Origin of the sequence: Chryseobacterium sp. Y16C (assembly GCF_022488405.1) — a bacterium.
Taxonomy (GTDB): Bacteria; Bacteroidota; Bacteroidia; order Flavobacteriales; family Weeksellaceae; genus Chryseobacterium; species Chryseobacterium geocarposphaerae.
Genome location: NZ_CP092711.1, coordinates 115,344 through 171,935, shown reverse-complemented (window position 1 = coordinate 171,935; position 56,592 = coordinate 115,344). Strand labels below are relative to the sequence as shown.

Sequence of the window (56,592 nt, the reverse complement as noted above, 5' to 3'; positions counted from 1 at the left end):
GCTCTTCACAGAAAACTTGATACTGTTATTTCCAAAAAAATAGTTGATAAATGTAAAGTCAACGGGATTTCCGTTCATTCTTTGCTGTGTGCGGCCTTTATGGAAGCGTTCAAAGAATTTCAGGGTAAAAAGGCAAAAGGAAAAGTGATAAGCCCGGTAGATGTGCGAAATTTTATTCCGGAAATCAAGCAAGATCATATCTTTGCATTTGCGCCGACGGTTGAATTGTCTTTGAAAAAAGGACAGAATTTACTTGAAAATGCACAACAGATCAAGAAAGACTTAGTTGAAAAAATGGGGAAAACGGAAGCAAGGGAATTGCTGTGGATGGGTGAAAATATGCATCCGGTTGTTGATCGTATGATTTCATTATTAAAATCCAGCAAAGGCGGACATGATATTACATTGTCGAATATGGGTAAAATAGATATTCCGAGTGAGTATAAAAATTTTAAACTGGAAACCATTTACAGCCCGACAGTTGCATTTCCGTGGTTGAATTCCAATACTTTAGTAGTAACGACTTATAATCATCAAATGGATTTCACCTTTATGTCTAATGAAGATTTTCTTCCGAAAGAAGATGCAAAAAAAATAAAAGATAAAGCTATTGAGCTCCTGACGTCATGAAATTTAAAATAAAAAAAGCTCAACCAAAACCACTCAAAAAAACAACACTCAACCGCTTTCTGAAAAAACGGATGCTTATCTATTTGATTCCAAATGTATGTTTTAATTTTATCATTGCTTATGCCAGTTTTAATGAATTAGGCTATACCCATTTTTTTGCCTGTACACAGAGTTTAGCTCGCCTTACCTTACCTATGGCCATTTTTTTACCGGTTGTTCTTACGATTGACATTATCAAAAGAGTGACCGATGCAGCTCATCAAAAAGCAATTGAATTCGAAGTCGATGATCAGCTTAATTTAAAAAAACTACTGACTAGACTGAGTATTTTAAACGGACTGGTTACAGGTATATTGGTATTATCCAGCTTACTGTTTGCGCAGTTTATTTTATCAAAATATTACAAACTAAACCCGACAGCAATGGCTATTTTGGTCGGAAGTTTAGCCGGAATACTTTCGATATTGTTTACTTATCTTCCCATTAGAACGCTGAAAAATTACTTAAATAAACGTGTCATATTAGATTCAGTTGAAGTGAATAATAGTTGATATAATGTGACCGAATTCAGTTTATCTCAGCTTATTTATATAATTTAAAAAGCTTTTATTTCATTCTTTCATTAATTTCTTCCTGAAGATTTTCTATTTTCTGCTTTATCTCGTCACTTAATTTATTAGGGAAATTTTTAAGTTTTTTAAGATCAAAAGCTAGAATAACAGAAGCTACTCCAACAAAAACAAAGGATAATCCGGTAACCACCACCAGCGACATTCCTGAAAATATAGGATTAGCCAAAAGGAGGAAAGAAAGAATAATCCCGAGAATACTGAAAATAGCAAGATTACCCCAACGAAGAACATGAGCATCTTTTAAATCGAAAGAAATCCCCAATAACTGGAAAGAGCGGAACATAACTGTAAGCCCTACAATGAAGGGAAGTATTGCCATTGATATTTTAGGGTAACTCACTAAGTAAACACCCATAATTAAGGATAAAAGTCCACTCACCAAATACCATCCCCACCCGTTCATCGACTTTCGATTCTCAATGGAAAAAAAGATATCGAATATTCCTGAAACAATAAAAGACACACTAAATAATAGTGATAAGGCCACATAGGTTCCAAGAGGTGAAGAAAATACATAAAGTCCACAAACGATAAAAATAATTCCCAAAATAAGAGGAATATACCAATGCTTCACAGAGTTTCTGAATGATTTTAACAGATTGGGCATAATAAATAAATTTTTAGTGCCTACTTTGCAATACGGTGTTCGGCGGGTCCGTGTTTATATTTTGATCAGTAGCTTCGAGAAATCTGCGTACAAGAAATGTAATGATTTGTTGTTGACGGCAAAGTCTTCACTACTTCATAAAAGCTTTTCTTCAGCTGTTCTAATTTACGTAAAAATATCTGAATACAAGACATTTAACCTTATGATATTTATTCAAAAAAGAAAAAGTTTGCACAATGCTTGATATCTACTTATGAAACAAAAAATGACTATCTGTTGATAGCCATTTTATAATTAATCAATTTATATTCAAAAATGTTACAAATTATATATTTACAGCAAATTTTTATGTTCCATAAGATAGGCTAAAGCTTCTTTTACCGTTTGTTCCGGACTCTTAGGATTAAAACCCAATTCGTTTCTTGATTTTGAAATATCGAAGTTCTGCTGTAATCCTGAAAACATTGCAATATCTTTAACACTTAGTACCGGAGGTATTCCACTGATTTTAGCTGAAAGTTCCATTACACCTGCAATTGCATACAGGACAAATTTAGGAACAGAACCAGGCACTTTGATTTTCAGTTCCGGATAAAGTTTTTGAGCCAGTTTGGTAGTATCGGTAATGGTCATACATTTTTCGTTGGCTAAAATATAACGCTCTCCGGATCGCCCTTTTTCTGCGGCAAGACAGCAACCTTCCGCAACATCTTTTACATCTACCCAATTCAGCGTTATTTTGGTATCCATCGGTATTTGCTTGTTTAAAATTAATCCCAGTACGCCATACGATACATTCAACGGAAGAAATGCTTCACTACCAATCATTGCTCCGGGCATTACGGACACCAATTCAATTCCTAATTCTTTAGCGAGCTGAAAAGCCAGCTTTTCGCCATCATTCTTAGAATTATAATACATATCTCTTCTGTCCGGGTTGTATCCATTACTCTCTTTAGTCGGGAGATTGGTATAATCTAAAGCTGCGATGGAACTCACATACACAATTCTTTTTACCCCCGCTTCAGCAGCGGCTTCGATCGTATTACGCGTTCCTTCCATATTGACATCGTAGATTTCCTTTTTAGGATCTTTGGCCCACAATTTAAATGAAGCACCTACAGCATAAAATGTATGAACTCCCTGGAGAGCTTTTACAAATGAAGCTTTGTCGGTGATATCTGCCTGCACCACTTCACAGTCCAAATCTTTAAAACAGTCTTTATTTTTGATATTACGAACGGATGCGCGAACCTGAAATCCTTTTTTAATGAGTAACCTTACCAGATTGTTGCCTAAATGCCCATTTGCTCCGGACACCAATACTAAATTCTTACTTGTCATTTTATTGATTTTAAATACTACTGCAAAGTTCATCCTTGCTTATTCAAAATCACTTCACAAATGTTACTTAAAAATCTGTTTGCGGATACGGCTCAAACTTTTAGGGTTCATCCCCAGAAAAGAAGCGATATACTGCATTGGAACATTATGCAACAACTCAGGATGTTCTGTCATTAATTTTAAATAGCGTTTTTCTGCGGTAAGTGTTGCCAGTTCTTTCGCCCGTTTCTCATTGTAGGATAACGATTTCTGAAACACAAAAAAACTGAAATCTTTAAATGCAGGGCTTTTTTGAGTAAGCAAATCAAGATCTGTCTTTGTAATGCGTAAAAGTTCGCATTCCGTAATACATTCCAGATTTTCATCGGATCGGATCTGATTTGTAAAATTGGAATAAGAAGTAATAAAACCCGGAGGACAATTGATGTGCGTGGTTACCTCATCCCCTTTATCATTGTAATGAAACAGCCGTACAAAACCTGAAACCACAAAATATAAATATTGAGGAACTTTTCCTTCTTCTTCAATCACTCTGTTTTTGGGATACAGGACGGGTTCAAAATACTGAATGCATAATTCTCTTTCAACATCTGAAAGTTGTGTACGTTCTGAAATAAGTTGGATGAGTTGGTTATGCATAATTGTTTAGAAATTACTTTGATCAAAGTATAAAAATAAAAGCCGCGTTCAATCAGAATTATTTTTATATAGTAAATAACAGATGAAGAGAGTTCCATTTACCAGTATGGCAAAGGCATTTGATAAAATTATGGGTAATTCATCTTTCCGAAATCCGTACCACACCCATAATGAGAGTCCTAAGATAAGCACCAGAATCATAACCCACGACAAATCATCAACATTTTTTTCTCTTATTACCTTTATAAGTTGAGGTAGCATTGAAACGGAAGTTAAAGTTCCGGCAGCAATTCCTAAAATATTTTCATCAATCATTTATATTCCTATTTAAACTACAAAATCTATTTAGACTCAAGTTAGCTATTTTTACTTTTAATGATTATCTATTTTTGAAAACAATTTAAAAATATTTTTCTTAATCTAATACTTGTTTTATCATTACTCCTCCGAATTACAATTAATTCTCTAACATTGAAAAAGAAACTAGTACTGACAATAGTATTTTATCTCAGCTAAATAGCTATAAAAATTAATGGAACTGAGCTCTATATTGTTGAGGACTTTGATTTGTTTTTAATTTAAATAATCTGCTAAAGGATTGAGGCTGTTCAAAACCTAGCTCAAATGCAATTTCGGAAATACTGAGAGCTGTGGAAGATAACTTATTTTTAGCACGGTAAATCATTTTATCATGAATAATTTGTTGAGTGTTTTGCCCTGTAAGATTTCGCAACAGATCACTTAAATAACTTGCTGACATATGTAACTGATCAGCTAAATAATTAACGGTTGGAACACCGGCATTCAAAACCTTATCACTATTAAAATAATCCTCCAACAATTGATCTATACGATCGATAAGACTAGGATAGTTTTGTTTTCTGGTCAAAAATTGCCTGTTATAAAAACGTTGTGCATAGTTTAGTAGTAGTTCAATCTGAGATATGATCACATTATGACTTAGGTCGTCTATACGGTTTTCAAGCTCTTCTTCAATATCTCTGAATAGCGATAGAATGGTTTCTTTTTCTTTGGCCGAAAGATGCAATGCTTCATTTGTAGCATATGAAAAAAAGTGGTATTGATGGATCTTTTGTGCCAATGGGTATTGTAATAAAAAATCAGGATCTATAAGCAGTGTGATCTGCGGACTTAGTATTTTTTGTTTCACAGTTTCCTCTTTATCATTTTCTTCTATTGATGAGAGAATTTGCTGAGGAGCCACAAAAAACAAACCTCCCTCTTTAAAGTCAAATTTGGTCTGACCATATATTAACTCTCCTCCGGCATCTGGTTTAAAAGCTATTTTATAATAATTCAATACGTGCAATTTATTAGGTGTACGACCTTTAAGTGGCTTGTCTACACCGTTTAACAAAACAATTAAAGGGTGCTTCGGGGGCGGAAAACCAGATGCCTCCATTACGTCAGCCAGCGTATTAAATCTTTTTACGGAATGATTCGAATTTTTTGAAACCATATTATAAAAATTCTAGATTACAAGTTAAGCAATATTCGCTTTTCCCTATACAAAGAAAAGCGAATAAAACCCTATCAAAAATATTTTAGATGGATTAACCTTAGGCTGCTTCTGAAATAGTTTTCCAAGTTTCCCATTCCTGAATGCGTTCAGCATAGATTTGTTGAATATGTGGAAAATCATTTTTACCAAGCAGTAATCTCAACGGTGGATTTTCAGCATCTACAACAGCAAAAATAGCCTCGGGAGTCGCTGTAGGATTTCCTCGTTCCAGCTTTTGTAAATTTTCCATCAACCTGCTTTTTAAATCATCATACTCCGACAGCTTTTTACTGGCTATTTTTAGGGATTCAGCACTTCCAAATTCAGTATTATAAGCTCCCGGTTCAATCAGCGTTACTTTGATGCCAAATGCGGCAACTTCTTTAGATAAACTATCGTAAATCGCTTCAAACGCAAATTTTGAAGAACAATAATACCCAATAAGAGGATTACTATAAATACCAACAGCGCTGGATGTCCCCAAAATATGGCCATGACCTTGGGCCCGCAGTATTGGTAAGGCTGCCTGAATTACATGAATAGGTCCCATAATATTGGTTTCGTACATGGCTTTTACCTCATCGGTACTGCTCTCTTCGATGGTTCCTACCAGAGAATATCCGGCATTATTAAACACAATATCTAATCTTCCAAAATATTCGTTGGCCTTGCTAATAGCGTTTTGTACTTGTGAGGCATTGGTTACATCCACTTCAAGAATCAAGACCTGATCGCCGTACTTTTCTTTTAATGTGGCAATACTATTGATATTACGCGCTGTAGCCGCGACTTTGTCTCCACGTTTCAAAGCGGCTTCTGTCCATATTTTTCCAAAGCCTCTTGAAGATCCTGTAATGAACCAAACTTTTTCTTTCTGTCTATTTTCCATTTTTTAATTGTATTAATATGAATGCAAAGTTGGTTCTAAATAGACTTATTTACGTTGCTAAAATGAGGATTATCTTAACCAAAATGAAGGAAGTTAGACTATTATTAGGAGTTAAAACCTTGTATTTTTTTTGCAACAAAATTTATTTTGTAGATTCAAAAGGTAAGTTTAAAGTGTTTTTGTTACGGCTGTATTAATGATGATAAACTATTTTTATTAAATGTATTTTTTGAGTTTATTTTTTACCATTTGATAATTGAAGGCTCTGTTATCTATAGTATATTTATGCAATGGAAGCTTTGATAAATTTTATCCTGCAATTTGGTGACCTTAATAAACAGCAGATCGATTTTTTAATGAGCAAGGTCGAAATACTCGAAATTAAAAAACACGAATACCTATCGGAAGCAGGGAAAATACCTCGATATGTTGCGTTCGTATTAGAAGGCGTATTTCGCTTTTGTTATTATAACAATAAGAGTGAGGAGGTTACCAATTATTTTGTGGACGAAGGTAATTTTGTTGTCGATAACGATAGATTTGAATCGCAGATTGCAGCAACGGAATATGTACAGGCTATTACTGACTGCAAAGTACTTGTTTTTAGTAAAAAAAACTGGGATGAAATATCCAATACTATTGTAGGATGGGAAATGATGAAGGCAAAAATGGTAAAAAAATGCCTGACACTTGCCATGGAACGTCGTAGTCCATTAGTTTCAGAAGATGCCACTACACGTTACCTGTCGTTCATTGAGGCATTCCCCAACCTCATCAATCGCATCCCGCTTTCATATGTAGCTTCTTATCTGGGCGTTACTCAGCAATCATTGAGCCGCATACGCCGTAATATTCATTAACGGCACTTTTTACCATTTGGTAAATGTTTTTTTATGGCCATTTTCAATATTTGCATATTCATAAAATAAAAAAAGATGAGCAAAAAAATCGTATTAATAACCGGAACAAATAGTGGTTTTGGCTGGCTTACCGCCCATAGTGTAGCTGCCTTAGGGCATAAAGTATATGCCACAATGCGTGATACTCAAGGACGCAATGCAGATAAAGCTGCGGCACTTTCAGCTGTAGAGAATGTAACCGTTTTGGATGTTACCCTGACAGATGATGAAAGCGTAAAGCAGGCAGTTAACACTATTTTGGATAAAGAAGGTACTATTGATGTACTGGTGAACAATGCAGGTTATGCTATGGGAGGTGTTGCAGAGAGCTTTACTGTGGCCGATATGCATACTACCTTTGATATCAATGTTTATGCTCCTTGGAGACTGATAAAACAGGTACTGCCCACCATGCGTAAGCAATCTGATGGACTTATTATTAACGTTACCAGTGGCTTTGGAAGGGTATCGTTTCCTTTCGCTACCATATATGCAGCCTCAAAATTTGCACTTGAGGGAATAAGCGAGGGCTTGCATTACGAAGTAAAACGTTTAGGTATTGATGTAACTATTGTGGAACCGGGTGCTTTCCCAACTGAAATGCAGCAAAAGAACAATCCTGCATCTGATCAGGGAGTATTCGAGGGATATGGTGCCATTGCCGATATTCCAAATAAAATGGTAGCCGCATTGGGTGCAGAGATGCAGTCTAAAAAACCAAGTCCACAGGACGTTGCCGATGCCATTGTAAAACTTATCGATACTGAAAAAGGTACTAGACCATTACGTACTGTGATTGACCCTATAACCGGTCAATATATTGAAGCAGCCAACCAGGCCGTAGCTGAGCAATTTGCAAAAGGCTTAACGGTATTCGGGATGGGTGAATTATTATAATTGAAACAGATTTTAATGTAAACGGCAGGGTTATGGGGCTCCTGCCGTTCTTTGTTTTAAACATAAAGCTCATTAAACCCATATCCTCCTTACTCTAGGAGTATTAATTACTTTTGTTTTCAAATAGTCTTTTTCGAAAGGCTGTTGGACTTACCCCATATTCTTTATGGAATATCTTGTTAAGATGGCTGGTATCTGTAAATCCAAAGTCGAGAGCGATTTCACTTATTCGCCTGTTTGTGTGTATCAGGGCAGCTTCAATCATTTGAAGTCGGTAACTACGGATATACTTTTGCAGACTTTCCCCCGTCTCCTTTTTAAAATATTCCCCTACATAGTTTGGTGACAAATGGAATGAGGAAGCAAGTTCCTCAATTTTCAGTGCCTCCGGACGTTTGATATTTTGGTGTACATATCCAAGCATTGATAACGGATGAGATGGTTTATAGGGATAAGCGGTTTGAATGGATGCAATATTTCTTGCAGCAATGGAAATAACTGTGTTCAGCAACTGTTGGATAACTTCTTGATGATGGGGACCTCCATTTTGCTGTTCCCTTAACAGAGCCTCGGCTAAAGCTCTCACCATTGGCTTGTCGGTAACCGTTTTAAGAATACAGCCAGGCAAATGGTCATGATTGTAAAAGATGTATTCAAGTTTCTGCACCCATTCTTTATGCTGGGTTTTTAAATAGTTTTCATTAAACCGGATAAAGAAGAAACTCGTTGTTAGCTCTATACGAAAGGAATGTGAATCCTGTGGGAAAATTAGAAAAAGCTTATCTCTACTATAGGGAAGCTCATGATCATTGATAACCTGAATACCTTTTCCTTCCAAAATAAAAACCATTTCGAAGTAGGTGTTTTTATGAGGAACCGCAGCGTACTCATTTAATGTTAGCATCTCGATTTCAAATGGCCGGTGTAATGTTTTTAACTTCATCCTTGTTTTTTACCGATAATACCTTCAAATATACTGATTTTTAAAAGTAGATTGATGCAATTTTGAATTATCAAATAAAAATTTAAATAAGACAATGGATACAACAGTTTTCTTACTCCTCCGTCTGGGCATTGCCACCAGTATGTTTGGACACGGCCTTGTACGGCTACCAAAATTAAATGCTTTCAGTGATTGGATGACCACCAGTTTTGAAAAATCCCTTTTGCCTAAGGTTATGGTAATACCGTTTAGTTATGTGCTGCCCGTAGCAGAATTCACAGTGGGCCTGCTTCTATTGATTGGTTTATTTACAAAACCTGCATTAATAATGGGAGCAGTCATATTGCTGGTTCTTCTTTTTGGCACAGCTATGATTGAGAACTGGGAAGCTATTCCCTCCCAGTTACTACACCTTGTCTTTTTTGCCCTGCTGCTACAGTTTATTCAAAGCAACTCATGGGCCTTAGATAAACTTTTTAATCAATAAAACTTTAATCCATGACTACAAGACGTACATTTATTAAGCAAACCGGAGCCCTTGGTACGCTCAGTATATTACCTTTTACAAGCAGCCTGGGTAATTTCCGGGAAAAAACTCAGGTAACCCCTAATTCCAAATGGTCAGACGGTTCCCGTTTGGTTGTCTCCATATCTATGCAGTTTGAATCCGGCGGACAGCCCGACAATGCAGAAAGTCCGTTCCCTCAGAACATGGAAAAGGGTTTTAAAGATCTTCCTGCCGAAACCTGGTATCAGTACGGCTATAAGGAAGGTATTCCAAGAATGCTTGATAACTGGGATAAACTTGGAATTAAAGTCACTTCACACATGGTAGGTTCAGCCGTACTTAACAACCCGCAACTGGCAAAAGAAATTGTCGAAAGAGGTCACGAGGCAGCAGCACATGGGATGAACTGGAGTAAACAATATAATCTTCCTTACGAGGAGGAAAAGAAATTCATACAGGATGGCGTCCAGGCTATTTTGCAGTCAACCGGATTCCGTCCCGTAGGTTATAATGCCAACTGGTTGCGACGTGGTGAGAATACACTCAATATTTTACAGGAGCTGGGTTTTAAATATCATATTGATGATCTTAGCAGGGATGAGCCTTTTATCATCAAAGTAAAAAATAAAGACTTTGCGGTAATACCCTATACGCTTCGCTGCAACGATATACAGTTAATTGCTGGCGAACATTACTCAACCGATCAATTTGTACGGCAGGTTAAAATGGAATTTGATCAACTTTATCAGGAAGCAGCAATTAAGCGCAGGCAACTATCGATCAGTTTTCATGACAGAATTGGCGGAACACCGCAAATGGTGAACGCTACCGAGCAGATTATCCGCTATATGCAGCAGCACAAAGGCGTAAGTTTTAAACGGAAAGATGAAATTGCAGACCTGATCTTAAAAGACGAAACCGCGATAAGGGAATAGTAAAAAGCGCCACTTAAAAAGTGGCGCTTTGCTCTATCTAGCATTAGCTTTCGAACAACAGAGGTTTATTCAAACGGTAAAAACAATAATAAAATCATTCTAGTATATCCATGAATCTATAATATGCTACTAAAGCAGAAAGCAGACAGCATACATACAACTACTAACATTGGAAGCATTTTGTACTCTTTTTTTGAAGTATGAATAATCATACCAGCAAGCATGATTATGCAAAAACAGACAGCAGCTATAGGTGTTAAGATAGGAACTATTCCTAAAATCCAGGGAAATACAATCCCTATACAGCCAAGTAATTCCAAAACTCCCAGTATTCTGATGGGTACGATTGAGCTGTCCGCTTTTAGATGCCCATCTGCTACATGGCTCTCTTTACTGCCACTGATTTTACCATAACCGGGCATTATAAAAAATAGGGCAAGTACCCTTTGAATTATTAATACAAGTGTATTCATCTTTGTTTTTCTTTATGAAATGTTATTGAAATGTGAAAGTAGAGCAATAGGTTGCTCTCAAAAAGAAAAGTGTGTAGAATTAGATTCTACAGCTAGAGATTACCCTCTTTTAGGTTGGTTTAGCCAAAGATTAATATCTTCCATGTGATTGATACCCTTGTAATATTTTGGGTAAATATAGCAAAAATTTGTTCTTTTTGTAAGAAAACCACGCATTAAAGTCCGGTTTTCCCTAATGATTGTACAGCTTTCGTATTAACTTCTCCAAACAGTTTGCATTATATTTCGGTTCTCTAAAACATCCATTAATATATAGCACAATAGTCAGATAACGAATGATTAAATAGAAAAATCTTATTCATACAAATATTCTTCAAAAAAAAGACCGATCGTTTTATTTTTTTTAATAATTTTATCCCGTATTAAAATTTCTGCCTGATGAAAACGACTAAATCTGAAAATACCAAACGACTAATTATCGAAAAAACAGCATCAGTTTTTAATACGAAAGGCTATGCAGGTACCTCCATAAATGATTTAATGAATGCCACAGGACTTTCAAAAGGTTGCATTTATGGTAATTTCGAAAACAAAGACGAGATTGCCTTGAATGTTTTTGATCACAACTTCGGTAAGGTAACTCAGCATATGAAGGAGCGTATCTTAGCAACTGAAAACTCGATAGAACGACTGCTTGTTTACCCGCAAACCTATAAAAATTATTTCAGATATTCATTTCTACAGGCCGGATGTCCAATTTTAAATACTGCTACAGAGGTTGATGATACGCATCCTAAGCTAAAAGAACGAACACAAAAAGCATTGGTATTTTGGAAAACATCAATTGAAAACCAGATTAAACGAGGTATCGCAAGAAAAGAAATAAAGGAAGATACTGACCCTACTGAAATTGCAGTGATCATGATTTCAATGATCGAAGGAGCATTCATGCAGGCAAAGGTCAACAGCCATATGGCAGAGCTTAAAATCGCAATGTCATTCCTTGAAAGATTAATTAAGAATTTGAGCATATAATTTTTTTAAATTAAAAAAGACCGTCCGGTTTATTTCTATAAATATTATATTAAAAAACGAACAGAATATCATTAAATTTAAATATTACTTTTAAAGTTATGTCAATACAAATCAGGCCCGCAACCACCGGAGATTATCCTAGAATCATGGAAATTTGGGAATCCGCTGTAAGAGCGACTCACGACTTTTTGCTTGAAGAAGATCTTTCCTTCTTTAAACATGCTATTCCCAAGGATTATCTGCCCAATCTCGAAGTATACCTTTTTATACTGCAAAACCAACCGGTAGCATTTGCATCGGTATCAGAAGGAAGCTTAGAAATGCTGTTTGTTCACAATGGCTACCGTGGTAAAGGTTATGGAAAGAGCTTATTTCAATTTATGGATGAAACGAAAGGCATTACAAAGGTTGACGTCAATGAGCAAAATTATCAGGCCGTCGGATTTTATGAAAAATTAGGGTTCAGAAAAGCAGGAAGATCCGAAAAGGATGGCTCAGGTAAAGATTATCCGATTATTCATATGCTAAGATGAAATGGTCATAATTATCAAAATACTATGATTATTAATAATAAAATATATAAAAATGATTGAAGGATTATATGAAACACACATTCAAGTAAGCAACTTGGAAAAAGCAGTTCAGTTCTATACTCAAATTTTGGGACTTGAATTTGCACACTATGATGAAACCAGGCCGATTGCCTTTCTTTGGATCGGAGAAAATAAAAAGGCAATGCTCGGACTTTGGGAACAAGAAGGCAATCTCCATAAAAGACATTTTGCATTCAACTGTTCCAAAGATTTCATTTTAAAAGATGCAAATACTTTTTTAGAAAAAAATGGATTAAAGGCCTATAATTTTCTCAAAAATGGCAGCAATGAACCAATGGTTTTTGCCTGGATGCCCGCACTTGCTCTTTATTTCGACGATCCAGACGGAAATCAACTGGAGTTTATCCATATTCTGAACGGTAAAAGTCAGCCAGAACTTGGCGTACTCAGCTACGAGGAATGGCAAAAAATCAACTCACCTCATTAGATAAATACATATGAATGCAGAAGACAATTATTTGGAAATAAACAGGGAATCTTGGAATACCAGAACAGAAGCTCACATCAATTCTGATTTTTATAACCTGGATGCCTTTTTGAAGGGGAAAAACTCATTAAAAGATATAGAACTTAATTTACTTGGAGATTTGACAGGCAAATCCGTATTGCATTTACAGTGTCATTTCGGACAGGACAGTATCTCTTTAAGTCGCCTGGGAGCGGACGTAGTCGGCGTTGACCTTTCGGATGTAGCAATAGATCGGGCACGGGAACTGGCAAAACAGAGTAATGTTTCAACAACTTTTATCTGCAGCGATGTTTATGACCTGCCCAATCATTTGGATCGTCAGTTTGATATTGTCTTTACAAGTTACGGTACTATCGGCTGGCTTCCGGATCTGAATCGGTGGGCAAAGATCATTTCGAAATTCCTGAAACCCGACGGTACATTTGTGTTTGTAGAATTTCATCCGGTTGTCTGGATGTTCGATTCGGCGTTTAAAAAGATTGAATACAGATATTTTAATTCCGGAGCCATTATAGAAACTGAAAAAGGAACTTATGCAGATAAAGACGCGGAATTTGAAGTCAAATCAATTGGCTGGAACCACGGCTTAGCCGAAGTAATAAGTAGCTTGATGCAAAATGGTTTAGAAATAAATTCCATTGAAGAATTTGATTATTCACCCTACAATAATTTCAATAATTCAATTGAATTTGAACCTGGTAAGTTCAGGATTGCTCATCTGGGAGACAAAATCCCTATGGTGTATGCATTGACAGCCTCAAAAAACCATCTTGTAGATACGGAACAATAAAATTTTATATTGTTCTTAACTTAAAATACTCTGGTTATTCAAATTATATGTTTCTTAGATTAATAATTCTTTATCTGTCATTTCTTCCGTTTGCTACTAATGCTCAAAATAGCACTCAAAAAAAGTATGTATTTTTTTTGCATAATAAATTTTTGGAAGGACATTCGCTAAATGAATCCCATCCTAAATACGGACCAGCGGCTTATACAGCTATTTTAGAAAAGCTTCAATCCACAAATTTTGTCATACTCTCTGAAAAAAGAAAGCCTGACACTGACCCTAAGATGTACGCGAAAAAGGTGATCTTGAAAATTGAGAGCTTACATAACCATGGAGCTCCTTATGATCAAATTTCAATTGTCGGAACGTCTCAAGGAGGCGATATAGCTCAATATATATCCTATTATGCCAAAAATCCAGATTTGAAATTTGTTTTCATTGGTGCAAGCTTTAAAAATGATTCGATGAATGAAGATAAAAAGTTCAGGCTCTATGGTAAGATTTTATCGATTAATGAAAAAACCGACGTCGGCGCTGAACCATTATCAAGTCAACTTAGGTTTAAAAATTCTGATTTAAAATCTTTTAAAGAAATTACCCTCAACACAGGTCTGGAACACGGCTTTCTGTTCAGAGCATTAGATGAATGGATAATACCCACCAAAGCGTGGATCAATAGTAATAACCTTTAAATTTATACTAATGAAAGAAGTAAAGTCACAATCATTTGTCAGATGGTTCGATCGACAATTTGATTCAAACACAGGTTCGGAATATTTTAACGAATTTTTACAACAACTTGATCATTTTCCGGCTGTTCTAAATAAGCTCCTGAAAAGTTGTCCTATAGAGGTTTCAACCCGCAAAATGGGAGATAAATGGTCTGTCAATGAAAATATAGGACATTTAATCCTTTTAGAAGATCTATGGCGAATCCGTTTTAGAGATATAAAGGAAGGAAAACCAGATATGTCTCCTGCCGATTTAAACAATACAGCAACCGATGAGTCTTCTTTCAACAATATGTTGTTTGAAGAGCTTATTAAGAACCTGGCCAGCGAAAGACACAAAACAATTGCAATGCTTCAAAAAATGAGTGAAGAAGACTTGTTGAAGACAAGTATGCATCCAAGATTACATCAACCAATGAATATCATTGACCTGATGTATTTTGTTGCGGAACATGATTTGCACCATTTGTACACCATACAATCTATAATTGGAAGCATAGAAAACATATAATTTTTTAGCAAAAAAAAGACCGATTGGTTTATTTCATATAAATATAATACAACATAATGACAAAACTATCGATATTAGATTACCTAAATAAATTGATAAAAAGGGAAATCACAGATGACATGCATACACACATGCAATATCCGACACCGATATCAAAAACATTGGGGATACACATTGTTGAAGCCGGTTTAGGTACAGCTACTGTACAAATCAATGCTACAAAAGAAAAGCATAGTAACCAGCAGGGAACCATTCACGGAGGTCTGCTTTGTGAACTGGCAGACGCAGCCATCGGAACCGCACATTCTACTGTTGTTCAGGAAGGCGAAACTTTTACATCCGTAGAATTGAAAGTCAATTTTTACCGACCCGTTTTCGAGGATATACTCACTGCCACAGCATCACCCTTACAAAGTGGAAAAAACTTAAGCCATTATCAATGTGATATTTTTCGGAGTGATGGTAAAAAAGCCGCTATGATAACAAGTACGGTCATGACTTTAAGAGGTGATGAAGCGAAAGGACGGTAATACAGCTCTTATTATACAACATTATATACAAAAATATTATGAACAAAACGGTTTTTAAAAGCCCTGAAGGGAAAAATAAAATTATCCGTGCCTACGAAGATGCAATAAAAAGTACAGCATTCCATTTGAAAACAGATGTACTTAAAACAACTTATGGTGACACCTATTTTTTGGAGGCCGGAAGTCAGCACCAAGAAATTGTCATCTTACTGCATGGCGCGTCTTCTAATGCGACGTCATGGTTATCAGACATAGCCGAATATTCAAAACAATATAAAGTCATAGCAATAGATATTATCGGAGAGGCAGGAAAGAGCGCAGAAACCAGACCTTCTTATGAAACAAAAGACTTCGCGAAATGGCTAAAAGAGATTTTTGACAGGCTCAATATCAGTAAGGCAAATATCATTGGATTATCGCAAGGAGGATGGTTGGCATTACGCTTTGCAACAAGCTTTCCTGAATTAGTCGACCGGCTGATTTTGCTGACACCGGCGGGGGTAGTTCCTACTAAAACAACATTTATCATAAAAGCCATCCTCTATTCCCTTTTGGGAACAACTGGACGTATCAAGATTAATAGATTGGTCTTGGGAAGCCAGCGTGTGGATCAAAAAATTGTAGCATTTATGGATTTAATACAAACTAATTTTAATGCGAGGATAGAAAAAGAATATATTTTTTCAGATGATGAGCTCAGCCGTTTGACAATGCCTGTGTTATTCATCGGCGGAGAACAGGATGTAATCCGCTCTACTCAGGAGATTGAAGCGAGATTGCAAAACCTGGTGGCAGACTTTGCCACAATCACTATTCCGGAAATGGGACATGTTATGGCTAGATTAGCATCACGGATATTCCCTTTTTTAAGCAAGACCAAATGCTAATTTAATCGCAGTACCCTAATGAATATGCAAACCAACTACAGTCACCTCAAGATTCCATTTGATACCCTGGAAATCTATATTCTTTCCGATGGATATTTTGATATAGGATCATATCAACCCATTATTGCTACGGATGCAGTACCTGCAGATCTTCAAAAGGAGCTCAACCGACTGCACTTACCTGCCGATATCTACGAAGCTCCTATTAATGTGATGCTTATCCGAAAGAATGAACAATTAATACTCGTAGATACAGGAGAAGGCTTTTATGATAAAAAAAAATGCAGGAAAATTATTACATAGTCTGAAAAGTGCCGGATTCGGAGCCAGTGATATTTCAGACGTATTGATAACGCATGCTCATCGGGATCATATTGGGGGCATATTAACCGAAAATGATAATCTGGTATTTCCAAATGCAAGATTCTATATTTCACGGACTGAACTGGAATTCTGGTTTGCACAGCAGCCGAATTTCCCCAACAGCCGGAGGCCTGAGTTTGGACATGGTTCTGTTTCACTGGTTAAGCAGATATTAGGAGCCATTACCCACCGTTTAGAAATATTTGATGCAGGTGATGAATTATTTTCCTGTATTAAAACACAGGCAGCTCCCGGACATACTCCCGGACACATCATATTTACGGTTTATTCGGGTAAGCTATCCATTACGCATCTGGTTGATCTGGTTCATAGTACTGTATTGATCTCTAATCCGGTTTGGGGTACACAATGGGATGCTGATTTTTCTTTTGGGATCGACACCCGAAAAAATATACTGGAACAATGTCATAAACAAAAATCTGTGGTTTGTGCATCCCACCTTCCCTGGCCAGGAATAGGCTTTATCGAACGTGCCGATGATCAGTGGCAATGGACTCCTAAACCATATATTTCACCATTGCTACTTACATTTTGATCATGACTTTTCATTCAGTTTTAGCAATAAAATTTGAAATGTCTTTCACCAGTGACGGAAATAGTGAATCCGGGATAGCGTGTCCCATTCCTCTTTTTATGATCAGCTCACAGTAAGGAATAGTATTTTTTAAATCAACTGCATGTTCCATATTAAATAACGGATCTTCATCTCCATGTATCGTCAATGTGGGTACATGGAGACTAGTAAGAACATTTGAATCATATTGATAACTCAGCAGGGCAATGATCTGACGAAATGGCCTAACGAATGGAGACTTTCGGCTTTCGTCTTCGATAATTAACCAACGTTCTTTTTCTTCATTAAAACTATATTTATTTCCATAAATAGCTTTCATAAAATCAACTTTTTCATGTATATAAGCTTGCTTATTATCGTGAAAATTTGCAGTGCTGTTTGTCATTTTGCCTATCAATGCATCATCTGCCTTCGGAAGAGAAGGATTAAAGCTTGAAGACATCAATAAAGTCAGTGTCTGAGTCATTGCCGGATATCGTGATGCAAATAGCTGTGCTATGATGCCACCCATTGAACGCCCTACAATATTTGCGCTCCTGATGCCAAGTGAATGCAGCAAATCTTTTATATCATCTGCCATATCCAATAAAGAATAAGGGGCAGGATATTTTTCTGGATGCTGTAGAAAATCATTCAAAGAAAAGCTATAGCTGTCGTTGCTATCATAGGTAGTAAAAGTACTTTTTCCACAGTCTCTGTTGTCAAAGCAGATTACGCGAAATCCTTCTTCTGCAAGCATCTTAAGAAATGGCGCTTCCCAACGGGTCATCTGGGTATTAAGCCCGCTAACCAGTACAATGGTCTCATTATTTTCTGTGCCAAATATTTCATAATAGATGGTAGCATTTTTTAGCTCGATATATCCCATAAATAATTTACTACAATGTGATCTCTAAGGGTAAAAGTCTTGAATCCAATATGGCAGCGACACGATGACCCGTAATCTTCATATAATCCGGATTCTGCTCGAAAGCAAAAAAATCCGATACACTTCTTTGTCTAATCAACATACAGATATCCCACTGTTCGTCCTGAGGACCTATCAAAAAGCGGTCTCCTTTTCCAACAAAAAGAATCTCTCCACCACCCTGCTCTAGAAAAGGTTTGGCAAGGTCTATATAGAGCATAAAAGCTTCGTAACCCGAAATTTCGCTGGCAGGTGCAATTTCAGGAAACCCGGAATAATCAGCAATTTCCTTTAAATGTATCAGATTTAAATTTACGATTGACCCTTGAATATTTTTTAACATAAGATCCCGGCCGGCTTCGTAGGTTGGATATAAATAGGTTTTGCTTTCCATATCAGTATATATTTTTTGTTTTACTTTGCTCCTCCTTCAGATCATTACTCGCTTTCAGCACCTTCTTTTTATAGTCAACGATTTTGTTCTCCTCCCATGGAACAATGATTGCATTTTCAAAAACGAAACTCTTCTCTCCCAGCCGGATCCAATCGTCCTGTAAACTCCTGTTATCAAATTGTCCGTTGTTCAGCTCAAACCGGATTCTATTAGAAAGTGCTTTTAAATTAGTACTCTCTTTAATAAATATTTTATTTTCCGAATTATTCAGAATAGTCAATACACCCATTAACGGTTTCATCTCTAAAAACTCAGCGTTTAATTTCTTTCTGTACTTTTTGTCCATACTCTTCATTAAATTTAAAGATCACCCCCTAAGATTTTCAATTGTCCGGCGAAAGCACTTAGATCTTCCGTTACAATTCCTTCTAACAGCTTTTTGGATATGTATCCCGCTGTAGTGGTAGCTTCTGTAAAAATTCTTTCTCCGGCAGAAGTGAGTTTTACATAACTCACCCTCGCATCCCTATCACTATTTTCTTTTTCTACAAGTCCCATTTTTTCCATTGGTAAAATAATCCGCGTAATGCCAGAAGCGGTTAAACCTGTATTCTCAGCCAGATCAATTCTTTTTAATCGGTTACCAGGTGCATTACTTAAAATATACAGGATCATATAGTCAGTAAGGCTAATACCATGCAGACTTAAACCGTCAAATTTTTTTGTAATGACAGATTGAACCTTTAAAATATTCAGAATTGTACTTATTTCTTTCATTTTATATTTGTAATATATTTGATTAGTCAAGTATTTTGCAAATATATGCATTTTCTTTGTTCTCGAAATAGTTATAGGCTAAATAATTTGAGCTATATAAATATTATATACGCTTGCTTGTGAATAATTCTGGAGATTAACCTGATATACTAAAGATTATTTTGTGGAAATATATCTGAGAAAAGTCTTTGTGGAGAAGTAAGTTAGTGGCGATCCATTAGTAAAAAAGTAGACAATGGAAAATTGAATTGGTTACTGTGGAAAGAATGGGAACGGATTCTTTTCCTATGAAAGAGCAAAAAACTCTAGATATAGCAACCCATTTGCATTTAATTTTACATAAAAAATAGCAACATAGTAAAAAATGCAAATGAGTAAGCTATTATAATACCCTAATGAGAATCCAAAGTGCTGTTACTAAATTAGATACAATTTAAAAAATATTATTACTAGGAATTACTATAAAATTGCCATTGCTCCTCCATCAATCCTATAGTTTGCTCCGGTAATGTATTTTGCTTCCGGGGAAACCAAAAAACTCACAAGTGATGCCACCTCTTCCGGCTCGCCCATTCTGCTCAATGGAAGGTCTCCTATTTCATTTTTTATAGATTTGAAAGCTGCATCAAAAGAGATACCTCCTTTTTCTGCAATGTCAGCAATAAAACTTTCCATCAGAGGTGTTTTAACCATACCCGGAGATACCGCATTAACACGTACACCCTGCGATCCCAATTCGCTTGCCAAAGCTTTTGTATATGCATTTAAAGCTGCCTTTGAGGCTGAATACGACATAGTCATATTCCAAAGCGGCTGCACTGCTGCCCCAGTAGATATATTAATAATCACACCTTCATTCTGTGATATCAGACTTGGTATAAGCGCCTTATTCACTCTCACAGCGGACATAAGGTTCAACTCAATCTCGTTGCTCCAATCTTCGTCACTAAGGGTACTATATCCACCTCCAGGACTTGTATTGGCACCAGCATTATTTATCACAATATCAACCTTTCCAAACTTTTCCAAGATTTCTTCAGCAATAAACTGGGCAGTTTGCGGCTTAGTCAGATCACCAGCTATAAAATAATGTGCTATTTCTTCATCCGGCTTGGTGCGGGCTGTTACGACAACCTGTGCACCATCACGCGCAAGCTTATCAGCAATTGCTTTTCCGATACCTTTTGTTCCGCCTGTAACAAGCGCAATTTTTCCTTTTAATAAATTTTCCATAATGTTAAAATTGAAATATTATGTTGCAAATCTAAACCCAATACTTTACATTTGAAAGTAGTTACACAAATGTAAAGTAATACCAAAAAGTAAAGCCATACAGAAAATCAAAACGTTATGAACAAAAAAAATTCTGAAAAAATTTCAGGGAAATGTGTGATACAGGAAATTTTAGATATTATTGGTGGAAAATGGTCAATGTCAATCATTTTTGCCCTTCTACATGGTACCAAAAGATTTAATGAGCTTCAAAAATTAGTAACCAACATTAATACGCGTATGCTGGTAAAAGAATTAAAGAATATGGAAGAAAACGGAATAGTTATACGACAAGTCTTTGCCACAGTTCCTCCTACCGTGGAGTATACTCTCACAGAAAAAGGAAGAAAGTTGGAACCCAGTCTTGCAGAGCTGCTTAAGTGGGGAGAAGAATTTGTGAATTAGTTTAATTTCTGATACAGATTTTTTATATAAGAAATACCGTTACTCTTCTCTTAACTTTAACCGGTAATTTGTAGGAGATTGCTGATACCTTTCGTGAAAACTTTTAGTAAAATTTGCAAGATCGTTAAATCCACAGTCAAATGCAATATCCGTAATCCGTTCACGGGTAGCTATGAGGAGTTCTGCAGCCCTTTCAAGTCTTTTGGATCTAATATAATTGGCAGGCGAATCATCATATAATTTTTTAAATTCCCTTTTAAAAGACGAAATGCTCAGATTTGTTTTCTGTGCCAGTTCTTCGATTCCTAACTGCAGAAACAGATTGGCTTCAATAATCTGTTTGAAGGAATAAGTCGTTGATGAGAAAAGCTGTGAAAGTATAACCTGAATATTTTCAGCGTCCTGAGTTTGAGACAGTAAGAGGATTATTTCCTTAAGCTTCAAAATCAGAATTTCATCGTTTACCAAAGAGGGATTTTCAAAATAAAAAAGCAGGCCTTCTATGTATTTTTGAATAAGAAAATCATTATTGATTCTCTTTTTATTTTGGTTGGTGACCTGATTATTGGGCTTAAAGATCGTGGGAATCTCCTTATCATATACTTTTTTAAGGATGTCCGGATGAAAGGTAACAATGATGATTTCACCATCACTATCCGAATTGTTATTTTGTATCTGCTGGCCGGAAACCATGCAGTTAAGTAATAATGAGCGTTTATCTTCTATTTTCAGTTGATCATCTTCTGATTGATATTCCATTTCACCCCGCAACATATAAAGAAAGCAAGCCTGCTCTGCAACCGGAAAAGCAAATTGAAAAGGTGGTTTAAAATCCACTTTCTGAATCAGTGTTTTTCCGAATAGATCAAATTTTTTATAGTCTGTAACCATAAGAACTGCTTAGATTTTAAATGATTGGCCACATTAAATTCTTTTCTTCGTCTACAAAAGTAAAAGGCAAAGACGACTAAAAGAACTCAAAGAACCATATCAAATTTTCCTATAGGCTAAGATATAACTTATTTTATACCGTTATAAGTTGAATCCGCTCAAAAGCCTTATTACCTAGTGTAGATAAAAAAGCACTCATAATAGCGATAAAGTTCAGACCGAACCCAATATTACCCTTAAAAAGTAATATAATTTTTGTTTATCCTCTTTTGCTTTCTAAACTGCAATATCGAACCAATAATAAACAGAACGAGGATAAAAAGTATAGTTGTTCCGATTATTGGGTCTTTTGGTCCTGATGCTATAGGATTTCCAACTGGTACCCGGCTAAGGGTTTCGTTAACGGTTGGTATTAAGGACAGAAAAAAACTGAAAGACAGAAAAAAATTTTCTATTAAACGGTAACCGTTATTCCCCTTCTTTCTTACATATAGAAAATAGGCTACAGATATCAAAATCACGATAAGTAAAGCCAGAATATGTCCTGGATTAACCCCTTTCACACTTGATAAACCTAAAGCTGTCAAAGAGGAAATCAACGTGAAATAAAAATACACTTTCCCTGCTAGTGTGTCTAGATTTATTTTACCACTTTTAATCAAGGAAATAATTGCTGAAATAATTGCTACAATTCCGATCACGGTATGAAAAATACCCAAATTTGATAAACCCATAATTTTAATTTTTTAATTATAAACTTTCTATTGATGGTTCAAAATTGCAAATTAAAAATCCTTAGCTTTTTGTAAATTGGTTCAATAATTTGGTAATATAGCTCACACCAATCTCAGCCATTATTAATAGGAGGACATTATTCTTTATCATATTCCCAAACTTATTTATACTTGATATATCGTTTGGGAACTGAGACTAATTCTTTTGATTTTGAAATAAATAGGATTTGCCCCGGTGTGATTACTAGGGATTTGTAACCTAGCGAAGCATCTTTTGATTTATTTTTATGAATATATTGTTAGGATTAAAATAAATAATAATTTTTGAGCTCTTTAGAATTCAGCTTTTGACAATATCCTTTAGCTACTTGGATACATATTAACTTAAGAATAATATTCTGCCATTAAACTTTTTCGCTGTTGTGTTTCCAAATTAATATAATCGAATTTCTTATATTGACAGAAAGATCCCATGTCTTTATCTCCGTTGATAAAAATAGCACCTACCAAAATCACATATTTACAGGGATAATTGGTTTCTTTTACCAACACTTCTATTCTTTCATCAATAGCTTCGTACATGACTTCCGTTGCCTCAAATATTTGATTTTCTGAAGTAAGTATTCTTTCTTTCTGATGAAGAAAGATCTGCTCAATGGTATTCATCTGGAAGTCCAGTGAAGTGATGTTCCCTTCAATAATTTGTCCTGACGAAAGCTTTCCCAATGCTCCTTTCGCAGCACCACAGCATGCCGAATTACCACTCTGCCCTATTCTGCTTATTTCTCCAATAGTACCATCCTTTGTAATGCCAATATGTGGCGCATAAAATATGATAACAGCACCGTCTTCCGGAACATGATGTGCAAAAGCATTCATCCCTGTAATCCCAGCGAAAGGAAAACCGTCCAATCCTCCTAAATGAAACGGGCCCAACATTTCATAAGCTCTTGGTGGATATTGTATGGCATTGACATCATCGCAGCACATACTGTCTGCATGCATCAATTGATTAGGTTTTAAACCTATATACTTTTCAATAGTGTCTAATAGCCGGTTAACGGTATCAATAGAAGTTAAGGCTTTAGGATACCACTTTCTGACAGATTCTAAATGTTCCATAATTTACTTGTATTTATATTTTACATTAAAATATTATTCTGTGCCACTATTGCTGGTGGCAGATCTTTTTCACCCAACATTTCACGAAGGTCAATTTCAATATTTCTGCTTATCTGGGTAATAGGAATATCATTGGCATTACCCTCAAATGGGTTTTCCGTACTTTCGCCGATCTGTTCCAAAACTAAAAATACCCATCCCAGCAATACACTGAAAGGAATAGCAAGCCAAATTATATTATCCCCGAATTTTTCAGTCATCTTGGAAAATTCACCTATGAAGCCCAATGGCATTAGAAGACACAGGGCATTGGTAAAATATAAATTGATGCTCGAAAACTGTCTCGGGTAAGGAAAGTTTTTAAGACGTTCGCATTTCCCTTGCTGGTCGTACAATTCTTTGAGCTGATTCTCAAGGGCAACATAATTGTAATCTGATATTTTGTTTTCCTCATTCAGTTTTTTTAGTTGGGAAGATTGGGAACTTATGATTTGTGTTGCGTGGTTTTTTGTTGATAAAATGTATTGGAGTTCTTCTTCACTAAGAAATCCCGCCAGTTCTTCATTCAAACTACTTTCCCATTCCGGAACGTTGTAATATTGAAGATATTCCCGATTATAACTTTTGGTTTTCACGTTCTCCCAACTTTTAATTTCTCTAAGCTGAAAGCGTAGTGCGGTGAGCCACGCAAAATGTCGATAAATAATTTCCTGATGCAGTTGTTTTTCAAGAATTTTGTCTTCTGAACGGATAAAATCTTTTACCATAATTCCAAAAGCCCGGCTACTGTTAATGATAGCACCATACACCTGCCGCGCTTCCCAGGTCCGGTTATAGGTCTGAGTATTTTTGAACCCCGAAATGAATGCCGTGGCTGTTCCCAGCAAAGCCACCGGAACCCAGGGAATTGCCAGCCACTTCCAGTCCAGAAAATAAAACAACAACGTCGGGATTATACTTAATAAAAGCATTTTATATATTTTAGACCTTGTCCAGGGAATAAAATGCTTAAGCTTGTAATGAGAACTTATATTCATATTGATTTAATTTTTTGAGGAAAATTTACTGATAAGGATACCAACCAAAACTACCGTATAAAATTGCCCTGCAACACCTATAAATGCTGTAATTAATTTGGTAGTATGTGTACCTGGTGTGATATCCCCAAAACCAATGCTGGTAAAGGTTATAGAGCAAAAATATACCAGGTCAATATATATGCTTGCTGGTGAAGAGACATCTATTCCTTTAAAAGACAAAGGATTATAATATTCAAATGTTTGTAATAAGAATACCGAAATCTCTATTAATAAAAAATAACCGCATGCTGATGCTGAAATAATATCGCTATTAATATATCCCGGTTTTAGTAGAAACCGAAGCAATTCTACAAACAGGAATCCAAAAAAAACGACATAATTGATATTAAGGAAAGTAAAATACCATGGTATATCTTTAAAAAAAGGAATACCAATAGGTAGAAGCAATACAAGAATGAAATGAAAGTTCCTAAACCAGTGTCTCCATGTATGTTTTCCCGTAAACATGAAGATGCTTCCCAATCCTAATATAAGCATATTGGCAGGCCAAATAATCCTCGTATAGAACTCAAGATCAGTAAGGATTATGCCAACAAATAAATGCTGAAGCAATGCAAAAAGTAATAATTCGTATTTTTTATTTTGAAGAAATGCTATTATTTTATTCACCGGAGTAGAAAATGTCAGAATTGTTTCAATATATAATGAATAAACTACAAGCTATTTAGCCTGTCCAATATCGAGCCTGTAAACTTTACCATCAGCACCAATGCTAAACTTAAAATAAGTTTTAAAATCGCCCCAGCTTTCTGTATGGAAATTTCCCGTAATATCTTTTCCTTCATTTTCCACCGTTTCTATGCTCGTAAATCTTTCGTGTCCGCAGGCTTCTTTGACAAAGCTTTGGAAATTGCGGGGACTTCCGTCATCATAAAGCTTAGCCTCTGCGGTAAAGCAAGACAGAAAAGTTTTGCTGTCACCATTTTGCCAGGCATCGAAAGCGGCCTTCACAGTTTCATTTGTAAGTTTGTTCGTGTTCATTTTTTGTGTTTTTTTAATTGTTGTTGTTTCCGTTTTCTGAGTTTTTGATTGTCCACACGCTATGAGCGAACAAACCGCAAAGGCTGTAATGAATACTATCTTAATCATTGAAATTTGCTGTTTATAATGCTCCATCTTTTAATGGGTGCTGTAAATAGATAATAATCAGGTTCAGCAATAGAAATGGTAATTCTATTGCCATTCCTTTCAAATCTCTATCCAACAAGTGAAAACTGATAATCAATAAAATACCAGCAGCCATTAAGAAGTTTCCCCAAACAAAGGTTTTCGGGAAAATAATGAGTAGTGCACTTAGCATCGTTGTAGCTCCGATAACCATCAAGCCTGTTTTACTGATGTTCCATTTGCTAAACATTGCTATCATCTCTGGTTTGCCCGAAAGCATCGCCCATCCTTGTTTAAGGCCCATAAATATGGCAACAAGTATTAATGCAGAATTAATAATTTTTAGTATCATATTGTGTTTTTAAAAGGTTTTACCTATGGCTACAGAATACAAATTGTCTTGTCTATATATTGAATTCTGTTCATCTAATTTAATAATTTTTGAATAACCCAGCTCAATAAATAGTTTTTTAAGCCTGCCTCCAGCGATCAAAACAACTTTTCCTTTTTAAATCATGTGTTGACATTGTATAATTTTAAGATTACAATACAAAATTCAACATTCCGGATTATATCTATATGGTGAACTTTTCGGAAGATGGTAGGTTTTCAGAAATTCTTCTGCCTAAAATCACCAGGAGTGATGCCAGTCCATTTTTTGAAGAATTTGGAGAAGTTTGAAGGGTCATAGGTTAATATTTCTGCAATTTTTGCAATGGACAACTGGTAATTGACAAGCATTTCCTTTGCCCTTTCAATGATTTTTAGATCATAGAAGTAACATGGATGATTTCCCATTTCCTGCTGTAATACGTCTGTTAAATGGGTATGGGATATAGCCAGTTCCGATGCAATCTTGTTGATTTCTAGAAATTCTGTATTGCGACCATTAACCACATCATCTATATGTTTGTCCAGGAAGGCCAGATAGTTTTCACAAATTTCCTTGCTTCGTGTTATATTTTCATCGATATCCATAAAACTATTAATGTTAATAGACTTAAAAGTACAAATAATATTTTCCTTTGGATTAGTCAAGACACAAAATTTTACCTTAGCTCGACAGGACTTTACTCAAATATTTATTAGAAGATATCGATGATATAATAATTGTAATCAACTACTTAAAATAGATATCTTTGAGAAGTTATGATCGGATAAATTTACATTGAATTCGAATAAAACTAAATTCAAATTGTGACCGGGTACTGCCATTTTAATTTTTTAATTTGCTACTCATCCCCTTTTCACCAAAGATGTAGCTTCTAAAGTTTACAGCTACAGTATTAAAATCTTCTCCGAAACAGATCTCATCAGTGCCTTTTAAGCACATAATCGTAGGTAAAGGCAATCCTCTTATCCTGAAGATCCCATTTTGCTATTTCCATTCTGACCAGTTCTCCATACTTTTTGCTGATATCCCTTAACGAATTTCCGACCGATTTCCGAAGGTACTCACTATCGTTGGCTTTATGCCGGCTAATGAGATCAATAGCCACTTCAGGATGCGTTTTAAAATAAGGCCGTCCCGTCCATATTCTTAATCCTTCTGTAACAGCACGGCAAACATTGGGATGCTCATCACTGAGCCATGCCTTGATTTCGGGGAGTGAATTTTCATAGCCATTATCTTTACAGTATTGATCAAATGCTTTTGCAATAATTTCCTGCACCTGCCAACTTTCATCCGACCGTGCGGCATTCTTTAGTAAATGCAGCACTGTATTATCTTTGACTGTAATAAATCCCAAGATAAAGATGGCACAACACCGGACTTGGTAAAACTCACTTCGAAGCATATCGACAGCTATTGCTTTTGACTCCGATAAACTTTGATTGTCAACTATTTTTTGAGCTTCCGCTTCAAATGATTTGAAGCCATGCTCCACTGCAGTCAGTTTCTGTATAAGCACATTCATTATCCTTGTTTTTATGCAATTTACAATTAACCTATAACAAATTATCCAATACTTTGGTTCAACATGCTATAAGCCTTTGGTTTCATGCCAATATACCGTTCAAATATGCGGGTAAAATGGCTAAGATTTTCAAATCCCATCAAATAGCCGAAGGTAACTAAAGTATTTAAATCATTACATACGAGTAATTAAACCGCTAAATCATTATTACTGTTTAAAGAGCTAAAACTCGCCGCAATATATTTTCGGTTTGATTATGACTCTTTCTTCAACTCGAATATCTTTTTTCTGATAGATATTGCTTGTATAGATACTCCATGATGACAGATTTTAGTTCTTTCTGAGACAATTTGGATCCAGAAATTGTAAAACATGAAAAGCTTTAAAATAGGATAATCTTGACAGAAATTTCGTTTAATAAATAGAATCTAAGCCCTTTTTTTACATAAAGTCTTCTAAATAGGGTAAAAATCATTTTCCTGACCAAACAGCGGTACATTTAAGAAAATTATTATCATGATTAACTAATTTTTTAACGAAGACTTAAAATCAATGGGACTTTGATTGGTTTTACTTTTAAATAATCTACTAAAAGACTGTGAATGTTCAAAACCAAGCTCATAAGCAATCTGGCTGACAGATAGATCTGTTATCGATAATTTTTCCTTTGCCTTTTCTATAAGTCTGGCTTGTATATGCTGCTGGGCATTTTGCCCGGTCAGGTTGCGGAGCATATCACTTAAATAACTGGGAGAAAGATGCAGTTCATCTGCAAGATATTGAACGGTCGGAATACCGTTAATTAAGGATTTTTCAGCATTGAAATAATCATCAAGAAGAGCTTCCATTTTTTGTAACAAACTGTTATTAAAAGCTTTTCGTGTCAGGAACTGTCGTTTGTAGAAACGATTACTGTAATTCAGCAATGATTCAATTTGTGAAATGATGACATCCTGGCTAAAGTCGTCCAACCTGTCTTTCAACTCATTATCTATATTTTTAAAAATTGTAATAATAGTTTCCTTTTCCTTTGCCGACAAATGCAGAGCTTCATTTGCAGAATAAGAAAAAAAGCCATAACGCTTGATCGTTGTTGCAAGAGGATAGGTCAGTAAAAAATCAGGGTGAATGATCAAGGTATACCCTGAATGATCATCGTTATTATCACTGTTGGAGGTTACCTGATTAGGTGAAACAAAAAACAATCCGCCGTCGTCAAAATCATAATATTGCTGACCGTATTTTATTTTTCCTTTCAGATTCTGTTTTAATGATATTTTATAAAAAACAGAAGTATGATGACCAGGCAAATGGCTTACCTGCAATTGATTATAACTGTTATCAATCAGGCTTATCAACGGATGCAAAGGCTTAGGCAGCCCGAGCATCCGATGTAAATCTATTAAAGAATGATAATGATAAGGTATTTTAGGATCCTGTTTCATTAGATAAATTTAGTAAATTCTCTTTGTTTGTTACCAAGGAATTTCACCTGTTTCAAGATTGTTGTCTACACAGAAGAATTTGCCCGTAGGTCCATCATTGTCTATAAGGGTATAACGGAGAATATGCTCTGCGCCCACTTCTACAGTGCTTGTACCCAAATGGTGATTAAAATCGGTAGCAGTAGATGGTGGACTGACGGCATTTACTTTAAAGTTTGTATCACGCAGCTCATATGCCAAAGCAATGGTATACATGTTCAACGCTGATTTTGAGGACTGATACACCGCTCCTTTTGCATTGTAATATTTATAAGATGGATCACTGTGCAACGTCAGTGAACCCTGGCTTGAACTTACATTTGTAATACGGGGTTCTGTGGAACGCTCCAATAAGTCAAAAAACGTCTGAGTAGTCCTGATAACTCCAAAGACATTTACTTCATAGACTTCTTTAAATTTATCTACACCTGTCCTGATCGCAGAGTGCATGACAGGCGTATTACCATTAAATTCTATCCCGTTTATCCCTGCGTTATTTATTAAAATATCCAAATAATCTGTTGAACGACCGATTTCAATACGTGCCGCATTCACAGACTCCTGATCAGTGACATCCAGTTGTATGGCTTTAATATTTTTCAAACCTTGTTCTTTCAGTTTCTTTACTGCATCTAAACCGTTTTGCAGATATCGGCTGCCGATAAAAATATAATATCCTTTTTTGGCAAGCTGTTTTGCCATTTCAAAACCAATCCCTTTATTGGCTCCTGTAATCAATACTTTTTTCATTTTTTCTTTGTTAAAATTGAATAACAAAAGTGGGAATCTGAAAAATTCTTGATGTAACTGTATCGCAGTATTTTGTAACAGAATTCTGGTATAACGATATTTTATCTGTCGATTAATAAAACCGGTATGTATATCTTCATATTAAGGAACTCAGAAGTTTCCGCCTATCTTCTTTTGTTTACAATATTGATAACTCCTTAATGATATATCGTCATATCCGTTTATAGATTAGTTGTATAAAATATGAGGGCATTTCACTAAAAGTATTTGTACCAATTACGAGTACTTCATTTAGTTCTTAAGTTGCAAAAATATCGATGTTAATAATTGATGACATTCACCCACCGTCTATAAAGGTTACGTCATTTATTCCAGATAAATAAAAATGATAAGGGATTCTGCCGAATTCGCAAATAACACCAACTGTCTTTAGTTGGTGTCATTTTTATTGTCATTTTGAATGCTTAAGAGTTCTCTCAAACCCTTTCCTTTATAAACTCTTCAATCTCTTCATTCCGAAGTTTCGGATTGGCTCCCGAATAACTCGCCACCAAAGCACCAACCGCACTCGCAAAATCCAGTGCCGTTTCAGGATTTTTATCTGATAACAATCGGGCAATCAAACTCGCCAGAAACGAATCCCCTGCTCCAACCGTATCGGCCACTTTCACAGGATAGCCACCGTGACTGTAAAACTTGTTGTTCCAGAGTAATATTGAGCCGTGTTTTCCCAAAGTAACACAGACAGAACCTGTATTTGTCTTTTCTGAAATGAAACGGATGTTTTCTTCCAGATCATCCGATTTAAAACCTAACTCAGCAGCAATTTCCAGGATTTCTTCATCATTAAATTTAATGAAATCGGCTTTATTCATCAATTCTTCCAGAAGCCCAATGTGGTAGAAAGGTTTTCTCAGATTAACATCAAAAACCTTGAACATTCCAGGGTTGGAATCCAGTAGCCTGAAAAGCGTGTTTCTTGAAGCATCATTCCTGCAGACAAGGCTTCCGTAAAAAAAGACATCGGCATTTTTAACGATATTCAAAGTATCATTATTAATTTCAATAAAATCCCAGGCAGACGGAAATTTGATTTCATAAGTTGCAGAACCACGCTCGTTCAATGTTACCTGGACAATGCCCGTATCATAATCTTGTGTCGTAATAATTCCTCTGGTATCAAGCTGATTTTCCCGGACGTAGTCACAAATTATTTTTCCATCCTCATCATTTCCAACAGCACTTATCATCGCCACCGGAAATCCGAAAGACGCCGTTCTCAGTGCCAGATTGAGCGGAGCACCGCCAATTTTCTTTTCTTCTCCAAACACATCGAAGAGCACCTCTCCGAAACTGACTGCATTTATTTTTTTATTAAGGAACATTAATTAAGGATTTTTGACATTAATATTACTGAATGAACTGTCTGCAGTACCAAAAATACTCCATTTTTTGTTAACAACATCATATACACGATTGCTGAACGCCAACTTATCATTCACATAAACCACACAAACATCATTGCTGATGAAAACCGTTACATTATAGTTGGTTCCCGAGATTCCGGACAAAGGATAAGCATTGGCAAAATCCTCACTTCCGCCGTTCATTACATAACTCGCCATTCTGTTGGAAGAAGGTTCGAACGAAATTTTAAAACCATTCTTTCCGTCATTGTCCTGCGCCAGAATCAATCCTGATTTCCCGTTAGCAGAAATATTCAATGTAAAGCTGATCTGATTGGCCTTCTGAAGTTTCCCGAACATTACCTGGGAATTCGCAGAAAGGTTAAAGCTATTCCCGTTCTGAGAAGCATTACCTGTAATCTTATCTACGGAAAGCGGAGCATTTTGTCCAAATACAGATTGCAAGGTAGAAACAGGTTTCACCGCCAACGTTCCATCCGGATTCTGAACTAATTGATGTGCTACGAGATTTCCCGCCCAGTCTTTTCCACCTGTGTTGCTTTCAGGAACTTTTCTTGCTGTCCAGCCCACCAAATAACGGTTGGTATTGTCCGAAACGGTCTTTGCAGCGTAGAGATAAGAGCCATCCAACCGGTCATTTACAGGTGTAGTCCACGGTCCGTTTGGTGAAGTTCCAATTCTGTAATGTGTTCCGGTATTGTTACTCCAGTTTTCGGAGAAAACAAGATACCAGTAATTGCCCATTTTGAAAAGGTCCGGACATTCCAGCATAATGTAATTTTCTGAAGAAGTTGTCGTGTAAATCGGATTTTCCACCGTCCAGTTTCCGCTGGCAGGATTGGTTGTGGTAAATTTAAGAACAACTGCTTTTTTAGCCGAAGTCTGTGCAGAAACCAGCATCCAGTATTTTCCATCTTCAGTATTGAAGAAAACGTGCGGGTCTCGGAATTCATAATCATAATAGCCAGCCGGAGCAGTGATCTTAAAATTTTTCACTTTCGTCCAGTTTTTCATATCAGTACTTGTTGCCAAAAGCACACTTTCCCTCGGATTTCCCGCTAAAAACGAAGCAATCTCATTATGCCCCGTATAATAGTAATAATACGTATTCCCGACTTTCACCAGACTTCCTGTTCCCACACCAAAATCCGGTTCAGAAGCTGTTCCGTAAGGAATTTGTCTCCCTTGATAAGTAAAATCCTTGAAATCGGTCGTCTCAAAGCTGTGAATATCGTGAAATCCTTCGCCTGCAGGTTTAGTTTTAGCATCGTGCAGGAAGAAAAGATGAAATTTTCCGTTTTCGTAATACGGCATTACATCACCAACATAACCTGCTGTGTAATAAGGATTAGTGTTTCCCATCCATTGATTAGGCGGTTGCGGAAAGATATTCGTCTGTCTGAAAATATCATCCGGATTCACATCGGCCACCGAATCATGATTCTGGCAGGAATAAGTTGCCAAAGCCATCACAGCGGCTAAATATATTTTTCTGATTGTCATTGATTCTGATATTAATGCGTTACAAGATAATTAAGGCTGTTCTCCGTAATTTTTTTGACGTTATCCAAAAATCCGTTCGGCTGGCTTGGTGTTCCGTTCGAGGTTTCGTTGTACCAGTCATAAGCACCCATTGAGATAGTGATACACTTTTTATTGGCAGTTCCTCCCGGAAATTCTGCCACGGCAACACGTCCGTCCAGTGTGTTATCCCAGGCTTCACTGGCAAGATTATTTCCTCCTGTCTGCGTTCTCCATCCGGCTCCGTTAACATAGCCGCCCCAATCCGGCAAGAACCACCACGCAGTATGATTCAGTCTGAATGTTCCTTTCTGAAGGAAATTGGCTTTCCCGGATTCGTAGGTCAGGAGTCCATCAAAAACGGGGTGCGCTTCGTTACCTTTGAAGGAAATTCCCCAATCGTTGTTCGCATCTACAAACCCATTCGGTAAGAAATCCCCGAAAACATTATTCGGACCTTTTCCGGAAGGCACAATTCCCAAAGCATCCACATATTGAGCAGCAAATCCCGTTAAAAGAATATTTCCGCCCGCATTCAGATAGGTTTTGATTTTAGAGGTGACGTTTGCATTTAGCGCATCACCCGGCAAAGCGGTAGCCGAGTCAAAATGCCACCAAATCACATTGATGCCCGTAAGGTTAGCTGCACCACTCACCACATCTGCCATTGAAACATAAACTGCTCCGGAAAATTTTCCGAAAAGCCAGTCGGAAGCTGCAATTTCATCAGGATTGGTAAGACCTGTTCTGGTTGCTGCCGTTCCGAGGAATGCCACTGTTGGACCAGAAATCGGAGTGGTTACTTTTGCCGTGTAGATTTCAGTCAGATTTGCATTGGAAACGGTAAACTGTACAGGGCTGCTGAAATTAATCGTAGTTCCAGATGCAGGATTGATGCTCACACCGCTTGCCATTTCTATTACAGGCGGCAAGGCAGTAAGATTCGTTCCTTCCGGCATTGTGAGTGAAATCGTTTTGCTGGAATGGTTGATAGTTGCCGATAATCCGTTAATTTTAAAACTGATAATCGGAACCTGAGCCTGAACCGTCACCTGATAATCTTTATAAATATTACCATTCTTCACTCTGAATTTGACAGGCTGCGAAAAATCAATTACAGTTCCCGAAGCCGGGGAAATCACTGCACCTTGCGGAATTTCTATTATTGGCGATAAAGCTTTCACGCTCGTTCCGTAAGGCAGCGTTACCATGATTTTATCATTTTTATTGTCAATGTCTCCAGAAACGCCGTTTACTTTAAAGGAAGACACATTCACCGAAACATCCGTTACCAGTCCGTCTTCCATATTGTTGTCGCAGGACCATACCAATATTGCGGAAACCAGCAATAAAATGAATATCTGAAATTTATTAAATATTGTTTTCATAAATCTTTAGTTTTAATAACCGTTATTTTGCTTGTACAATCCCTGGCTGAAATTGATCTGAGCCAATGGAATCGGACAATATTCTTCAATTCCGTGGTCAAATCCTGCCTGAGAGTAGTAAGATCTTTTCGTTTTTTCTCCGGAATAATAGGTATTCATCGTACCTGCTGCGGTTCCCCATCTCACAAGGTCGAAGAAACGGCTGCCTTCCATTGCAAATTCCATTCTGCGCTCCCATCTCAAGGCTTTTCTTGCAAAATCCTGATTCCAAGTACAGTTCACACCCGGTTCATATTTGCTGATAAGGTTGTTTGAAGTATAACTTCCGGTCAAAACGGTACTGTTCGCCGCACGTTGTCTCACCTGATTAATTAAAGGCAACGCCTCGTTGATCTGTCCAAGCTCTATTAAAGCTTCTGCCTTCATCAACAATACATCGGAATAACGGATAATGATCCTGTTTTTAGAATTGGCATAAAACGGGTCTACATTCACCGTACAACCACATCCTACGGGTACATTTTCCTTTAACGAAGCATAATAACCATACGTTCCCGGGCTCCTGTTCCAGCTTTCCTGATAGATTTTGTTTTCCTCGTATTTCCAAGGCAATCCCGGCAAAGCAACCGTGTGGTAAAGTCTTGGATCTACTTTGTAATTATTGAGCTGATTGTAATTCAAATCCGTATCATTATACGTATCAAACATTGGCAAACCTTGTGGCGTTGTCTTGAAAGCGTTCACCAGATTCTGACTTGGTTTGTGGAAATCGCAGCATCCCAAACCTTGCGGCAGAGAAAGCACATCCCCGTAATTCAGTCTTCCGAAAAGCGTTCCGTCATTGTCGGAATATTGAATTGAGAAAACCGATTCCGGACCATTCTCGTGCGTTCCCGGAAGAAAATTGTACCCGAAATCTGATTCCAGAGTATAATTTCCGATCACCTGATTAGCTGCGTCAATGGATTTCTGAAGCGTTGCCGGATTAATCTGAGTCACCGTATAATTGTCGTCCTGCTCATAAGCCTGATACAATCTCACTTTTGCCAAATATGCATAAGCCGCACTTTTCTTTGGCCTTCCGACTTCGGATTGCGTTGACGGCAAATTGGCAGCAGCATCTTCAAAATTGGAAGCGATGGCGTCCCACAGTTGCTGGTCGGTTTTCGCACGGTTGGAGATTTTCGGGTAATCATCAATCGGTGTATTTTCATCTACGTAAGGCACATATTTGAAAAGGATTTTCAACATAAAATAAAAATGTCCTCTCACGAATTTCATCTCGGCAATACGTTTTTTCTTGTTTGGGTATTGCGCTTCAGAAAGCTGGTTAAGCGCTGCAATTGCTTTGTTGCATCTTCCGATTCCCACATAATGCAGATACCAGAGACGGTCCAATTCACCAAAATCCGAACGGATATTGTTGGAAATTTCAAAAAAATGGAATGCCTGAATATCATTAGTTCCGCTTCCGCCTTTGTAAGCATCGTCCGAACGCACATTTCCGTATGGCCAAAGGCTGAAAGGTGTGTCGTAATGGTCGTTTCCAAGTGCTGCATAAGCTGCTATCACAAAACCATCCACATTTTCAGGCGTTACAACATCGGCCTCGGAAAGCACGCCTCTTGGCTCATTGTCCAAAAAATCGTTGCAGGAAGTTGTTCCCAACAGAAATGCACAGGCAGCTGTTAATAGTATATATTTTTTCATTGTTTTAATATTATTCTTGATTTTTTTGTCTCTCGCTGATTTCGCAAATCGAGCAGATTTTTTTAATCAGTTTCATCTGGATAATCTGCGAGAATTTATTCAAATATTATAGTGATAAATTAACTCCAAAATTGAACGTCAGCGGAAGCGGATAACCGAAAGCCGGTGTTTCCGGATCAATACCCGTGAAGCTTTTGGATTTGATGGTCAGAAGATTCTGTGAGCTGATGTAAATCCTGAAATTGGTAAGCTTGTATTGCTCCAACACATTTTTCGGAAGACTGTAGCCTAGCTGTAAAACCCTTAATTTCAGATAGCTTCCGTTCTCTACATAATAAGATGAAAATCTGGATTCTGCGTTGCTGTCCACCGTTGTGAGTGCCGGAATATCAGAATTCGGATTCTGTGGTGACCATGCATTGAGCAATCTCGTTCCTTTGTTGGAACCTACATCATCCACACTCCAGAAATCGGTTTGGTATTTTTTAGAATTAATGACATCCATATCGCCGATGCCTTGCCAAAAGGTAGACAAATCGAAATTTTTGTAGGAGAAATTAAGATTAACGCCATACATAAATCCCGGATTCGGATTTCCGATCCATGTTCTGTCTTTGTCGTCGATAATTCCATCATTATTTAAATCGGCATAACGAATCCTTCCCAATCCTTTGCCCGGTTGAGTAGCGGAATTATCTACTTCAGCCTGCGTTCTGAAAAGTCCGTCGGCAACATATCCATACATTGAATTGATCGGTCTTCCGAGAATATTATCCGTGGTTCCGTTTCCACCATAATTGTTGATAACGGATTGTGGTAATTCCGTGATTTTGTTCCGGTTCATCGAGAAATTTCCTGAAATCTCATAGCCAAATCCGCCAGAAGTTTTGTCCTGATAACCCAAAGCGATTTCAATCCCTTTATTTTCCATCGAAGCGCCGTTGATCCAGCGGTTTCCACCTTCGCCAATCACGCCCAGATAAGGAGGTAAAACGAGAATATCTTTGGTTGCTTTTTTATAAATATCCACGCTTCCCGTCAGTTTCTGATTAAAAAATCCGAAATCCAGACCGAGATTGGTCTGCGTGGTAGTTTCCCATTTTAAATCGTCATTTTTGGTTTGGGTTGCGATGAACCCCGAAGGCAATAGACCGCTTCCCACTCCCGAAATATCATAAGCCGTTCCATAAGACGTTGCCCAAGTGGGATTTCCCCCTGCATAGTTAGCAATGTAAAGCGAGTAAACAGCCGAGTTGCTGATCTCCTGGTTTCCGGTCTGTCCCCAACCTGCTCTCAGCCTTAAATCTGAGAAAAACGGAATCCATTTCTCCGCAAAATCTTCTTTGTTGATTCTCCATCCAGCCGAAAATGCCGGGAATGTTCCAAAACGGTTGTTTTTCCCAAATCTTGACGAGCCATCATAACGCACTGTTGCAGAAAAAAGATAACGGTTGTCATAATCGTAGGAAAACTTCCCGAAGTACGACAACAAACTGTAATAGGTAGAGCTTCCACCATTGAATGCATCTCCCGTCCCGGCATCAGGATACATATAATCGGGAGTTTCAATCAAAAACCCTTCTTTTCTGAGCCACGTATTGTTATAGGTATCCTTATACATTTCCATTCCGCCCAGTAAATCAAAATGGTGATTTCCTGCTTTGGCTGTGTATTGAGCTGTATTGGTCCACGTCCATTTTTCTGTATCGGACTGGTCAATATTTACAGCATTTGTTTTGTTTTGAAGATAGCCGGAAACATAGCTTCTTTGCAACATTCTTTTATAGTAATTCGAAAAATCTACACCAAAACTTGATTTCAATGTCAAATTTTTCACAGGCTGTAATTCGGCATAGACGTTTCCGAAAAAACGCTGGTAACGGTAGCCGTTGTCTTTGTTGTATTCCAAAAGACGGACGGGATTCTGACGGTCATTCATCCCGCCAACCGGACCACCCCAACCGATTCCGTCCACAGTATGGACAGGAATTATCGGCAACGCTCTTAAAGCCGGATCCAGAACGCCAGGGTCTATCAATTCGTTGGTTTTATTGTACGTAAAATTTTCCCCGATTTTTAATTTACCATCGAAAAAATTATAGGAAGTATTCACACGGGCAGATAATCTTTTGAAATTGGTCAGCTTTACGATACCGTCATTGTCATAATACCCCATCGAGAAATAATAAGAACCTTTGTCTGAAGCGCTTGAAGCCGCCACATCCAAAGAATTGGCAACACCGGTCTGGGAAACCTCATCATACCAATTGGTATTGGCAGATTTGATGGTTTTTGCCGCATCCAGATATTCCGGAACGTAGCTGTTGTACAAGGTCGGAACGCCGTTCTGAACACCCCAGTCGAAGCTGTAGCTCAGGTTATTATTGTTCGGATTCAGACCGTCATTGATATTAGCTTGCCAAAGCACCTGTCCGAATTGTTTTGCGTTGAGAACAGGCGTTTTTTTCGCGTATTGGGAAAAAGCAGTATAATAATTCAGGTCGATTCTCATCTTGCCTTTTTTCCCTTTTTTGGTGGTAATGATGATCACACCGTTTGCTGCTCTGGAACCATAAATACTTGCGGAAGAAGCGTCTTTCAGTACCTGCATTGTTTCAATGTCGCCCGGATTCAGCTCGTGCATTCCTGCTTTTGTTGGTACACCGTCTATTACATAAAGCGGGTCGGTATTGTTCAGTGTCCCGACACCACGAATCAGGACTTTGGTACTTCCTCCAGAAGGCGAACCATCGGCGGAGATATTCACCCCAGCTACTCTTCCCTGTAGTGATTTTATGGGATTCGGTTCCGCCTGTTTGTTAAGATCTTTCATATCAACAATGGAAACTGCTCCGGTGATGTCGGCTTTTTTTTGCTTGGTATATCCGGTCACCACGACTTCGTCGATGTTTTTCACCTTATCGGCTGCCAGAATGATGTTGAGAACCGTTTTCTCATCCACCACCACTTCTTTCGTAGTATAATCGGGATAAGTAAAAACCAGCGTGTTTCCTTTCTTCAAATCATTGATCTGAAATGTCCCGCTGCTATCAGTTGTGGTAGTAGCACCCGTTTCGGAAACAGTCACGGTTACACCACTGAGCGGTTTCTGATTGGGAGACAGCACCTTTCCTTTCACAATTTCCTGCGCAAAAAGATAGGAAAACGGAAGAAGGCAAAAGGCGACTGCAATTTTATATTTCTTCATATCATATAGTTTTAATTTTAATTAATTGTCTACGGAATTTTATACTACTATCTCTTATTTAATATCAAGCTGATGTGCATTGATATTTAATGAGCTTCCTTTCGTGTCTGTTGAGATAGTCAGTTCGGAGAAATGTTCGTTCGGGAAGAAGATTTCGGTCATTACTTTTTCGCCATCGTTGAAGAAGATTTCAATGGAGGTCTTGTCGATGACCAGTTTCATTTTTGCTTCAGGATACATCTGATTCAAAGGCGCTTTGGTAACCGGCGTGGCGTAATGGTTTCCAAAACCTGTTTTCCCTGATTTGGAACGATCTACAAACAATTCTTTTGTTTTATTATCAATTCCAAAAACGACTTCTTCTCCCAAAGAATTTTTCAGAGAAAAGCTATAAGTTCCGGCAGTCATCTTCTTTAAATTTAAATCGAGAACGGCTTTAGTCAGGTCAATTTCTGAAGGACTTACTAATTTATTTTCAGCCTTAAGGTCGATTTTTTTCCGGATAGATTTTCTTTGATAATTTTTTAGTCCGGCAACCGGAATATTTTTAAGTAGATAGCCGTCCTTTGTTTTCTTGAGTGAAACTTCCCTAGCCATTGTCGTACTGCTTCTCCACGCTTCCGTAGGAACTTCCTGTGCATATTCCCAGTTGCTCATCCAGCCGATAATCACCCGTTTTCCCTGCGGAACATTATCAAATGAAACGCTGGCATAATTGTCTTTTCCCCAATCCAGCCAGGCTGCTTTTTCTTTCTGAAGCTGTTTCATGAAATGTTCATCAATCTTAAAAGTTTTCCCGTCAAAATCACCGACAAAATATTGTCCTGCAGAACCATCATTCGGTCCGCCTGGATTGATATTGACGATCAGAACCCATTTTTCTTCATTGGTACCTTCGACTTTCAACGGAAATAGATCAGGGCATTCCCAAACGCCGCCGTGACCGCCTAGATCTTTCCCGAACTCGGATTGGAACGTCCATTCTTTCAGGTTTTTTGAGGCGTAAAAGTGCGTTCTGTCCTGAGCCGCCAAAACCATAATCCATTGCTGTCTTTTGCTGTCCCAAAACACCTTTGGGTCACGAAAATCACGGATTCCCGGGTTTTTAAGAATAGGATTTGCACTATATTTTGTCCAAGTTTTACTATTATCCAAAGAGTAAGCGATTCCCTGAGATTCCACATCTATCTTACCGTCTTTTTCACGGTTGGGGTTGTGATAAGTATACACTGCAACGACAGGATTATTTTTGGAATCCCCGAAACCTGAAGTATTATTTTTATCGACCACCGCACTTCCTGAGAAAATGTATCCCAAATCATCCGGATAAAGAGCAATCGGCTGCTCTTCCCACTTGACGAGGTCTTTGCTTGTGGCATGTCCCCAATGCATCGGCCCCCATTTGTTTCCATCGGGATAATGCTGGAAGAACAGGTGATAAACACCCTCTTTGTAATAGAGTCCGTTCGGGTCGTTCATCCAACCTTCTTTGGGGCTGAAATGAAAATTGGGACGGTAAAGCTGCTCTTCCTTCTTCGAATCCGACTGAGCATTGAGATTCGAAAAAAAGACAGAAACGACAATTAAACTTGATATTATTTTTTTCATTGAATTATTTTTCTCGAAGATTTTTGAATATTTTATTCTTTTGTAAGTGTTTTGCTTAATTTTTCCAGTGATACTCCTTTGGTTTCCGGCATCATAAAAATCACAAATAACAGCTGGAATACCATTGCGATCGTAAATACCAGAAATACCGTTCCGGCGCCAATCGTAGAAAATAATGTCGGGATAAGGGACGGAATGATCGCTGCCAAAACCCAATGCGTAGAGCTTCCGAATGCCTGTCCTGATGCGCGGAGATGGTTCGGAAAAATCTCGGAAATAAAAACCCAGATCACCGTTCCCTGTCCGATGGCGTGAGAAGCGATAAACAGGAATAAAAACACAGGAATCGCCAAACCCGACCAATGAAAATAAAACGCCATAGAAACCAATCCTAACGAAATGATATAGCCGATAGAACCAATATACATAAGAGTTCTTCTGCCGACTTTGTCGATGAGATTAACACCAACCAACGTAAAAACCATATTGACAATCCCAATCCCAATGCTGCTGAGAAGTGCTGTTTTCTCGCCCAATCCAGCCTCACCAAAAATTCTCGGTGCATAATATAAGAATGCATTGATGCCCGACATCTGGTTGAAAAATGCGACAAGGAAAGCGAGCATCAGCGGAAAACGATATTTTTTCATAAAGATATTTTCCTTTGGTGCTTCGGCATGATCGTCTTCCATCTGAGAAATGAGTAGGTCAGAATCCTGATCCGGGTTTACGATTTTAACTACATTTTTGGCTTCGTTTATTTTGCCTTTGGAAACGAGCCATCTTGGGCTTTCCGGAATTATAAGTACACATAAGGTGTAGATAATTGCTGGAATTGCCTGAACACCAAGCATCCATCTCCAGTCGTTATCTCCGATTCCGCTGAGTAGATAATTGGATAAAAAAGCAACCAAAATTCCCAAAACAATATTGAACTGATACAGGGAAACCAATCTTCCGCGATCTTTTGCAGGGGCGATTTCGGAAATATAAGCCGGTGCTGCAATGGTAGATGCACCAACACCCAAACCTCCCATAAATCTGAAAAATGCGAAGATATAAGGATCATTGGAAAGCGCCGTTCCGATTGCTGAAAGTGCGTATAAGATACCGATTGCCAAAAGTGTTTTTTTCCGCCCGAATTTGTTGGTCGGGATTCCGCCAAAGATTGCTCCGATAACGGTTCCCCACAATGCCATTCCCATTACTACCGCACCGTGGAATGCGTCTGAACTCTGCCAAAGCGCCTGTAGTTTTTTATCGGCTCCGGAAATCACCACAACATCAAACCCGAAAAGAAATCCTGCCAAAGCCGCAGTGACAGACCACATCAAAATTTTATTCATATATAAATATTTATTATTTTTTATTGATCAAATGGAATCACTTATTCTTATTGATGGTTGCGTTTACAAACCATAGCGATTTCACCTTTTGAAAAATATTACTTTGTTCGTGGCTAATATATTCCGGGAGAGGAATGCGAAGGTCTAATTATGTAACAAAATATTTCGTCAAGGTTAATTATTTGTTAACTGATTTTAATTAACTGAAAATCAAAATTCTAAAATTGATACGATTTCAAAATATGATAATAATGTTTCAAAAATGTAACACCATTCTATAAAAATGTTACGTAGATTATAAGGATTTTTAGAAGGATGAACGAATGTTAGTGTGGGAAGATTGACCGAAATTTGAGGTCGGGTTTTGGGAAACTATGGCTTTAGTTTTTATAAGATGAATACTTCGAGCAAGCAATGCATCATTGTTCACCCGAAGAATGACGTCTTATCAGTGCTGACAACGATATCTCGTTCGCAAGGATATTTCTACTATATTCGGGAAAGAAAAGAAAGATATACAAGGATAAATTACTCCTCACCAACGCTCTTCCTAAAAACATTCGGAGAAACCCCAAACTTATTTTTGAATACTGTGGAGAAATAATTCGGAGAAGAGAAGCCGGTTTTATAAGCAATTTCGGAAATCGTCAGTCCGGGATTTTGCAGCATCGATTTTGCCTGTTCCAGACGGATATTGTTGATGTAGTCACTTACATTCACGTCAAACATTGCCTTTATTTTTCTGTAAAGCTGAATTCTTGAAATATTCAGTAAATCTGCAAGATTTTCCACTGAAAAATCTGGATTGTCGATATTGGTTTTAATGATCTGATTCAATTTGTTCACGAACGTCTGCTCCATACTTCCGAAGGATTTGCTGTCCACGATTCTGCCAATGTTGTTGGTGTAATAATAACGGAGTTTTTCGCGGTTGTAAAGCAATGAACGCAGCGACTGTGTCAGAATCGGATAGCTGAATGGCTTCGTAAGATAAAGATCAACCCCGGATTTCAGTCCCTGAAGATAAGATTCCTTATTGTCCAAAGCTGTGAGAAGAATGACCGGAATATGAGATGTTCTGAGGTCGTTTTTCAGGATTTCGCAGATTTCAAAGCCGTTTTTTCCAGGAAGATTCACATCGCAGACAATAATGTCGGGAATCTCGCTTAGCGCTTTATCAATCGCATCCGTACCATCGGAAACCATCACATCAAATTCCGTCTGAAGCTTATTGCTGAGGAAAAACGACAAATCCGAATTATCCTCCACCAAAAGCAAAGAATACCGATCACCCGGATTTTCCTGATTCTGTATAAAACTTCCTTCTTCCACCACGCCGAAAACACCATCTTTTGCCAGCGTTTCCGCATCCATAACACTCGGTTCTTTTATCATCTGATCTTCATTGAAATGCTTGTTTCCTTTGTAAAGGCTGATGATAAATTCCGTTCCCTGAAAAGAACTCACCTCAATTTTCCCGAGATGAAGCTCCACAAACTGACGGCTGAGATGAAGCCCGATTCCTGAACTGTTTTTGCGGTTGTTGGAACCTTTAAAATAGGGTTCGAAAACGTTGCTGATCTCTTTTTCCGGGATTCCTATACCGTTATCTTTGAAGCTGATAACCGCCTGATTTCCTTTTTCCTGAATTGTAATTTCAATTTTTCCATTGTCCGGCGTGAATTTAAATGCGTTTGACAAAAGGTTAAAATATACTTTATCCATCAGGTTTCTGTCAATATACAGTTCCAGATTTTTGTTTGTAGAATGAATTTCAAACTTAATATTCCTTTTTTTGGCCTCGTTTTCAAAATCCCTGAAAATCCCGTAAGTAAAGTCGTAAATATTGGTTTTGGAAACCCTTAAATTAAAGGTTTTATTTTCTATTTTCCTGAAATCCAAAAGATTATCCACCAACCTAAGCAAACGGTTTGAATTTTTATTAATCAGTTCCAGCTCATAAGACGGATTTGTACCCTTACTTTTAAAAGTATCTTTCAATGATTCCAAAGAACTTAAAATGAGGGTTATCGGTGTTTTGAATTCGTGGGACAAACCCGTGAAAAAGTTTACTCTTGCTTCATTACTTTCCTTGAGTTCATTGGCAATGGTTTCAATCTGATTCCTTTGAATCGTCACACGTTCGTTGGTGAGGGTAAGCTGTATATTTTTAATTTTAATGGTATAAATTAGGTAAATAGCATAGGCAATCAGGCAAAACATCAGAATTAGAAGGACAACTGACCATCGGAACAATTCTCTTTGGGAAGAATAGAGTTCGGTCTGCTTTTTCACGGCATTCACCTGATTTTCAATCACGCCCTGCTGTTCGATGATTTTATCGAACTGGTTGCGCATAATTTCAGCATTCAGCCTGTCGATAATGGTTGTACTGAGTTTGATTCGTTTCGGTGGAATTTGCCCATTGTAGATTTTAATAGCAGTTTCAATGGCTTCCGTTCCGCCGGTAGGATAAAGCAAAGTGGCATTCAATTTACCATCCAGAACCATCTGAATTCCACCGTCTTTGGTGTTCAGACCATCCACACCGATAAATTTGATTTGATTTTCCACACCTGCGTTTCTCGCTATTTGCCATGCTTGCGTTGCGAGTTGGTCATTGAAAGCAAAAACATAAAGAGCCTGATTTCCCAATGAATCCAGAGTTTTTCTGAATGCTTCAGCCGGAAGACCTTTGAAGGTTTTTATCAGTTCTGTATTGAAATTATTTTTAATAGTTTGCTGAAACCCCAAACTTCTTTCCGTAGTGGGCGAAGAATTATCATCGCCTTTTATTTCAATGACTTTTGTTAAATTTTTAGAATCCGAAATAATGTATTGCGCCGCTTCTTTGCCAATCTCCATGTTATCAGCACCGATATAAGTGGCATATTTATCAGAATTGATTTTTCTATCCACCAAAATCACGGGAATTTTTTTTGCAAAGGCTTTTTCCACCACAGGAACCAGCGAATTGGGATCAATAGGTGAAATAATGATGATATCCGCTTCATTATCTATCATCTTCTGAATATCCTTGATTTGCTTCTGAACCGACCCTTCTGCTTTACTAATGCTTAGCTGCACCTCAGAATGCAAAGACGCCTGAATCTCCATAGAATGATTCATGGCCTGTCTCCAGGGATGATTTCCCAAACCTTGTGAGAAGCCTATATTTATTTTATCCGATTTTGTTGAAGCATCCTTGCAACCATGCAAAATCATCAGCAACAAAAATAAAACGGTACCAACCTTGGGGAAACCAAACGTTCTAAAAGCTTTTTTTGTGGACATATGAACACAATATTAATAAAGATGTTTTACACCTACAATTTTTGGTGAGAGTATTTTATTAATATGTTATGATTTAATATTTTTATATAAGGATTGTGAAATAAGTATTATCCATTGTCTGTTAATATAACAGAAGTAGAATTCGTCCGAATGAACAGTATTTTTTTTCCATACTTGGTAAGGTTTAAATTTCGGATACAATAACAATATTTGTTTGTTTTGAAAAATTAAGTAGTTTTTTCCTCCCAAATCAGTTCATGAATAAAAATAGTTGAAGATGAAAAAGACAATACTGTTATTACTAATATTAGCTGGATTAAACAATGGATCAAAAAAATACACCTCATTTATTCTAATGAAGTAGTATGTTTTTTTCATTTACAACTGTCAAAGGAGAAATCTTGCAGCTATAAAGTAACCGCCACCAATTACTAGTAGTGGAAGAGAAATCGATAGCAAAACCAATGTCCAAATAAATACCCTAAAGTAGCTATATAAGCTTACTTTGGAAGGATCGGAAGGATCATAGATAACAGTGGCTGTTTCTCCTATTTTCCAAGCTGGAGGATCATTTCCTTCTGCTAACTCGTATGTAATTAATTGGTTATCTTTTGTCCGAAAAGTGAAGATTGGCGCAAACGCTTCACCGTCGGATTCATACTTGTGAAAATCGATTACTGTTGCTGTAGCTTTATAACCATTATTAAGAAATGTCATTGTATTACGGAAACTGTAAACTGCCCATACAAGAAATACCACTCCTAATCCCAGGATTAAATAATATTGCCACATAATTGTATTGTTTTTAAAATTTTCCATTATTGTAATGATACAATATTAACTACCAAATTATAAGCTAATTAAGAATTTAAAGAAATTTTAGTTATCTATCTCTAGATTACAAATATCACTTATATGTTTCTACTTATCTTTGGTAAATGGAAAATCAACATGAAATAGAAAAACAAATACTTGAGATCATTACTCTTTGCATTTATATAAAAAGACTATTAGAACAACCTAATAGCCTTTTTGTTTGTATATGAAATAAAAAAATACGCTCTAATTGCACTCTTAAAATTGCGAGAACAATTAATTGCTTTCTACTTCAACCAATTCTCTTCCTGTAAGCACAAAATAGAGATTCTGCAATTGATGAAGATATATACACTGAATATAATTTCCAAAGTATAAAAATCCCTCTAATATTTTTTCCTTCGAAAGGTCAAAATCATATTTTCCAAAGTTGGGTAAATCATAACGGATTCTAAAATCTGATCTGTAACTTTCTTTAAAGCCAAACTTGGTAAGCCACTCACTAGTAAGTAAAATAGGTTTTAAATCCTCTGAATGAACCGGAATTTTAGAAATTCCTCTTCTAACATGTACAAGGCTATTTTTATGATCTAAATCGAGTCCAGTAATGGGTACAACTTCTTCTTTATATTGAATTAAATTATGAAGTCTAAGTTCGTGTATTTTCATAGTGTGAGTATTTAAAGTTTTATAATCTGAATTTGAAAAGTTTAATGTTACTTCGCTTTAGAATTCAAATTCGTATCTGCTAGTTTAGTTAAAGATTCGTCACATTGTTTTTCTTCTTTTAATGTTGCGAGGAGATTTTTTAGGGATGTTTTTTCGTCCAGTATCTTTGCAAAAGCAGCTAATGTTCCATATGTTGCAATTTCGTAATGTTCAACCTTTTGTGAAGCTGCAATAATCCCTGCATCTCTTACTGTTCCGGGTTCTGTCTCTTTTATAATACTTTCCGCCTCATCCAATAAGCCCTGCATTGCATCGCATTTTTTTGCTTGTGCTTTTTTGCCCATAGATTCAAAACATTCCTCCAATCGACTTACGTGTTCTTCAGTTTCAATCAAATGCTGAGCGATCGCATTTTTCAACTTTTCATTAGTCGCATTTTTCTGCATCTTGGATAAAGATTTTACAAGTGCTTTTTCAGCCCAATAGATATCTTTAAGACCATCCTCAAAAAGATCTTTTAATTTTTTTGCGGCATCTCTTTTAGCTGGCGTTTTTCTAGACGTAGTTTTTTTTGCTGTGCTTTTTGTAGTTGTTGCCATAATTTTACATTTTTACTATTAATATATATTTTGTATTTGATTTTTAATCTTTTATGAGTAACCCGTCTTTAAGATGGATTATTTGTTCAATTATTTTTTCTACAGTCTATCGACCTTATTTAACAATCCTTGTACTTATTGTTTTGAACTTTGCTTAATGCTATCAATCTTGTGAATGAAATAATTGATCCTTTTCTCCATATTAATATATATTATCCGCCCCATCAGCAATATTGATAATACAAGCACTTCATCTTCAAATTAAGAAAAGTAGATATTACTAAGTACACTCATCCAAATTATAATGGTATTAGCTGTTCTTGGCGAGTGCACTATATAAAATTTCCGGGTTGCGGAATTTGGAAAAAAACCTCTTCCAATGAATCAGAGAGATCATTATCTGCATTTGAAACAACTTCTTCCATTCTAAGAAGTTTTGGAGCAATTCTATTTAATGTAAGGTTAAAAGAGTTCATAGTAATAAGTAAAGTGTTTGAATACAACAATCCTTATAAAACAATTTTTTTGCCAAAATAAACTTCATTTTTAGTTGCATAATGAAATATTTATATTGTTTTTATGATTATAATCACAACATGTAGTATTTTTATCAAAATATTATTCATTCATATCCAAATTATTCAACGGTAAGTACAATTTTTCCTTGTATCCTTACTAGCATCAGCCTAATTTCTCAGTCTCTTCAGATTATTATATAATCCTATTTATTGTGGAATAATTACTGTTAAAGCAACTAAAAATATTGATAATCAATAGATAAAGAGAAAGCCTTCATCTTAGATTTCCCATATATGTTAGCCACATCTTTTAAAAAAGGATACTAATCTTGAATTGCGAGATTGATTAGTTAAAGGAATATTGAACACAAAATAATGAATTATACAAAAATTCAAGACAAATGTATTTTTGTTAAAAAACATTGGAGAAACTCGAACACTTTCCCACATACGTTAAAACAATGTAACACGCTGAAAATCAATAAACATAAAAACACAAAAAAGGAGACGTTAAAAAAATAACGTCTCCCTAAGCGGAGAGTGAGGGATTCGAACCCCCGGACCTGTTACAGTCAACAGTTTTCAAGACTGCCGCAATCGACCACTCTGCCAACTCTCCATAAACTCCGATTATATCGTCGTTTTCAGTGGTGCAAATATAGAATGTTTTTTAATTCCCTCAAAATATTTTCCATATAAATTTTAACAAAAATTAATAATAAACTATAAATCAAACTGATTATTTTTATAAACCATGGGATAGAGAAGAAAACAAGACTCTAAAATAAAAACGCATCCCGAAAGATGCGTTTTTTATGTTGTAAAAACTAATTTGTTATTAATGTAATTCTGCCAGATACTTTTCAGCATCCATTGCAGCCATACAACCGCTTCCTGCTGCGGTAATCGCTTGTCTGTAGATATGATCCTGAACATCTCCCGCAGCAAAAACACCAGGAAGGTTTGTTCTTGAAGAACCTTTTTCAGTATCAATATATCCGTTTTCATCTAAATTGATTTGCCCCACGAAAATGTCTGTATTGGGTTTGTGACCAATTGCAATAAAAATTCCGTGAACATCGATGGTCGATTTTTCCTGAGTCTGGTTATTAATCACCACTGCTCTTTCCACCAGATTATTTTCTCCTTCAATACCAATTAACTCATGGTGGAATTTCACCTCAATATTAGGCGTATTCTGAACTCTGTGAATCATTGCTTTTGAAGCTCTGAACTCATCTTTTCTCACCAACATGGTTACTTTGTTTACCAATTTAGCAAGATAAGTTGCTTCTTCAGCTGCCGTATCTCCTGCTCCAACTACTACAACATCTTTTCCTCTGTAGAAAAATCCGTCACATGTTGCGCATGCAGAAACTCCTCCTCCATTATATTTTTTTTCGTCATCCAGCCCTAAATATTTTGCAGTAGCTCCCGTAGAAATAATCACTGTTCTTGCAAAAATCTCTTTATTTCCTGCATATAACTTATGAATACCTCCTACTTCTTTAGAAAATTCAACTTTGGTGATCATCTCGTAATGAACTTTTGTGTCGAATCTTTCTGCCTGTTTTTGCAAATCCATCATCATTTCAGGACCTGTAATTCCCGCTGGGTAACCCGGGAAGTTATCTACTTCCGTGGTTGTTGTCAATTGTCCGCCCGGTTCCAGACCTGTATACAATTCAGGTTTAAGGTCTGCTCTTGCTGCATAAATTGCCGCTGTGAAACCAGAAGGTCCAGATCCAACGATCACACAATCTAAAATGTTTTGCTCCATAATTTGCTTTTCAAAAGATTATAAAATTAACGTGCGCTAATTTCGTGATTTTTACTGTTAATTTAAAGTTATTTTAATGATAGTTGTCAATATCTAATATGTGAAATCTCAATAAATCAGTCAAGAAGTCAATGGGCAATTGTGAATTTTATAACGTAAAAATTGGCAATACAATGAATTGACAATTCACCCATTCACTATATCATACTTTCATCTTAATCTTATCAACATTTATAATTTTGTAAACCAGCTCTTTAATAAGTTCCGCTTCACTCATATTGACTGCTCCCAATCCTTTTCCTTTCATATCGAATTCCCTTAAAATAGAGATCACTCTTGTAGCATGCTTTAAAGGATATAATCTTGCCGATTCTGCATAGTCTTTGATGAAATACGGGTTTACTCCCATTTGAGAGGCAATTGCCTGTGGTGATTGACCCGCCATTGTATTGTAAATAATGACATTAGAGAAATAATTATATAGACTAGCCAGCATCATCACAAAAGGATTGTTCTTAGGATTTTTTCCCATAAAATGAGCAATTTTGAACGCAGCATTGGCATTTTTTGTTCCCAGAGCTTTTTGAAGTTCAAAAACATTATATTCCTTGCTGATTCCGATGTGGTCTTCAATGATCTTTCCGTCCAGTACTTCCCCTTCTTTAAGAATGATTTTAAGTTTATTCAGTTCATTGGCTATTCTGGAAAGGTCATTTCCTAGATATTCTGCCAAAAGATGAGAGATGTTGGGCGCGGTTTTTATGCCTAAAGCAATACATTCATCAGCAATCCATTTCGGAAGGTTATTTTCTCTGATGGACTCACTTAAAAATAATGCATTGGCTTTATCCAACGCTTTCGTTACTTTTTTTCTGCTGTCTAATTTTTTATGTTTATGAGCAAAAACCAGCACGGTAGATGGAACAGGATTCACTACATAAGCTTCCAAAATCCTGTTTTCCTCCTCATTTAATTTTAAATCCTGCGCTTCTTTTACAATAATTACCTGCTTGTCTCCCATCATCGGAAACTGCCTTGCCAGCGAAAGAACTTCCTGATAAGAGGTATCTTTTCCGTATACCACTGTTTGGTTGAATGCTTTTTCATCTTCATTCAAAAAGTCATGTTCTAAGGCTTTTACCGCAAGATCTATAAAGTAAGGTTCTTCTCCGTGGAAAAAATAAATAGGTAAAACTTCTTTATTTTTAATATTTTTGAGGATTAAATCTAATTCTTTCATCTTATAAATGGAACTTCCAAAACTGAATTTTCAGGAAACTTTTGATTTTAAATTCAAGAAAGACAAAGATAAGTTTTTTATTTATGATTTGGTTCGAAAGGCCTATCTTTTGCTCACTCCCGAAGAATGGGTTCGTCAGCACTGGATTCATTATTATCTTACGGTAAAATCTTATTCAACCTCAGCTTTAATTACTGAAAAAAAAATTGTTCTGAACGGATTAACGAAAAGAGTTGATCTGTTAATCACCGAAAAAACAGAGCCTGTAATTTTGGTGGAATGTAAAGCTCCGCATATTAAATTAACCGAAAAAACATTTGAACAGACGGCAAGATACAACTCCATTATCGGAGCCAGAGAAATCATTTTAACCAATGGTTTACAGCACATCAATGCCTACTACGAAAATGAACAATATCAATTTTATAGACCTGAATAAACTTTTCTAATATTCAGAATTTACTATGGAAATAAAAAACATCATATTTGACTTTGGAGGTGTCTTGATGGACTGGAATCCCCGGTATTTTTTCAAAGATTATTTTAATGATGATGAAAAAATGGAGTATTTCTTGGAAAATGTTGCCCAGTCTGCATGGAATGAAGAACAAGACAGAGGGAGAACACTTTCGGAAGGAACAGAAGTCCAGGTAAAAAAGTTTCCGGATTGGGAAAAGGAAATCAGAGCATATTATGATAACTGGACCACCATGCTGAAAAGCGATATTCCCCAGAATGTGGAAGTGTTGAGAAAGCTTGCAAAAACCCATTATCATTTATTTGGATTAACCAACTGGTCTGAAGAAACATTTCCCTATGCTCTGGAAAATTATGATTTTTTTCAATTATTTGACGGAAAGATCGTGGTTTCGGGAACTGAGAAATTAATTAAACCTGATCCTAAAATCTGGTATGTTTTGTTAGAAAGATATCACCTTAAGCCTCAGGAATCTGTCTTTATTGATGACAGTCTTAAAAATATTGAAACAGCACGGTCATTAGGTTTTGAAACGGTTCATATTACTCCTGAGACCAATTTAGAAAAAGAATTGATCGATTTAGGCATTCAGTTTTAATCTGAATATCATCTTCATTATGAGTTATTTTTATTAATTTAGATGAGGATTTTTATTATAATTCAAAGATCTTCTTGTCATTACACTCCACTCTCATTACTAAAATTACAAAATATGGTACGATCAATCTTATCCGCAGCATTGCTCATTGTTTCAGGGACCATTTTCAGTCAAAATCTTAAACCGGTTGCTTATCAGGACGGTTCACAAAAGCTGAACGGTCTGGTAACTTCCAACGCAGGTAAAAAACTTCCGGGAGTCTTGGTTCTTCCGGCCTGGAAAGGCATTGACGATGAAGCAAAAACAGCTGCCGCAGAACTTGAAAAACAAGGATATATTGCTTTTATTGCGGACATTTATGGGGAAGGGAATATTCCTGCTGACAACGCTGCAGCAGGTAAAGCTGCAGGATATTACAAGCAAAACTATGAGGCTTACCAGAAAAGAATAACCCTGGCTTTGGAACAATTGAAAAAAAACGGGGCAATTCCGGATAAAATTGCAGTGATAGGATATTGTTTCGGGGGAACCGGAGCCCTTGAATCCGCAAGAGGAAGCCTGCCTGTTGTAGGCGTTGTTTCCATCCATGGAAGTATCGGGAAAGATCAGGCAAGAAAGAACGGCCCCATTTCTGCTAAAATTCTGGTTGAAAACCCGGCAGATGATAAAAGCGTAACGCCTGAAGATTACAACAATCTGATCAAAGAAATGAATGAAGGAAATGCGGATTGGCAGATCATCACCTATGCCCACTCAAAACATACTTTTACAGACCCAAAATCACCGGATTATAATGAAATCATGGCAAAAAGAGCCTGGAATCATACGTTGATATTTTTGAAAGAGATTTTGAAATAACTAAAAATGATAGTCTCTTTGTCATTCTGACGAAAGGAAGAATCTTTACTTTATTTATTTTAACCATTAAGGAATTAAGGTAATTAAGACGGATTCTTCAATTCGCTTCGCTGCTTTCAGAATGACAAAGGACTACTTTGCACAAAATTTATGTTGCCATAATTAATCAACACCTTCTTCTTCCCTGTTCACCAATTCCATAGAGAATGCAGGAAGGCAAATGGAAATATATTCGCAAGACTCAGGAAATGGGTTGCTGTACCGAACCCTCGCTCCTTTTTCAACCAAAATACTCTGTCCTTTTTCAAGAACTACAATTTCTCCGTCGATTTCAAACTGTTTTTTTCCTGAAACAATGATGGTAAATTCATCAAATTCAGGAATCTGATGTGGTTCGCTCCAATCTGGAGGCGCTACCATATGAGCAATTGAAATATTAGGGTTCTGTGTTGAGTGCCCCCAATGTTCTTCTATTAACTTTCCGTCTTTTGTAGGAACTACAAACGGAGATTGCTGAATTTTATATTTTTTCATATCCAGTTTCTTTTTTGATTTCATAAACAAAATTAGTTCTAGCCGGTTCTCCGAAATAGGCAACTTCCTGTTCCGAAATTTTTTGTCCACCAAGTCGTTCCAATGCAATTTGTGAACGGAAATTTTCTTTTCCGATATGGAAATAAACAATATCCACAAACTGAAAGATATAGTCTAGCATCAATTTTTTTATCTGGGGATTAATTCCTTTTCCCCAGGATTTGGTTCCATAAAAGGTATAGCCAATGAAAATACTGTTCTTGCTTTCATCAAAATCATAAAACCGTGTGCTTCCTAAAACATCTCCGGTTGATTTTTCAATAATTTTAAAAGCTCCTTTACTTTCTATGGCTCCTTTAAAAAAGTTTTCGAAAACTTCACGTTGATAACGATCCTTGTTAGGGTGTTGTTTCCAGACTTCAGGATCTGAAGCCACTTTATATAAAGACTCAAAATCCCCTTGCTGTAAGGGGATTAATTGATATTCCTGATTTTCTAAAATGGTTTGTATAGAAAATTTCATCTGTATCTGTTGAGTTTAGATTAAGCCATTTTAACTTTTAGCTTTTGCAGCATCAGACTCAATTTTTTTAATTTCTTTCAATTTGTCCGAAATCTTAATAACTGCATCCAATTTTGAAGGTTTTAAGCTTACTTCAGCCACGGAAGTGTCCCACTTAATCACTAAATTACCTGTATTTTCATCGACAGGATTTAAAGTAATTTCAAACCACTCCTGCTTATCGGCAAGTTTATTCACCGGAACAGTAACATCTACCACATCCTGTTTTGGATCATACGTATAAGCTCCCCACTGCTGAAAATCTTTGTTTAAGATAACCTTCCATTCTTTTTCTGTCGGAACGATAAATAATCCATATGTTCCGGCAGGAACCACTTTTCCTCCGAAGCTTACCGACTGGCCGAAAGTAATTTTTGTTGATGAGTTCGCTCCTGCTCTCCAAACCTGACCGTAAGGAACCAAATCTCCAAAAATCTTACGTCCTTTCACTCCCGGTCTTCCGTAATCGATAGTGATTTTAGACATTGAAAACTGCTGCTCTACCTTCTGACGCGGACTTACAGCCGGTACTGAATAATCCTGAGCAAAACTGAAAACTGATGTTGATATGCAAAGTGCAAATAGTAACTTTTTCACGTGTAAATTTTTGTTTAAAATTACAAAATCAAAACAAAATAGCCTTCTCCAGTTCCAATAATTTTTGTTTTCTCCAGATTCCTCCTGCATAGCCGACCAATTCACCATTAGAGCCAATGACACGATGACAGGGAATCAGAATGGCAATTTTATTCATCCCGTTTGCCGTTCCAACTGCCCGAATTGCCTTTAAATTTCCCAGAAATTCCGACTGCTGTTTATAGGTTCTTGTTATTCCCATTGGAATCTCTGTCAGTAATTGCCAGACTTTCTTTTGAAAATCGGTTCCTGTAATGAATAAAGAGGTTTCGAATCGTTCTCTTTTTCCTTCAAAGTATTCTGTCAGTTCTCTTTCCAGTTGATGAAAATGCTCATGATCTTTTTCAACAAATTCAGCGTTTAAAGTTTTAGACAGAGATTTGAATTGCTTTTCCATATTTTTCCTGTCTGTGAATTCCAGCAGACATATTCCTTCTTCAACAGCACAGGCAAACATTGCTCCAAGCGGAGTTTCTATGGTTTTTCGATATATCATTTCCATTGAATTAAAGTTAAACAAAATCCGGAAATCTAAGCATTATAAATTAGTCAAAACTCTTTTCGCCTGCTGAACATGTCTTAGATTATGATAAATTACAAATCTGAATGTATCTCCTAGCTTCAGTTTAATTAACGATGAAATGCTGATAGCGGTTTTTGTTTTATTTAAATCTATATTTTTAGCATTTTCCAATAGCTCTAACATCTGTTCCTGCTGTTTGATAAATTCAATAATAACATTTTTATTTAATTGGCTATGAATAGGATTCATGCTGTTAAAAGTCTTCATTTTATTTACTTTTTCATTGGGAAGCATGCTTTTAGCAAAATAATTTCCTAAAATTCCGGATGTAAATATTTGCTTGGAAGAAGTTTGGGAAGATAAAATCCTTTGATTGATCTCAGGAATATAGAAATTCCCATACCGATTAAGATGTTCAAAACATTCTAAAGTACTCCAGCTTTCTTGCGACATTCGACAATTAAGTTCATGATCTGATTTCTGTAATAGGTTTTCTGCAGACTGAAGGTTTTCCTGTGTGATATTTTTTAAATCAACAATTAATTGATAGGAAGAGATTTTCATTATTATTTTTTGTACAAATTTCTCTTTTAATGCTCTGTTAAATATTGACTGAACTCAAGATTTTTTGAGTCTTGATAAAGTTTCGGGAGACATTCTAAGATAATTTGCAATATATTTTTGTGGAATTTCCTGAAAAAGCTTCGGACTCCTTTTCAACACTCTTTCAAATCGTTCCTGAGGAGAGTTAATGAGCAGGTCTTTTTCTCTTTCAAGTTGTTGCACTACCAAATCTTCTAATACTGAAATCCAAAGTTTAAGATGCCCATCATTAGAATGTATAAATTGATAAAAATCTTTCTTTGAAGCTATTCTTACTTCTGTTTTTTTTATGGTTTGAATATAAAGATCAGAAGGCTTTCCCGATAAAAATGAATCTAACGAAACAATAATATTTCCGGAATATCCAAAAC

At 36.7% G+C, this 56,592-nt stretch carries 65 protein-coding genes and 1 tRNA gene (2 of these 66 running past the window's edge); 20 read left to right on the top strand and 46 right to left on the bottom strand.

Annotation, left to right across the window (positions count from 1 at the left end; translation table 11 throughout):
* Window positions 1–630, top strand: partial view of a hypothetical protein gene (locus tag MKS83_RS00800; RefSeq protein WP_240581547.1) — the 3' portion only. Its footprint begins 597 nt before the window's first position; only the last 630 of its 1,227 coding nucleotides appear in the window; its start codon lies off the left edge, out of view; the stop codon is at window positions 628–630.
* Window positions 627–1,181, top strand: coding sequence for a hypothetical protein (locus MKS83_RS00795; protein WP_240581546.1), 555 nt, complete (start codon window positions 627–629; stop codon window positions 1,179–1,181). Before MKS83_RS00800 ends, MKS83_RS00795 begins: the two co-directional genes overlap by 4 nt.
* Window positions 1,182–1,236: 55 nt before the next feature.
* Here the strand turns inward: MKS83_RS00795 and MKS83_RS00790 are convergent, their stop codons facing one another.
* The 6 genes from MKS83_RS00790 to MKS83_RS00765 form a co-directional block, all read right to left on the bottom strand.
* Entirely contained in the window at window positions 1,237–1,869 is a 633-nt protein-coding gene (locus tag MKS83_RS00790; protein ID WP_240581545.1) for an HdeD family acid-resistance protein, read from the bottom strand.
* 333 nt (window positions 1,870–2,202) lie between these two features.
* Entirely contained in the window at window positions 2,203–3,213 is a 1,011-nt protein-coding gene (locus MKS83_RS00785; RefSeq protein ID WP_240581544.1) for an NAD-dependent epimerase/dehydratase family protein, read from the bottom strand.
* A 63-nt stretch (window positions 3,214–3,276) separates the two neighbouring features.
* The gene (locus tag MKS83_RS00780) at window positions 3,277–3,852 is read right to left on the bottom strand and encodes a Crp/Fnr family transcriptional regulator (protein ID WP_240581543.1); all 576 of its coding nucleotides are present in this window, start codon (window positions 3,850–3,852) and stop codon (window positions 3,277–3,279) included.
* A 48-nt stretch (window positions 3,853–3,900) separates the two neighbouring features.
* The gene (locus tag MKS83_RS00775; protein WP_240581542.1) at window positions 3,901–4,167 is read right to left on the bottom strand and encodes a SemiSWEET transporter; all 267 of its coding nucleotides are present in this window, start codon (window positions 4,165–4,167) and stop codon (window positions 3,901–3,903) included.
* Between the two features lie 214 nt (window positions 4,168–4,381).
* On the bottom strand, window positions 4,382–5,332 hold the full coding sequence (locus MKS83_RS00770) for a helix-turn-helix domain-containing protein (protein ID WP_240581541.1): 951 nt from the start codon (window positions 5,330–5,332) through the stop codon (window positions 4,382–4,384).
* Window positions 5,333–5,432: 100 nt separating this feature from the next.
* Entirely contained in the window at window positions 5,433–6,263 is an 831-nt protein-coding gene (locus MKS83_RS00765) for an SDR family NAD(P)-dependent oxidoreductase (RefSeq protein WP_240581540.1), read from the bottom strand.
* Between the two features lie 290 nt (window positions 6,264–6,553).
* On the opposite strand from MKS83_RS00765, the gene MKS83_RS00760 reads away from it, so the two are divergent.
* On the top strand, window positions 6,554–7,123 hold the full coding sequence (locus MKS83_RS00760; protein ID WP_240581539.1) for a Crp/Fnr family transcriptional regulator: 570 nt from the start codon (window positions 6,554–6,556) through the stop codon (window positions 7,121–7,123).
* Window positions 7,124–7,198: 75 nt separating this feature from the next.
* Window positions 7,199–8,059, top strand: a complete 861-nt coding sequence (locus MKS83_RS00755) for an SDR family oxidoreductase (RefSeq protein WP_240581538.1) — start codon at window positions 7,199–7,201, stop codon at window positions 8,057–8,059.
* 103 nt (window positions 8,060–8,162) lie between these two features.
* Here MKS83_RS00755 and MKS83_RS00750 read toward each other — a convergent pair whose 3' ends face one another.
* Window positions 8,163–9,002: an AraC family transcriptional regulator gene (locus tag MKS83_RS00750; protein ID WP_240581537.1), complete on the bottom strand. Its 840-nt coding sequence runs from the start codon at window positions 9,000–9,002 to the stop codon at window positions 8,163–8,165.
* Window positions 9,003–9,096: 94 nt separating this feature from the next.
* Between MKS83_RS00750 and MKS83_RS00745 the strand changes: the two genes are divergently transcribed.
* Window positions 9,097–9,489: a DoxX family protein gene (locus MKS83_RS00745; RefSeq protein WP_240581536.1), complete on the top strand. Its 393-nt coding sequence runs from the start codon at window positions 9,097–9,099 to the stop codon at window positions 9,487–9,489.
* A gap of 11 nt (window positions 9,490–9,500) precedes the next feature.
* On the top strand, window positions 9,501–10,445 hold the full coding sequence (locus tag MKS83_RS00740) for a polysaccharide deacetylase family protein (protein ID WP_240581535.1): 945 nt from the start codon (window positions 9,501–9,503) through the stop codon (window positions 10,443–10,445).
* Between the two features lie 116 nt (window positions 10,446–10,561).
* Here MKS83_RS00740 and MKS83_RS22275 read toward each other — a convergent pair whose 3' ends face one another.
* Window positions 10,562–10,867, bottom strand: coding sequence for a DoxX family protein (locus MKS83_RS22275; protein WP_410679635.1), 306 nt, complete (start codon window positions 10,865–10,867; stop codon window positions 10,562–10,564).
* Between the two features lie 489 nt (window positions 10,868–11,356).
* Between MKS83_RS22275 and MKS83_RS00730 the strand changes: the two genes are divergently transcribed.
* The 10 genes from MKS83_RS00730 to MKS83_RS00685 all read left to right on the top strand — a co-directional run bounded on the left by MKS83_RS00730 (window position 11,357) and on the right by MKS83_RS00685 (window position 17,404).
* The gene (locus MKS83_RS00730; protein ID WP_240581533.1) at window positions 11,357–11,953 is read left to right on the top strand and encodes a TetR/AcrR family transcriptional regulator; all 597 of its coding nucleotides are present in this window, start codon (window positions 11,357–11,359) and stop codon (window positions 11,951–11,953) included.
* 98 nt (window positions 11,954–12,051) lie between these two features.
* The gene (locus MKS83_RS00725; RefSeq protein ID WP_240581532.1) at window positions 12,052–12,486 is read left to right on the top strand and encodes a GNAT family N-acetyltransferase; all 435 of its coding nucleotides are present in this window, start codon (window positions 12,052–12,054) and stop codon (window positions 12,484–12,486) included.
* A 52-nt stretch (window positions 12,487–12,538) separates the two neighbouring features.
* Window positions 12,539–12,994 (top strand): VOC family protein, encoded by a 456-nt coding sequence (locus MKS83_RS00720; protein ID WP_240581531.1) that lies wholly within the window; start codon window positions 12,539–12,541, stop codon window positions 12,992–12,994.
* Window positions 12,995–13,004: 10 nt separating this feature from the next.
* Window positions 13,005–13,826, top strand: coding sequence for a class I SAM-dependent methyltransferase (locus MKS83_RS00715; RefSeq protein WP_240581530.1), 822 nt, complete (start codon window positions 13,005–13,007; stop codon window positions 13,824–13,826).
* Between the two features lie 47 nt (window positions 13,827–13,873).
* Entirely contained in the window at window positions 13,874–14,518 is a 645-nt protein-coding gene (locus tag MKS83_RS00710) for an alpha/beta hydrolase (RefSeq protein ID WP_240581529.1), read from the top strand.
* Window positions 14,519–14,528: 10 nt separating this feature from the next.
* Window positions 14,529–15,068 (top strand): DinB family protein, encoded by a 540-nt coding sequence (locus tag MKS83_RS00705; RefSeq protein ID WP_240581528.1) that lies wholly within the window; start codon window positions 14,529–14,531, stop codon window positions 15,066–15,068.
* Window positions 15,069–15,187: 119 nt separating this feature from the next.
* Entirely contained in the window at window positions 15,188–15,598 is a 411-nt protein-coding gene (locus MKS83_RS00700) for a PaaI family thioesterase (RefSeq protein ID WP_240581527.1), read from the top strand.
* A gap of 38 nt (window positions 15,599–15,636) precedes the next feature.
* Window positions 15,637–16,485, top strand: coding sequence for an alpha/beta fold hydrolase (locus MKS83_RS00695; RefSeq protein ID WP_240581526.1), 849 nt, complete (start codon window positions 15,637–15,639; stop codon window positions 16,483–16,485).
* Between the two features lie 18 nt (window positions 16,486–16,503).
* Window positions 16,504–16,788 carry a hypothetical protein gene (locus tag MKS83_RS00690; protein ID WP_240581525.1) on the top strand — a complete coding sequence of 95 codons (285 nt, stop codon included), beginning with the start codon at window positions 16,504–16,506 and terminating at the stop codon, window positions 16,786–16,788.
* Entirely contained in the window at window positions 16,754–17,404 is a 651-nt protein-coding gene (locus tag MKS83_RS00685; RefSeq protein WP_240581524.1) for an MBL fold metallo-hydrolase, read from the top strand. The genes MKS83_RS00690 and MKS83_RS00685 overlap by 35 nt, the downstream gene beginning before the upstream one ends.
* A 10-nt stretch (window positions 17,405–17,414) precedes the next feature.
* On the opposite strand, the gene MKS83_RS00680 is transcribed toward MKS83_RS00685, so the two are convergent.
* The 5 genes from MKS83_RS00680 to MKS83_RS00660 all read right to left on the bottom strand — a co-directional run bounded on the left by MKS83_RS00680 (window position 17,415) and on the right by MKS83_RS00660 (window position 20,754).
* Window positions 17,415–18,311, bottom strand: a complete 897-nt coding sequence (locus MKS83_RS00680; protein WP_240581523.1) for an alpha/beta fold hydrolase — start codon at window positions 18,309–18,311, stop codon at window positions 17,415–17,417.
* A 10-nt stretch (window positions 18,312–18,321) separates the two neighbouring features.
* The gene (locus MKS83_RS00675; protein WP_100375245.1) at window positions 18,322–18,744 is read right to left on the bottom strand and encodes a DUF1330 domain-containing protein; all 423 of its coding nucleotides are present in this window, start codon (window positions 18,742–18,744) and stop codon (window positions 18,322–18,324) included.
* Window position 18,745: 1 nt separating this feature from the next.
* Window positions 18,746–19,099, bottom strand: a complete 354-nt coding sequence (locus MKS83_RS00670; protein ID WP_240581522.1) for a GIY-YIG nuclease family protein — start codon at window positions 19,097–19,099, stop codon at window positions 18,746–18,748.
* Between the two features lie 5 nt (window positions 19,100–19,104).
* On the bottom strand, window positions 19,105–19,521 hold the full coding sequence (locus tag MKS83_RS00665; RefSeq protein ID WP_240581521.1) for a MarR family winged helix-turn-helix transcriptional regulator: 417 nt from the start codon (window positions 19,519–19,521) through the stop codon (window positions 19,105–19,107).
* A gap of 459 nt (window positions 19,522–19,980) precedes the next feature.
* The gene (locus tag MKS83_RS00660) at window positions 19,981–20,754 is read right to left on the bottom strand and encodes an SDR family oxidoreductase (protein WP_240581520.1); all 774 of its coding nucleotides are present in this window, start codon (window positions 20,752–20,754) and stop codon (window positions 19,981–19,983) included.
* 117 nt (window positions 20,755–20,871) lie between these two features.
* Here MKS83_RS00660 and MKS83_RS00655 point away from each other — a divergent pair, with 117 nt between their 5' ends.
* Window positions 20,872–21,198, top strand: coding sequence for a winged helix-turn-helix transcriptional regulator (locus MKS83_RS00655; RefSeq protein WP_240581519.1), 327 nt, complete (start codon window positions 20,872–20,874; stop codon window positions 21,196–21,198).
* 39 nt (window positions 21,199–21,237) lie between these two features.
* On the opposite strand, the gene MKS83_RS00650 is transcribed toward MKS83_RS00655, so the two are convergent.
* The 27 genes from MKS83_RS00650 to holA all read right to left on the bottom strand — a co-directional run bounded on the left by MKS83_RS00650 (window position 21,238) and on the right by holA (window position 51,429).
* Window positions 21,238–22,089 (bottom strand): helix-turn-helix domain-containing protein, encoded by an 852-nt coding sequence (locus MKS83_RS00650; RefSeq protein WP_240581518.1) that lies wholly within the window; start codon window positions 22,087–22,089, stop codon window positions 21,238–21,240.
* A gap of 236 nt (window positions 22,090–22,325) precedes the next feature.
* Window positions 22,326–22,823, bottom strand: a complete 498-nt coding sequence (locus MKS83_RS00645) for a hypothetical protein (RefSeq protein ID WP_240581517.1) — start codon at window positions 22,821–22,823, stop codon at window positions 22,326–22,328.
* A gap of 384 nt (window positions 22,824–23,207) precedes the next feature.
* A complete protein-coding gene (locus MKS83_RS00640) occupies window positions 23,208–23,945 on the bottom strand; it encodes a hypothetical protein (RefSeq protein ID WP_240581516.1) in 738 nt (245 codons plus the stop codon).
* Between the two features lie 20 nt (window positions 23,946–23,965).
* Window positions 23,966–24,916 carry a bestrophin family protein gene (locus tag MKS83_RS00635; RefSeq protein WP_240581515.1) on the bottom strand — a complete coding sequence of 317 codons (951 nt, stop codon included), beginning with the start codon at window positions 24,914–24,916 and terminating at the stop codon, window positions 23,966–23,968.
* A gap of 72 nt (window positions 24,917–24,988) precedes the next feature.
* Complete coding sequence (locus MKS83_RS00630) at window positions 24,989–25,654, bottom strand: potassium channel family protein (RefSeq protein WP_240581514.1); 666 nt, start codon at window positions 25,652–25,654, stop codon at window positions 24,989–24,991.
* A 51-nt stretch (window positions 25,655–25,705) separates the two neighbouring features.
* Complete coding sequence (locus tag MKS83_RS00625) at window positions 25,706–26,134, bottom strand: hypothetical protein (RefSeq protein WP_240581513.1); 429 nt, start codon at window positions 26,132–26,134, stop codon at window positions 25,706–25,708.
* A gap of 13 nt (window positions 26,135–26,147) precedes the next feature.
* Window positions 26,148–26,504, bottom strand: a complete 357-nt coding sequence (locus tag MKS83_RS00620; protein WP_100375237.1) for a DoxX family protein — start codon at window positions 26,502–26,504, stop codon at window positions 26,148–26,150.
* A 257-nt stretch (window positions 26,505–26,761) separates the two neighbouring features.
* Window positions 26,762–27,130 (bottom strand): helix-turn-helix domain-containing protein, encoded by a 369-nt coding sequence (locus MKS83_RS00615; protein ID WP_240581511.1) that lies wholly within the window; start codon window positions 27,128–27,130, stop codon window positions 26,762–26,764.
* 335 nt (window positions 27,131–27,465) lie between these two features.
* A complete protein-coding gene (locus tag MKS83_RS00610) occupies window positions 27,466–28,071 on the bottom strand; it encodes a HEAT repeat domain-containing protein (RefSeq protein WP_240581510.1) in 606 nt (201 codons plus the stop codon).
* Between the two features lie 41 nt (window positions 28,072–28,112).
* Window positions 28,113–28,211, bottom strand: a complete 99-nt coding sequence (locus tag MKS83_RS00605; protein ID WP_228424155.1) for an AraC family transcriptional regulator — start codon at window positions 28,209–28,211, stop codon at window positions 28,113–28,115.
* 384 nt (window positions 28,212–28,595) lie between these two features.
* The gene (locus tag MKS83_RS00600) at window positions 28,596–29,516 is read right to left on the bottom strand and encodes a helix-turn-helix domain-containing protein (RefSeq protein WP_240581509.1); all 921 of its coding nucleotides are present in this window, start codon (window positions 29,514–29,516) and stop codon (window positions 28,596–28,598) included.
* Window positions 29,517–29,546: 30 nt separating this feature from the next.
* On the bottom strand, window positions 29,547–30,305 hold the full coding sequence (locus tag MKS83_RS00595; RefSeq protein WP_240581508.1) for an SDR family NAD(P)-dependent oxidoreductase: 759 nt from the start codon (window positions 30,303–30,305) through the stop codon (window positions 29,547–29,549).
* Between the two features lie 476 nt (window positions 30,306–30,781).
* Complete coding sequence (locus tag MKS83_RS00590) at window positions 30,782–31,690, bottom strand: carbohydrate kinase family protein (protein ID WP_240581507.1); 909 nt, start codon at window positions 31,688–31,690, stop codon at window positions 30,782–30,784.
* 3 nt (window positions 31,691–31,693) lie between these two features.
* Entirely contained in the window at window positions 31,694–33,235 is a 1,542-nt protein-coding gene (locus MKS83_RS00585; protein ID WP_240581506.1) for a glycoside hydrolase family 32 protein, read from the bottom strand.
* Window positions 33,236–33,246: 11 nt separating this feature from the next.
* Window positions 33,247–34,641, bottom strand: a complete 1,395-nt coding sequence (locus MKS83_RS00580) for a DUF4960 domain-containing protein (protein WP_240581505.1) — start codon at window positions 34,639–34,641, stop codon at window positions 33,247–33,249.
* A 12-nt stretch (window positions 34,642–34,653) separates the two neighbouring features.
* Window positions 34,654–36,351, bottom strand: coding sequence for a RagB/SusD family nutrient uptake outer membrane protein (locus MKS83_RS00575; RefSeq protein ID WP_240581504.1), 1,698 nt, complete (start codon window positions 36,349–36,351; stop codon window positions 34,654–34,656).
* A gap of 106 nt (window positions 36,352–36,457) precedes the next feature.
* Window positions 36,458–39,559: a SusC/RagA family TonB-linked outer membrane protein gene (locus tag MKS83_RS00570; protein ID WP_240581503.1), complete on the bottom strand. Its 3,102-nt coding sequence runs from the start codon at window positions 39,557–39,559 to the stop codon at window positions 36,458–36,460.
* A 54-nt stretch (window positions 39,560–39,613) separates the two neighbouring features.
* Entirely contained in the window at window positions 39,614–41,167 is a 1,554-nt protein-coding gene (locus tag MKS83_RS00565; RefSeq protein ID WP_240581502.1) for a glycoside hydrolase family 32 protein, read from the bottom strand.
* Between the two features lie 32 nt (window positions 41,168–41,199).
* On the bottom strand, window positions 41,200–42,513 hold the full coding sequence (locus MKS83_RS00560) for a sugar porter family MFS transporter (protein ID WP_240581501.1): 1,314 nt from the start codon (window positions 42,511–42,513) through the stop codon (window positions 41,200–41,202).
* 528 nt (window positions 42,514–43,041) lie between these two features.
* On the bottom strand, window positions 43,042–45,807 hold the full coding sequence (locus MKS83_RS00555; protein ID WP_240581500.1) for a substrate-binding domain-containing protein: 2,766 nt from the start codon (window positions 45,805–45,807) through the stop codon (window positions 43,042–43,044).
* Window positions 45,808–46,194: 387 nt separating this feature from the next.
* The gene (locus tag MKS83_RS00550) at window positions 46,195–46,599 is read right to left on the bottom strand and encodes a DUF3592 domain-containing protein (RefSeq protein WP_240581499.1); all 405 of its coding nucleotides are present in this window, start codon (window positions 46,597–46,599) and stop codon (window positions 46,195–46,197) included.
* Between the two features lie 300 nt (window positions 46,600–46,899).
* Window positions 46,900–47,292 (bottom strand): hypothetical protein, encoded by a 393-nt coding sequence (locus tag MKS83_RS00545; protein WP_240581498.1) that lies wholly within the window; start codon window positions 47,290–47,292, stop codon window positions 46,900–46,902.
* Window positions 47,293–47,339: 47 nt separating this feature from the next.
* Window positions 47,340–47,891, bottom strand: a complete 552-nt coding sequence (locus MKS83_RS00540; RefSeq protein WP_240581497.1) for a ferritin-like domain-containing protein — start codon at window positions 47,889–47,891, stop codon at window positions 47,340–47,342.
* 332 nt (window positions 47,892–48,223) lie between these two features.
* Complete coding sequence (locus MKS83_RS00535) at window positions 48,224–48,367, bottom strand: hypothetical protein (RefSeq protein WP_240581496.1); 144 nt, start codon at window positions 48,365–48,367, stop codon at window positions 48,224–48,226.
* A 576-nt stretch (window positions 48,368–48,943) separates the two neighbouring features.
* Window positions 48,944–49,028: transfer RNA gene (locus MKS83_RS00530), tRNA-Ser, on the bottom strand.
* A 219-nt stretch (window positions 49,029–49,247) separates the two neighbouring features.
* Window positions 49,248–50,189: a thioredoxin-disulfide reductase gene (trxB, locus tag MKS83_RS00525; RefSeq protein WP_240581495.1), complete on the bottom strand. Its 942-nt coding sequence runs from the start codon at window positions 50,187–50,189 to the stop codon at window positions 49,248–49,250.
* A gap of 202 nt (window positions 50,190–50,391) precedes the next feature.
* On the bottom strand, window positions 50,392–51,429 hold the full coding sequence (gene holA, locus MKS83_RS00520; protein ID WP_240581494.1) for a DNA polymerase III subunit delta: 1,038 nt from the start codon (window positions 51,427–51,429) through the stop codon (window positions 50,392–50,394).
* A 7-nt stretch (window positions 51,430–51,436) separates the two neighbouring features.
* On the opposite strand from holA, the gene MKS83_RS00515 reads away from it, so the two are divergent.
* The 3 genes from MKS83_RS00515 (at window position 51,437) to MKS83_RS00505 (ending at window position 53,363) form a co-directional block, all read left to right on the top strand.
* A complete protein-coding gene (locus MKS83_RS00515; RefSeq protein WP_240581493.1) occupies window positions 51,437–51,868 on the top strand; it encodes a type I restriction enzyme HsdR N-terminal domain-containing protein in 432 nt (143 codons plus the stop codon).
* Between the two features lie 25 nt (window positions 51,869–51,893).
* Entirely contained in the window at window positions 51,894–52,505 is a 612-nt protein-coding gene (locus MKS83_RS00510) for an HAD family hydrolase (RefSeq protein ID WP_240581492.1), read from the top strand.
* Window positions 52,506–52,619: 114 nt separating this feature from the next.
* On the top strand, window positions 52,620–53,363 hold the full coding sequence (locus MKS83_RS00505; RefSeq protein ID WP_240581491.1) for a dienelactone hydrolase family protein: 744 nt from the start codon (window positions 52,620–52,622) through the stop codon (window positions 53,361–53,363).
* Between the two features lie 162 nt (window positions 53,364–53,525).
* Here the strand turns inward: MKS83_RS00505 and MKS83_RS00500 are convergent, their stop codons facing one another.
* The 6 genes in view from MKS83_RS00500 to MKS83_RS00475 are tightly spaced (at most 54 nt apart) and all read right to left on the bottom strand, a layout consistent with a single transcriptional unit that may run on beyond the window.
* The gene (locus MKS83_RS00500) at window positions 53,526–53,897 is read right to left on the bottom strand and encodes a cupin domain-containing protein (protein WP_240581490.1); all 372 of its coding nucleotides are present in this window, start codon (window positions 53,895–53,897) and stop codon (window positions 53,526–53,528) included.
* The gene (locus tag MKS83_RS00495) at window positions 53,884–54,420 is read right to left on the bottom strand and encodes a GNAT family N-acetyltransferase (RefSeq protein WP_240581489.1); all 537 of its coding nucleotides are present in this window, start codon (window positions 54,418–54,420) and stop codon (window positions 53,884–53,886) included. The genes MKS83_RS00500 and MKS83_RS00495 overlap by 14 nt, the downstream gene beginning before the upstream one ends.
* Window positions 54,421–54,450: 30 nt before the next feature.
* Window positions 54,451–55,056, bottom strand: coding sequence for a DUF2911 domain-containing protein (locus MKS83_RS00490; RefSeq protein ID WP_240581488.1), 606 nt, complete (start codon window positions 55,054–55,056; stop codon window positions 54,451–54,453).
* A gap of 28 nt (window positions 55,057–55,084) precedes the next feature.
* A complete protein-coding gene (locus tag MKS83_RS00485; protein WP_240581487.1) occupies window positions 55,085–55,597 on the bottom strand; it encodes a methylated-DNA--[protein]-cysteine S-methyltransferase in 513 nt (170 codons plus the stop codon).
* Between the two features lie 36 nt (window positions 55,598–55,633).
* Complete coding sequence (locus tag MKS83_RS00480) at window positions 55,634–56,182, bottom strand: DinB family protein (protein WP_240581486.1); 549 nt, start codon at window positions 56,180–56,182, stop codon at window positions 55,634–55,636.
* Window positions 56,183–56,236: 54 nt separating this feature from the next.
* Window positions 56,237–56,592, bottom strand: the 3' portion of a protein-coding gene (locus MKS83_RS00475) for a Crp/Fnr family transcriptional regulator (protein ID WP_240581485.1). It continues 169 nt past the right edge of the window; the window shows 356 of its 525 coding nt (coding positions 170–525); its start codon lies beyond the right edge, outside the window; the stop codon is at window positions 56,237–56,239.

Coding starts and splice junctions, on each gene's coding strand:
- MKS83_RS00625 (WP_240581513.1), bottom strand. CDS start 26,134: ATGATTAAGATAGTATTCATTACAGCCTTTGCGGTTTGTTCGCTCATA.
- MKS83_RS00590 (WP_240581507.1), bottom strand. CDS start 31,690: ATGTTCCTTAATAAAAAAATAAATGCAGTCAGTTTCGGAGAGGTGCTC.
- MKS83_RS00640 (WP_240581516.1), bottom strand. CDS start 23,945: ATGGAACATTTAGAATCTGTCAGAAAGTGGTATCCTAAAGCCTTAACT.
- MKS83_RS00585 (WP_240581506.1), bottom strand. CDS start 33,235: ATGACAATCAGAAAAATATATTTAGCCGCTGTGATGGCTTTGGCAACT.
- MKS83_RS00765 (WP_240581540.1), bottom strand. CDS start 6,263: ATGGAAAATAGACAGAAAGAAAAAGTTTGGTTCATTACAGGATCTTCA.
- holA (WP_240581494.1), bottom strand. CDS start 51,429: ATGAAAGAATTAGATTTAATCCTCAAAAATATTAAAAATAAAGAAGTT.
- MKS83_RS00770 (WP_240581541.1), bottom strand. CDS start 5,332: ATGGTTTCAAAAAATTCGAATCATTCCGTAAAAAGATTTAATACGCTG.
- MKS83_RS00670 (WP_240581522.1), bottom strand. CDS start 19,099: ATGAAGAGTATGGACAAAAAGTACAGAAAGAAATTAAACGCTGAGTTT.
- MKS83_RS00705 (WP_240581528.1), top strand. CDS start 14,529: ATGAAAGAAGTAAAGTCACAATCATTTGTCAGATGGTTCGATCGACAA.
- MKS83_RS00665 (WP_240581521.1), bottom strand. CDS start 19,521: ATGAAAGAAATAAGTACAATTCTGAATATTTTAAAGGTTCAATCTGTC.
- MKS83_RS00605 (WP_228424155.1), bottom strand. CDS start 28,211: ATGGGATTTGAAAATCTTAGCCATTTTACCCGCATATTTGAACGGTAT.
- MKS83_RS00510 (WP_240581492.1), top strand. CDS start 51,894: ATGGAAATAAAAAACATCATATTTGACTTTGGAGGTGTCTTGATGGAC.
- MKS83_RS00780 (WP_240581543.1), bottom strand. CDS start 3,852: ATGCATAACCAACTCATCCAACTTATTTCAGAACGTACACAACTTTCA.
- MKS83_RS00495 (WP_240581489.1), bottom strand. CDS start 54,420: ATGAAATTTTCTATACAAACCATTTTAGAAAATCAGGAATATCAATTA.
- MKS83_RS00655 (WP_240581519.1), top strand. CDS start 20,872: ATGAACAAAAAAAATTCTGAAAAAATTTCAGGGAAATGTGTGATACAG.
- MKS83_RS00540 (WP_240581497.1), bottom strand. CDS start 47,891: ATGGCAACAACTACAAAAAGCACAGCAAAAAAAACTACGTCTAGAAAA.
- MKS83_RS00795 (WP_240581546.1), top strand. CDS start 627: ATGAAATTTAAAATAAAAAAAGCTCAACCAAAACCACTCAAAAAAACA.
- MKS83_RS00580 (WP_240581505.1), bottom strand. CDS start 34,641: ATGAAAACAATATTTAATAAATTTCAGATATTCATTTTATTGCTGGTT.
- MKS83_RS00480 (WP_240581486.1), bottom strand. CDS start 56,182: ATGAAAATCTCTTCCTATCAATTAATTGTTGATTTAAAAAATATCACA.
- MKS83_RS00760 (WP_240581539.1), top strand. CDS start 6,554: ATGGAAGCTTTGATAAATTTTATCCTGCAATTTGGTGACCTTAATAAA.
- trxB (WP_240581495.1), bottom strand. CDS start 50,189: ATGGAGCAAAACATTTTAGATTGTGTGATCGTTGGATCTGGACCTTCT.
- MKS83_RS00550 (WP_240581499.1), bottom strand. CDS start 46,599: ATGTGGCAATATTATTTAATCCTGGGATTAGGAGTGGTATTTCTTGTA.
- MKS83_RS00785 (WP_240581544.1), bottom strand. CDS start 3,213: ATGACAAGTAAGAATTTAGTATTGGTGTCCGGAGCAAATGGGCATTTA.
- MKS83_RS00675 (WP_100375245.1), bottom strand. CDS start 18,744: ATGGAAAGCAAAACCTATTTATATCCAACCTACGAAGCCGGCCGGGAT.
- MKS83_RS00710 (WP_240581529.1), top strand. CDS start 13,874: ATGTTTCTTAGATTAATAATTCTTTATCTGTCATTTCTTCCGTTTGCT.
- MKS83_RS00545 (WP_240581498.1), bottom strand. CDS start 47,292: ATGAAAATACACGAACTTAGACTTCATAATTTAATTCAATATAAAGAA.
- MKS83_RS00695 (WP_240581526.1), top strand. CDS start 15,637: ATGAACAAAACGGTTTTTAAAAGCCCTGAAGGGAAAAATAAAATTATC.
- MKS83_RS00570 (WP_240581503.1), bottom strand. CDS start 39,559: ATGAAGAAATATAAAATTGCAGTCGCCTTTTGCCTTCTTCCGTTTTCC.
- MKS83_RS00725 (WP_240581532.1), top strand. CDS start 12,052: ATGTCAATACAAATCAGGCCCGCAACCACCGGAGATTATCCTAGAATC.
- MKS83_RS00720 (WP_240581531.1), top strand. CDS start 12,539: ATGATTGAAGGATTATATGAAACACACATTCAAGTAAGCAACTTGGAA.
- MKS83_RS00600 (WP_240581509.1), bottom strand. CDS start 29,516: ATGAAACAGGATCCTAAAATACCTTATCATTATCATTCTTTAATAGAT.
- MKS83_RS00750 (WP_240581537.1), bottom strand. CDS start 9,002: ATGAAGTTAAAAACATTACACCGGCCATTTGAAATCGAGATGCTAACA.
- MKS83_RS00650 (WP_240581518.1), bottom strand. CDS start 22,089: ATGGTTACAGACTATAAAAAATTTGATCTATTCGGAAAAACACTGATT.
- MKS83_RS00790 (WP_240581545.1), bottom strand. CDS start 1,869: ATGCCCAATCTGTTAAAATCATTCAGAAACTCTGTGAAGCATTGGTAT.
- MKS83_RS00775 (WP_240581542.1), bottom strand. CDS start 4,167: ATGATTGATGAAAATATTTTAGGAATTGCTGCCGGAACTTTAACTTCC.
- MKS83_RS00560 (WP_240581501.1), bottom strand. CDS start 42,513: ATGAATAAAATTTTGATGTGGTCTGTCACTGCGGCTTTGGCAGGATTT.
- MKS83_RS00500 (WP_240581490.1), bottom strand. CDS start 53,897: ATGAAAAAATATAAAATTCAGCAATCTCCGTTTGTAGTTCCTACAAAA.
- MKS83_RS00715 (WP_240581530.1), top strand. CDS start 13,005: ATGAATGCAGAAGACAATTATTTGGAAATAAACAGGGAATCTTGGAAT.
- MKS83_RS00615 (WP_240581511.1), bottom strand. CDS start 27,130: ATGGATATCGATGAAAATATAACACGAAGCAAGGAAATTTGTGAAAAC.
- MKS83_RS00620 (WP_100375237.1), bottom strand. CDS start 26,504: ATGATACTAAAAATTATTAATTCTGCATTAATACTTGTTGCCATATTT.
- MKS83_RS00515 (WP_240581493.1), top strand. CDS start 51,437: ATGGAACTTCCAAAACTGAATTTTCAGGAAACTTTTGATTTTAAATTC.
- MKS83_RS00685 (WP_240581524.1), top strand. CDS start 16,754: ATGATAAAAAAAAATGCAGGAAAATTATTACATAGTCTGAAAAGTGCC.
- MKS83_RS00535 (WP_240581496.1), bottom strand. CDS start 48,367: ATGAACTCTTTTAACCTTACATTAAATAGAATTGCTCCAAAACTTCTT.
- MKS83_RS00645 (WP_240581517.1), bottom strand. CDS start 22,823: ATGGGTTTATCAAATTTGGGTATTTTTCATACCGTGATCGGAATTGTA.
- MKS83_RS00635 (WP_240581515.1), bottom strand. CDS start 24,916: ATGCTTTTATTAAGTATAATCCCGACGTTGTTGTTTTATTTTCTGGAC.
- MKS83_RS00680 (WP_240581523.1), bottom strand. CDS start 18,311: ATGGGATATATCGAGCTAAAAAATGCTACCATCTATTATGAAATATTT.
- MKS83_RS00690 (WP_240581525.1), top strand. CDS start 16,504: ATGAATATGCAAACCAACTACAGTCACCTCAAGATTCCATTTGATACC.
- MKS83_RS00740 (WP_240581535.1), top strand. CDS start 9,501: ATGACTACAAGACGTACATTTATTAAGCAAACCGGAGCCCTTGGTACG.
- MKS83_RS22275 (WP_410679635.1), bottom strand. CDS start 10,867: ATGCCCGGTTATGGTAAAATCAGTGGCAGTAAAGAGAGCCATGTAGCA.
- MKS83_RS00660 (WP_240581520.1), bottom strand. CDS start 20,754: ATGGAAAATTTATTAAAAGGAAAAATTGCGCTTGTTACAGGCGGAACA.
- MKS83_RS00745 (WP_240581536.1), top strand. CDS start 9,097: ATGGATACAACAGTTTTCTTACTCCTCCGTCTGGGCATTGCCACCAGT.
- MKS83_RS00700 (WP_240581527.1), top strand. CDS start 15,188: ATGCATACACACATGCAATATCCGACACCGATATCAAAAACATTGGGG.
- MKS83_RS00555 (WP_240581500.1), bottom strand. CDS start 45,807: ATGTCCACAAAAAAAGCTTTTAGAACGTTTGGTTTCCCCAAGGTTGGT.
- MKS83_RS00505 (WP_240581491.1), top strand. CDS start 52,620: ATGGTACGATCAATCTTATCCGCAGCATTGCTCATTGTTTCAGGGACC.
- MKS83_RS00755 (WP_240581538.1), top strand. CDS start 7,199: ATGAGCAAAAAAATCGTATTAATAACCGGAACAAATAGTGGTTTTGGC.
- MKS83_RS00730 (WP_240581533.1), top strand. CDS start 11,357: ATGAAAACGACTAAATCTGAAAATACCAAACGACTAATTATCGAAAAA.
- MKS83_RS00565 (WP_240581502.1), bottom strand. CDS start 41,167: ATGAAAAAAATAATATCAAGTTTAATTGTCGTTTCTGTCTTTTTTTCG.
- MKS83_RS00575 (WP_240581504.1), bottom strand. CDS start 36,351: ATGAAAAAATATATACTATTAACAGCTGCCTGTGCATTTCTGTTGGGA.
- MKS83_RS00595 (WP_240581508.1), bottom strand. CDS start 30,305: ATGAAAAAAGTATTGATTACAGGAGCCAATAAAGGGATTGGTTTTGAA.
- MKS83_RS00610 (WP_240581510.1), bottom strand. CDS start 28,071: ATGAATGTGCTTATACAGAAACTGACTGCAGTGGAGCATGGCTTCAAA.
- MKS83_RS00485 (WP_240581487.1), bottom strand. CDS start 55,597: ATGGAAATGATATATCGAAAAACCATAGAAACTCCGCTTGGAGCAATG.